Annotated in this window: 54 protein-coding genes (2 of these 54 cut by a window edge); 18 read left to right on the forward strand and 36 right to left on the reverse strand. The window is 58.6% G+C overall.

The window, feature by feature from the left end; all coding sequences use genetic code 11:
* From glmS to rpmH, 21 genes are all read right to left on the reverse strand, one after another.
* Positions 1–1,600: the 5' portion of a glutamine--fructose-6-phosphate transaminase (isomerizing) gene (glmS, locus tag PG5_RS15075; RefSeq protein WP_020797981.1), read on the reverse strand. The gene continues 233 nt to the left of window position 1, outside the view; only the first 1,600 of its 1,833 coding nucleotides appear in the window; its start codon is at positions 1,598–1,600; the stop codon falls past the left edge of the window.
* A 1-nt stretch (position 1,601) separates the two neighbouring features.
* Positions 1,602–2,381, reverse strand: coding sequence for a DeoR family transcriptional regulator (locus tag PG5_RS15080; RefSeq protein WP_173667189.1), 780 nt, complete (start codon positions 2,379–2,381; stop codon positions 1,602–1,604).
* 200 nt (positions 2,382–2,581) lie between these two features.
* A complete protein-coding gene (gene glmU, locus PG5_RS15085) occupies positions 2,582–3,949 on the reverse strand; it encodes a bifunctional UDP-N-acetylglucosamine diphosphorylase/glucosamine-1-phosphate N-acetyltransferase GlmU (RefSeq protein WP_020797983.1) in 1,368 nt (455 codons plus the stop codon).
* Between the two features lie 115 nt (positions 3,950–4,064).
* Positions 4,065–4,490, reverse strand: coding sequence for a F0F1 ATP synthase subunit epsilon (locus PG5_RS15090; protein ID WP_007969909.1), 426 nt, complete (start codon positions 4,488–4,490; stop codon positions 4,065–4,067).
* A gap of 45 nt (positions 4,491–4,535) precedes the next feature.
* Positions 4,536–5,915 carry a F0F1 ATP synthase subunit beta gene (atpD, locus tag PG5_RS15095; protein WP_020797984.1) on the reverse strand — a complete coding sequence of 460 codons (1,380 nt, stop codon included), beginning with the start codon at positions 5,913–5,915 and terminating at the stop codon, positions 4,536–4,538.
* Between the two features lie 27 nt (positions 5,916–5,942).
* On the reverse strand, positions 5,943–6,803 hold the full coding sequence (gene atpG, locus PG5_RS15100) for a F0F1 ATP synthase subunit gamma (protein ID WP_008064595.1): 861 nt from the start codon (positions 6,801–6,803) through the stop codon (positions 5,943–5,945).
* A gap of 50 nt (positions 6,804–6,853) precedes the next feature.
* A complete protein-coding gene (gene atpA, locus PG5_RS15105) occupies positions 6,854–8,398 on the reverse strand; it encodes a F0F1 ATP synthase subunit alpha (RefSeq protein ID WP_020797985.1) in 1,545 nt (514 codons plus the stop codon).
* Positions 8,399–8,419: 21 nt separating this feature from the next.
* Entirely contained in the window at positions 8,420–8,956 is a 537-nt protein-coding gene (locus PG5_RS15110; protein ID WP_008064599.1) for a F0F1 ATP synthase subunit delta, read from the reverse strand.
* Positions 8,957–8,968: 12 nt separating this feature from the next.
* Entirely contained in the window at positions 8,969–9,439 is a 471-nt protein-coding gene (locus tag PG5_RS15115) for a F0F1 ATP synthase subunit B (RefSeq protein WP_008064601.1), read from the reverse strand.
* Positions 9,440–9,497: 58 nt separating this feature from the next.
* Positions 9,498–9,755 carry a F0F1 ATP synthase subunit C gene (gene atpE, locus PG5_RS15120; RefSeq protein ID WP_003097235.1) on the reverse strand — a complete coding sequence of 86 codons (258 nt, stop codon included), beginning with the start codon at positions 9,753–9,755 and terminating at the stop codon, positions 9,498–9,500.
* Between the two features lie 134 nt (positions 9,756–9,889).
* Positions 9,890–10,759, reverse strand: a complete 870-nt coding sequence (gene atpB, locus PG5_RS15125; protein ID WP_020797986.1) for a F0F1 ATP synthase subunit A — start codon at positions 10,757–10,759, stop codon at positions 9,890–9,892.
* 16 nt (positions 10,760–10,775) lie between these two features.
* Positions 10,776–11,183: a F0F1 ATP synthase subunit I gene (locus PG5_RS15130; RefSeq protein WP_008064605.1), complete on the reverse strand. Its 408-nt coding sequence runs from the start codon at positions 11,181–11,183 to the stop codon at positions 10,776–10,778.
* A gap of 148 nt (positions 11,184–11,331) precedes the next feature.
* On the reverse strand, positions 11,332–12,204 hold the full coding sequence (locus PG5_RS15135; protein ID WP_008064607.1) for a ParB/RepB/Spo0J family partition protein: 873 nt from the start codon (positions 12,202–12,204) through the stop codon (positions 11,332–11,334).
* Positions 12,205–12,213: 9 nt separating this feature from the next.
* A complete protein-coding gene (locus tag PG5_RS15140) occupies positions 12,214–13,011 on the reverse strand; it encodes a ParA family protein (protein ID WP_008064610.1) in 798 nt (265 codons plus the stop codon).
* Positions 13,012–13,029: 18 nt separating this feature from the next.
* Positions 13,030–13,674: a 16S rRNA (guanine(527)-N(7))-methyltransferase RsmG gene (rsmG, locus tag PG5_RS15145; RefSeq protein WP_008064612.1), complete on the reverse strand. Its 645-nt coding sequence runs from the start codon at positions 13,672–13,674 to the stop codon at positions 13,030–13,032.
* On the reverse strand, positions 13,671–15,569 hold the full coding sequence (gene mnmG / locus PG5_RS15150; RefSeq protein ID WP_020797988.1) for a tRNA uridine-5-carboxymethylaminomethyl(34) synthesis enzyme MnmG: 1,899 nt from the start codon (positions 15,567–15,569) through the stop codon (positions 13,671–13,673). The genes rsmG and mnmG overlap by 4 nt, the downstream gene beginning before the upstream one ends.
* 551 nt (positions 15,570–16,120) lie before the next feature.
* A complete protein-coding gene (gene mnmE, locus PG5_RS15155; RefSeq protein WP_020797989.1) occupies positions 16,121–17,491 on the reverse strand; it encodes a tRNA uridine-5-carboxymethylaminomethyl(34) synthesis GTPase MnmE in 1,371 nt (456 codons plus the stop codon).
* Positions 17,492–17,570: 79 nt separating this feature from the next.
* The gene (gene yidC, locus PG5_RS15160; protein WP_020797990.1) at positions 17,571–19,250 is read right to left on the reverse strand and encodes a membrane protein insertase YidC; all 1,680 of its coding nucleotides are present in this window, start codon (positions 19,248–19,250) and stop codon (positions 17,571–17,573) included.
* Between the two features lie 2 nt (positions 19,251–19,252).
* Positions 19,253–19,498, reverse strand: a complete 246-nt coding sequence (yidD, locus tag PG5_RS33525) for a membrane protein insertion efficiency factor YidD (RefSeq protein WP_080725322.1) — start codon at positions 19,496–19,498, stop codon at positions 19,253–19,255.
* Positions 19,491–19,892 carry a ribonuclease P protein component gene (rnpA, locus tag PG5_RS33530; protein WP_197677877.1) on the reverse strand — a complete coding sequence of 134 codons (402 nt, stop codon included), beginning with the start codon at positions 19,890–19,892 and terminating at the stop codon, positions 19,491–19,493. The genes yidD and rnpA overlap by 8 nt, the downstream gene beginning before the upstream one ends.
* Before the next feature lie 16 nt (positions 19,893–19,908).
* Positions 19,909–20,043 (reverse strand): 50S ribosomal protein L34, encoded by a 135-nt coding sequence (gene rpmH / locus PG5_RS33535; RefSeq protein WP_003213577.1) that lies wholly within the window; start codon positions 20,041–20,043, stop codon positions 19,909–19,911.
* A 567-nt stretch (positions 20,044–20,610) separates the two neighbouring features.
* On the opposite strand from rpmH, the gene dnaA reads away from it, so the two are divergent.
* From dnaA to gyrB, 4 genes are read left to right on the forward strand one after another with little or no spacing between them, the layout of a single operon-like run.
* On the forward strand, positions 20,611–22,128 hold the full coding sequence (gene dnaA / locus PG5_RS15170; RefSeq protein WP_033041071.1) for a chromosomal replication initiator protein DnaA: 1,518 nt from the start codon (positions 20,611–20,613) through the stop codon (positions 22,126–22,128).
* 38 nt (positions 22,129–22,166) lie between these two features.
* The gene (dnaN, locus tag PG5_RS15175) at positions 22,167–23,270 is read left to right on the forward strand and encodes a DNA polymerase III subunit beta (protein ID WP_020797992.1); all 1,104 of its coding nucleotides are present in this window, start codon (positions 22,167–22,169) and stop codon (positions 23,268–23,270) included.
* A 20-nt stretch (positions 23,271–23,290) separates the two neighbouring features.
* Positions 23,291–24,394 carry a DNA replication/repair protein RecF gene (recF, locus tag PG5_RS15180; RefSeq protein WP_008064628.1) on the forward strand — a complete coding sequence of 368 codons (1,104 nt, stop codon included), beginning with the start codon at positions 23,291–23,293 and terminating at the stop codon, positions 24,392–24,394.
* 5 nt (positions 24,395–24,399) lie between these two features.
* Positions 24,400–26,817, forward strand: coding sequence for a DNA topoisomerase (ATP-hydrolyzing) subunit B (gyrB, locus tag PG5_RS15185; RefSeq protein WP_033041074.1), 2,418 nt, complete (start codon positions 24,400–24,402; stop codon positions 26,815–26,817).
* A gap of 263 nt (positions 26,818–27,080) precedes the next feature.
* Here gyrB and PG5_RS15190 read toward each other — a convergent pair whose 3' ends face one another.
* The 4 genes from PG5_RS15190 to glyQ all read right to left on the reverse strand — a co-directional run bounded on the left by PG5_RS15190 (position 27,081) and on the right by glyQ (position 31,471).
* The gene (locus PG5_RS15190; RefSeq protein ID WP_020797994.1) at positions 27,081–27,860 is read right to left on the reverse strand and encodes a 1-acyl-sn-glycerol-3-phosphate acyltransferase; all 780 of its coding nucleotides are present in this window, start codon (positions 27,858–27,860) and stop codon (positions 27,081–27,083) included.
* Between the two features lie 66 nt (positions 27,861–27,926).
* Positions 27,927–28,460 carry a D-glycero-beta-D-manno-heptose 1,7-bisphosphate 7-phosphatase gene (gene gmhB / locus PG5_RS15195; RefSeq protein WP_020797995.1) on the reverse strand — a complete coding sequence of 178 codons (534 nt, stop codon included), beginning with the start codon at positions 28,458–28,460 and terminating at the stop codon, positions 27,927–27,929.
* Between the two features lie 6 nt (positions 28,461–28,466).
* Entirely contained in the window at positions 28,467–30,521 is a 2,055-nt protein-coding gene (gene glyS / locus PG5_RS15200) for a glycine--tRNA ligase subunit beta (protein WP_020797996.1), read from the reverse strand.
* Positions 30,518–31,471, reverse strand: coding sequence for a glycine--tRNA ligase subunit alpha (gene glyQ, locus PG5_RS15205; protein ID WP_003213601.1), 954 nt, complete (start codon positions 31,469–31,471; stop codon positions 30,518–30,520). Before glyQ ends, glyS begins: the two co-directional genes overlap by 4 nt.
* An 81-nt stretch (positions 31,472–31,552) precedes the next feature.
* On the opposite strand from glyQ, the gene tag reads away from it, so the two are divergent.
* Both tag and PG5_RS15215 read left to right on the forward strand, forming a co-directional pair.
* A complete protein-coding gene (tag, locus tag PG5_RS15210) occupies positions 31,553–32,110 on the forward strand; it encodes a DNA-3-methyladenine glycosylase I (protein WP_020797997.1) in 558 nt (185 codons plus the stop codon).
* A 40-nt stretch (positions 32,111–32,150) separates the two neighbouring features.
* Positions 32,151–33,038 carry a lysophospholipid acyltransferase gene (locus PG5_RS15215; RefSeq protein WP_020797998.1) on the forward strand — a complete coding sequence of 296 codons (888 nt, stop codon included), beginning with the start codon at positions 32,151–32,153 and terminating at the stop codon, positions 33,036–33,038.
* 25 nt (positions 33,039–33,063) lie between these two features.
* Here the strand turns inward: PG5_RS15215 and PG5_RS15220 are convergent, their stop codons facing one another.
* The 5 genes from PG5_RS15220 to def all read right to left on the reverse strand — a co-directional run bounded on the left by PG5_RS15220 (position 33,064) and on the right by def (position 37,740).
* Complete coding sequence (locus PG5_RS15220; protein WP_020797999.1) at positions 33,064–33,378, reverse strand: tetratricopeptide repeat protein; 315 nt, start codon at positions 33,376–33,378, stop codon at positions 33,064–33,066.
* Between the two features lie 123 nt (positions 33,379–33,501).
* Positions 33,502–34,875 (reverse strand): Trk system potassium transporter TrkA, encoded by a 1,374-nt coding sequence (gene trkA, locus PG5_RS15225; RefSeq protein ID WP_020798000.1) that lies wholly within the window; start codon positions 34,873–34,875, stop codon positions 33,502–33,504.
* Between the two features lie 22 nt (positions 34,876–34,897).
* Complete coding sequence (rsmB, locus tag PG5_RS15230; RefSeq protein ID WP_020798001.1) at positions 34,898–36,208, reverse strand: 16S rRNA (cytosine(967)-C(5))-methyltransferase RsmB; 1,311 nt, start codon at positions 36,206–36,208, stop codon at positions 34,898–34,900.
* Positions 36,205–37,164, reverse strand: a complete 960-nt coding sequence (fmt, locus tag PG5_RS15235) for a methionyl-tRNA formyltransferase (RefSeq protein WP_020798002.1) — start codon at positions 37,162–37,164, stop codon at positions 36,205–36,207. The genes rsmB and fmt overlap by 4 nt, the downstream gene beginning before the upstream one ends.
* Before the next feature lie 69 nt (positions 37,165–37,233).
* Complete coding sequence (def, locus tag PG5_RS15240; protein ID WP_008064647.1) at positions 37,234–37,740, reverse strand: peptide deformylase; 507 nt, start codon at positions 37,738–37,740, stop codon at positions 37,234–37,236.
* 175 nt (positions 37,741–37,915) lie between these two features.
* Between def and PG5_RS15245 the strand changes: the two genes are divergently transcribed.
* The 3 genes from PG5_RS15245 to PG5_RS15255 all read left to right on the forward strand — a co-directional run bounded on the left by PG5_RS15245 (position 37,916) and on the right by PG5_RS15255 (position 40,740).
* The gene (locus tag PG5_RS15245; RefSeq protein WP_020798003.1) at positions 37,916–38,941 is read left to right on the forward strand and encodes a LysM peptidoglycan-binding domain-containing protein; all 1,026 of its coding nucleotides are present in this window, start codon (positions 37,916–37,918) and stop codon (positions 38,939–38,941) included.
* Between the two features lie 80 nt (positions 38,942–39,021).
* On the forward strand, positions 39,022–40,128 hold the full coding sequence (dprA, locus tag PG5_RS15250) for a DNA-processing protein DprA (protein WP_020798004.1): 1,107 nt from the start codon (positions 39,022–39,024) through the stop codon (positions 40,126–40,128).
* Positions 40,129–40,182: 54 nt separating this feature from the next.
* Positions 40,183–40,740 carry an L-threonylcarbamoyladenylate synthase gene (locus tag PG5_RS15255; protein WP_020798005.1) on the forward strand — a complete coding sequence of 186 codons (558 nt, stop codon included), beginning with the start codon at positions 40,183–40,185 and terminating at the stop codon, positions 40,738–40,740.
* 116 nt (positions 40,741–40,856) lie between these two features.
* Here PG5_RS15255 and PG5_RS15260 read toward each other — a convergent pair whose 3' ends face one another.
* Entirely contained in the window at positions 40,857–41,834 is a 978-nt protein-coding gene (locus tag PG5_RS15260) for an NADPH:quinone reductase (RefSeq protein ID WP_020798006.1), read from the reverse strand.
* 162 nt (positions 41,835–41,996) lie between these two features.
* Here PG5_RS15260 and hemF point away from each other — a divergent pair, with 162 nt between their 5' ends.
* Positions 41,997–42,911, forward strand: a complete 915-nt coding sequence (gene hemF / locus PG5_RS15265; protein ID WP_020798007.1) for an oxygen-dependent coproporphyrinogen oxidase — start codon at positions 41,997–41,999, stop codon at positions 42,909–42,911.
* Positions 42,912–42,924: 13 nt separating this feature from the next.
* Complete coding sequence (gene aroE / locus PG5_RS15270; protein WP_020798008.1) at positions 42,925–43,746, forward strand: shikimate dehydrogenase; 822 nt, start codon at positions 42,925–42,927, stop codon at positions 43,744–43,746.
* A 121-nt stretch (positions 43,747–43,867) separates the two neighbouring features.
* Here the strand turns inward: aroE and PG5_RS15275 are convergent, their stop codons facing one another.
* The 3 genes from PG5_RS15275 to betC form a co-directional block, all read right to left on the reverse strand.
* The gene (locus tag PG5_RS15275) at positions 43,868–45,436 is read right to left on the reverse strand and encodes a SulP family inorganic anion transporter (RefSeq protein WP_020798009.1); all 1,569 of its coding nucleotides are present in this window, start codon (positions 45,434–45,436) and stop codon (positions 43,868–43,870) included.
* A 165-nt stretch (positions 45,437–45,601) separates the two neighbouring features.
* Positions 45,602–46,522 (reverse strand): choline ABC transporter substrate-binding protein, encoded by a 921-nt coding sequence (gene choX, locus PG5_RS15280; protein WP_020798010.1) that lies wholly within the window; start codon positions 46,520–46,522, stop codon positions 45,602–45,604.
* A 16-nt stretch (positions 46,523–46,538) separates the two neighbouring features.
* Positions 46,539–48,053 carry a choline-sulfatase gene (gene betC / locus PG5_RS15285; RefSeq protein WP_020798011.1) on the reverse strand — a complete coding sequence of 505 codons (1,515 nt, stop codon included), beginning with the start codon at positions 48,051–48,053 and terminating at the stop codon, positions 46,539–46,541.
* Positions 48,054–48,167: 114 nt separating this feature from the next.
* Between betC and PG5_RS15290 the strand changes: the two genes are divergently transcribed.
* Positions 48,168–49,118, forward strand: coding sequence for a LysR family transcriptional regulator (locus PG5_RS15290; RefSeq protein WP_020798012.1), 951 nt, complete (start codon positions 48,168–48,170; stop codon positions 49,116–49,118).
* Here the strand turns inward: PG5_RS15290 and PG5_RS15295 are convergent.
* Complete coding sequence (locus PG5_RS15295; protein ID WP_020798013.1) at positions 49,115–49,777, reverse strand: NAD(P)-dependent oxidoreductase; 663 nt, start codon at positions 49,775–49,777, stop codon at positions 49,115–49,117. The genes PG5_RS15290 and PG5_RS15295 overlap by 4 nt on opposite strands.
* An 85-nt stretch (positions 49,778–49,862) precedes the next feature.
* Here PG5_RS15295 and PG5_RS15300 point away from each other — a divergent pair, with 85 nt between their 5' ends.
* Positions 49,863–50,189, forward strand: a complete 327-nt coding sequence (locus tag PG5_RS15300; protein ID WP_008064666.1) for a DOPA 4,5-dioxygenase family protein — start codon at positions 49,863–49,865, stop codon at positions 50,187–50,189.
* Here PG5_RS15300 and PG5_RS15305 read toward each other — a convergent pair whose 3' ends face one another.
* Positions 50,190–50,591, reverse strand: a complete 402-nt coding sequence (locus PG5_RS15305; RefSeq protein ID WP_020798014.1) for a GFA family protein — start codon at positions 50,589–50,591, stop codon at positions 50,190–50,192.
* Positions 50,592–51,000: 409 nt separating this feature from the next.
* Between PG5_RS15305 and PG5_RS15310 the strand changes: the two genes are divergently transcribed.
* The 5 genes from PG5_RS15310 to PG5_RS15330 all read left to right on the forward strand — a co-directional run.
* Positions 51,001–52,308 carry a CitMHS family transporter gene (locus tag PG5_RS15310; protein ID WP_020798016.1) on the forward strand — a complete coding sequence of 436 codons (1,308 nt, stop codon included), beginning with the start codon at positions 51,001–51,003 and terminating at the stop codon, positions 52,306–52,308.
* A gap of 85 nt (positions 52,309–52,393) precedes the next feature.
* On the forward strand, positions 52,394–53,161 hold the full coding sequence (locus PG5_RS15315) for a TerC family protein (RefSeq protein ID WP_020798017.1): 768 nt from the start codon (positions 52,394–52,396) through the stop codon (positions 53,159–53,161).
* Between the two features lie 213 nt (positions 53,162–53,374).
* Entirely contained in the window at positions 53,375–55,033 is a 1,659-nt protein-coding gene (locus PG5_RS15320) for a Na/Pi cotransporter family protein (protein ID WP_020798018.1), read from the forward strand.
* 166 nt (positions 55,034–55,199) lie between these two features.
* Positions 55,200–56,576 (forward strand): pitrilysin family protein, encoded by a 1,377-nt coding sequence (locus PG5_RS15325; RefSeq protein WP_020798019.1) that lies wholly within the window; start codon positions 55,200–55,202, stop codon positions 56,574–56,576.
* 64 nt (positions 56,577–56,640) lie between these two features.
* A protein-coding gene (locus tag PG5_RS15330) for a DUF5924 family protein (protein ID WP_020798020.1) crosses the window boundary here: on the forward strand, positions 56,641–57,503 show its 5' portion. 166 nt of this gene lie beyond the right edge of the window; the window shows 863 of its 1,029 coding nt (coding positions 1–863); its start codon is at positions 56,641–56,643; the stop codon falls past the right edge of the window.

A 57,503-nucleotide genomic window follows, 5' to 3' on the forward strand; every position in this document is an offset into this window, starting at 1 on the left:
TGGACTTCAGTTTCTCCAGCAGCTCGTTGTTTGGCGCTACGGTCACCACTGGCATGTCGTTATCCACAAGCGCCAGCGGGCCGTGCTTCAGCTCGCCAGCCGGGTAGGCTTCGGCGTGGATGTAGGAAATTTCCTTGAGCTTGAGGGCCCCTTCCATCGCGACCGGGAACTGTGCGCCACGCCCCAGGAACAGGGTGTGGTTCTTCTCGGCGAACAGTTCAGCAATTTTCTCCACGGTGCTGTCCATCGCCAGCGCTTCACCCAGGCGGGTTGGCAAGCGACGCAGTTCTTCGACCAGTGTCGCTTCAACGCCTTTGGCCAACGATCCGTGAACCTGGCCCAGGGACAGGGTCAGTAACAGTAGACCCACCAATTGCGTAGTGAAGGCTTTGGTAGACGCCACGCCGATTTCGCGGCCTGCCTGGGTCAGCAGGGTCAGGTCGGATTCACGCACCAGAGAGCTGATGCCGACGTTGCAGATCGCCAGGCTGGCGAGGAAACCCAGTTCCTTGGCATTGCGCAACGCAGCCAGGGTGTCGGCGGTTTCGCCGGACTGAGAGATGGTCACGAACAGGGTGTCGGGTTGCACCACGACTTTACGGTAGCGGAACTCGCTGGCAACTTCGACTTGGCAGGGGATGCCGGCCAGTTCTTCGAGCCAGTAACGCGCAACCATGCCGGCGTGATAGCTGGTGCCGCAGGCAACGATCTGCACATTGCGCACTTTGGCGAACAGTTCAGCGGCCTGTGGACCGAAAGCCTGTACCAGCACGCCGTTCGGGCTCAAACGACCTTCCAGGGTGCGCTGCACCACGGACGGTTGCTCGTGGATTTCCTTGAGCATGAAATGGCGGAACTCGCCTTTTTCAGCCGCTTCGGCGCCATCGCGATACTGCACGGTCTCACGCTCGACAGCCTTGCCGCTGACATCCCAGATCTGCACGCTGTCGCGGCGAATTTCGGCGATATCACCCTCTTCAAGGTACATGAAACGGTCAGTCACCTGACGCAGTGCCAATTGGTCGGACGCCAGGAAGTTCTCACCCAGGCCCAGGCCGATCACCAGCGGGCTGCCACTGCGGGCTGCCACCAGGCGATCAGGTTGCTTCGCGCTGATGACTGCCAGGCCATAAGCACCGTGCAGTTCCTTTACTGTTGCCTTGAGGGCCTCGGCCAGGTCAGGAAGGTCCTTGAGTTTGTGGTTCAGCAGGTGGGCGATGACTTCGGTGTCAGTGTCTGAAGTGAAAACGTAACCCAGAGACTTGAGTTGTTCACGCAGGGCTTCATGGTTTTCGATAATGCCGTTGTGCACCACGGCCAGATCGCCAGAGAAGTGCGGATGCGCGTTGCGTTCGCACGGTGCACCGTGAGTAGCCCAGCGAGTGTGGGCAATACCCAGACGACCAACCAGTGCTTCTTCGGCCAAGGCCTGCTCGAGTTCGCTGACCTTGCCCGGGCGACGCGCGCGCTCGAGCTTCTGATCGTTGGTGTACACCGCCACGCCGGCGCTGTCATACCCACGGTATTCCAGGCGCTTGAGGCCCTCGACCAGGATGGCGGTGATATTACGTTCTGCAACTGCGCCGACAATTCCACACATGTTATTTCTCCTGACTGACAGCCGCGCAAATCAAAGTGATACCGCGGGCTTGAATCTGATCCCGCGCTTCGAGCGACAGGCGATCATCGGTAATGAGGGTATGGATGCTGCTCCAGGGCAGTTCCAGGTTGGGAATCTTGCGACCGATCTTGTCGGCCTCCACCATCACGACCACTTCACGGGCGACTTCTGCCATCACTCGGCTAAGTCCCAGCAGTTCGTTGAAGGTGGTTGTACCGCGGACCAGATCAATACCATCGGCGCCGATGAACAATTGATCGAAGTCGTAGGAGCGTAGTACCTGCTCGGCGACCTGCCCCTGAAAGGACTCGGAATGCGGGTCCCAGGTGCCGCCGGTCATCAACAGCACCGGCTCATGCTCGAGTTCGCTCAAGGCATTGGCGACGTGAAGGGAGTTGGTCATCACCACGAGGCCCGGTTGCTGCCCCAGTTCCGGAATCATCGATGCGGTGGTGCTGCCGCTGTCGATGATGATGCGTGCGTGTTCGCGAATCCGTGCAACAGCTGCGCGGGCAATGGCCTGCTTGTACCTGGAGACCGGTTGACTCAGGTCGGCCACTAATTCCTGAGGCAAGGTGATGGCGCCGCCATAACGACGCAGCAGCAGACCGTTGCTTTCAAGTGCGGCCAGATCCTTGCGAATCGTAACTTCAGAGGTTTCGAAGCGCTTTGCCAATTCATCCACACTGACTTCGCCCTGCTCGTTGAGCAAGGCCAGGATGTTGTGGCGCCTTTGAGGTGTGTTGCGCTTCGACATGATTTGATAAGTTTCGATTCGAAAGATAACGGAAGCAATCAAAACCTATCGAGGAAATTTCGTCAAGCGCGGATCGATCAAAAGACTCTATGGATAAAATAATTAACAGCAAGCCCCCTGAGGTAAGCGAGGCCAGCCGGTTAATATTATTAACAGCCATTTTGCTGTGAATAACTTCCACAAAACACCGAGGTGTGGATAACTTAGCTCTTCTTGAGCTTCTCTGGTCGCTTCCAACCGTCGATGTTCTTCTGGCGAGCACGGGCTACTGCCAACTGCGCTTTATCCACAGTAGAGGTAATAGTCGAACCGGCTGCCGTAGTCGCACCAGACAAGATATCCACAGGTGCCACCAACGAGTTGTTGGAACCGATGAACACGTCTTCACCCAGCACCGTTTTCCACTTGTTGGCGCCATCGTAGTTACAGGTAATGGTGCCCGCACCGATGTTGGTGCGTGCGCCCACTTCGGCATCGCCAAGGTAGGTCAAATGGCCTGCCTTGGCACCTTCGCCCAGGTGAGCATTTTTCAACTCGACAAAGTTACCCACATGCGCCCGCGCTTCGAGCACAGTGCCTGGACGCAAACGCGCGAACGGACCGGCATCGCTGCCTTCACCGAGAATCGCCCCTTCGATATGGCTGTTGGCCTTGATCACGACGCCTTTACGCAAGGTGCTGTCCTTGATCACGCAGTTCGGGCCAATGACCACGTCGTCTTCAATGACGACGTTACCTTCGAGGATCACATTGATATCGATCAGCACGTCGCGACCCACACTGATATCACCCCGGACATCGAAACGGGCCGGGTCGCGCAAGGTCACGCCTTGAGCCATCAAGCGACGGCCGGCGCGCAGCTGATAATGACGCTCAAGATCGGAAAGCTGCTTACGGTCGTTGGCGCCCTGCACTTCCATGGCGTCGTGGGGCTGTTCGGTGGCCACCACCAGACCGTCGCTGACTGCCATTTCAATCACGTCGGTCAAGTAGTACTCGCCCTGCGCGTTGTTGTTCGACAGGCGACCCGTCCAGTCGGCCAGGCGATCGGCCGGAACCGCGAGGATCCCGGTATTGCCTTCCTTGATGGCGCGCTGGGCTTCGTTGGCGTCCTTGTGCTCGACGATGGCAGAGACCTTGCCATCATTGTCGCGAACGATGCGGCCGTAACCGGTTGCGTCATCCAGTTCGACGGTAAGCAGGCCCATCTGCCCAGGCACTACAAGCTTGAGCAAACGCTGCAGGGTTTCGATTTCAATCAAGGGCACATCACCGTATAGCACCAGCACGGTGTCGGACTTGATGAAAGGAACGGCCTGGGCCACGGCATGACCGGTACCCAATTGTTTGTCCTGGAGGACGAAGTTCAGATCGTCAGCGGCCAAACGCTCGCGTACCACATCGGCACCATGGCCAATCACCACGTGAATGCGCTGTGGATCAAGTTGTCGGGCGCTGTGGATAACATGGCCGAGCATCGAATTGCCGGCAATCGGGTGCAAGACCTTTGGCAGGGCCGAACGCATGCGGGTGCCCTGGCCAGCAGCGAGGATAACGATTTCAAGAGACATGACTGGCTACCAATCCTGGGTGGTCAGCGGCTGCGACCAACGTGATGAATATCGGGAAAATAAAAAAGGGTAGCCGAGGCTACCCTTTTTAATCAATCACACAACAAGCGCTGCCTTAGTGGCCGAACTTCTTGCGGATCTGCTGGACGGTACGCAGCTGGGCTGCGGCCTCGGCCAGACGTGCGGCAGCGGAACCGTAATCGAACTCCGCGCCCCGCTCATGCAAGGCCTTTTCGGCAGCCTTGACGGCTTCCTGAGCGGAAGCTTCGTCCAGGTCGGCAGCACGTTGCACGGTGTCGGCAAGAACCTTGACCATGTTCGGCTGAACCTCGAGGAAACCACCGGAGATGTAGTACACCTCCTCTTCCCCGCCCTGCTTGACCAGGCGGATCGGACCTGGCTTCAGATTAGTGATCAGCGGCGCGTGACCCAGGGCGATACCAAGATCACCCAGTGCACCGTGCGCAATCACCATCTCGACCAGACCGGAAAAGATTTCCCCTTCCGCGCTGACGATATCGCAATGGACTGTCATAGCCATCTGATTGCCTCAACCTAAATTAGCGCCCGTTTCCGGGCGCCGGGATTACAGTTTCTTGGCTTTCTCGATCGCTTCTTCGATGCCGCCAACCATGTAGAACGCTTGTTCTGGCAGGTGGTCGTAGTCACCGTTGAGGATGCCTTTGAAGCCAGCAATGGTGTCTTTCAGGGAAACGTATTTACCCGATGCACCGGTGAAGACTTCAGCCACGAAGAACGGCTGCGACAAGAAACGCTGGATCTTACGAGCACGGTTTACCAACTGCTTGTCGGCTTCCGACAGCTCGTCCATACCCAGGATCGCAATGATGTCCTTCAGTTCTTTGTAACGCTGCAGAACGTACTGGACGCCGCGAGCGGTGTCGTAGTGGTCCTGGCCGATAACGTTCGGGTCCAGCTGGCGCGAAGTCGAGTCCAGTGGGTCTACCGCTGGGTAGATACCCAGGGAAGCGATGTCACGGGACAGAACGACGGTGGCGTCCAAGTGGGCGAAGGTGGTCGCTGGCGACGGGTCGGTCAAGTCGTCCGCAGGTACGTATACCGCTTGGATCGAAGTGATCGAACCTTCCTTGGTCGAAGTGATACGTTCTTGCAGAACGCCCATCTCTTCAGCCAGGGTCGGCTGGTAACCTACTGCCGAAGGCATACGGCCCAGCAGTGCGGATACTTCAGTACCGGCCAGGGTGTAACGATAGATGTTGTCGACGAACAGCAGAACGTCGTTACCTTCGTCACGGAACTTCTCGGCCATGGTCAGGCCGGTCAGTGCTACGCGCAGACGGTTACCCGGCGGCTCGTTCATCTGACCGTAAACCAGTGCCACTTTGTCCAGAACGTTGGAGTCCTTCATCTCGTGGTAGAAGTCGTTACCCTCACGAGTACGCTCACCCACACCGGCGAACACGGAATAACCGCTGTGCTCGATGGCGATGTTACGGATCAGTTCCATCATGTTTACGGTTTTGCCTACACCGGCACCACCGAACAGACCAACTTTACCACCCTTGGCGAACGGGCAAACCAGGTCGATAACCTTGATGCCGGTTTCCAGCAGGTCGTTGCCGCCTGCTTGTTCAGCGAACGAAGGCGCTGCACGGTGGATACCCCAACGCTCGTCGGTGGCGATTGGGCCAGCTTCGTCGATCGGGTTGCCCAGTACGTCCATGATCCGGCCCAGGGTCGCTTTACCGACCGGTACGGAGATGGCTGCGCCAGAGTCGGTCACTTCCAGACCGCGCTTCAAGCCCTCGGTGGAACCCATCGCAATGGTACGAACCACGCCGTCGCCCAGCTGCTGCTGAACTTCCAGGGTGGTTTCAGCCGCGCTCACTACTTTCAGCGCGTTGTAGATGCTCGGTACGCTGTCGCGTGGAAATTCCACGTCGATAACGGCGCCGATGATTTGAACGATACGTCCGCTACTCATAGCTGGATCCTCTGAATATTTGAACCGTTAAACCGCGGCAGCGCCGCCGACGATTTCCGAGATCTCTTGGGTGATCGCAGCCTGACGCGCCTTGTTGTAGACCAGCTGCAAATCGCTGATCAAATCACCGGCGTTGTCGGTAGCGTTCTTCATCGCGATCATCCGCGCAGCTTGTTCAGCCGCGTTGTTCTCGACCACCGCCTGGTAGACTTGCGACTCAACGTAGCGGACCATCAAGCCGTCAAGCAGCTCTTTGGCATCCGGTTCGTAGAGATAGTCCCAGTGGTGCTTGAGGTCCTGATCCGGGGTTGCCACCAGTGGAATCAATTGCTCCACGGTAGGCTGTTGCGTCATGGTGTTGATGAACTTGTTGGAAACCACGGACAGGCGGTCAATACGGCCGTCCAGGTAGGCATCCAGCATCACTTTGACGCTACCGATCAAGTCGTTGATCGACGGCTCTTCACCCAGGTGGCTGATAGCTGCTACGACGTTGCCGCCGAAGTTGCGGAAAAAGGCCGCACCCTTGCTACCCACTACACACAGATCAATCTCGACGCCTTTCTCGCGGTTTACCGCCATGTCCTTGACCAGGGCCTTGAACAGGTTGGTGTTCAAGCCACCGCACAGACCACGGTCACTGCTCACTACGACATAACCAACACGCTTGATTTCGCGGTCGATCATGAACGGGTGGCGGTATTCCGGGTTGGCGTTGGCCAGATGCCCAATAACCTGGCGGATGCGCTCCGCATAAGGACGGCTAGCAGCCATGCGCATTTGTGCCTTGCGCATTTTGCTGACCGCCACTTTTTCCATGGCGCTGGTAATTTTTTGCGTGCTTTTGATGCTCGCAATCTTACTGCGAATCTCTTTTGCGCCTGCCATGTAACACCTATCAGGTTAGCAAGCGGGAGCCTTGCGGCTCCCGCTGCGGCTTACCAGGTTTGGGTGGCCTTGAACTTCTCGATACCGGCTTTCATGCCAGCGTCGATATCGTCATTGAAGTCACCCTTCACGTTGATCTTCGCCATCAATTCGGCGTGATCGCGGTTGAAGTAAGCAATCAGCGCTTGTTCAAAGCTGCCGACCTTGGCGATTTCGACGTCAGTCAGGAACCCACGCTCAGCGGCATACAGCGACAACGCCATGTCAGCGATCGACATTGGGGCGTATTGCTTCTGCTTCATCAGCTCGGTAACGCGCTGACCATGCTCAAGTTGCTTACGGGTCGCTTCGTCCAGGTCAGAAGCGAACTGGGCGAATGCCGCCAGTTCACGGTACTGAGCCAGAGCGGTACGGATACCACCGGACAGCTTCTTGATGATCTTGGTCTGAGCGGCACCACCCACACGGGATACCGAAACACCGGCGTTCACTGCAGGGCGGATGCCCGAGTTGAACATGGCCGATTCCAGGAAGATCTGACCGTCGGTGATGGAAATCACGTTGGTCGGAACGAACGCGGAAACGTCGCCAGCCTGGGTTTCGATGATCGGCAGTGCGGTCAGGGAACCGGTTTTGCCGGTCACTGCGCCGTTGGTGAACTTCTCTACGTACTCTTCCGAAACGCGGGATGCGCGCTCCAGCAGACGGGAGTGGAGATAGAACACGTCGCCTGGGTAAGCTTCACGGCCTGGTGGACGGCGCAGCAGCAGGGAAATCTGGCGGTAAGCCACTGCTTGCTTGGACAGATCGTCATAAACGATCAGCGCGTCTTCACCGCGGTCGCGGAAGAATTCACCCATGGTGCAACCGGAGTACGGTGCCAGGAATTGCAGCGCAGGAGATTCCGAAGCACTGGCAGCCACGATGATCGTGTTGGCCAGGGCGCCGTTTTCTTCCAGCTTGCGAACCACGTTGGCGATGGTCGATTGTTTCTGACCAATGGCTACGTATACGCAGAAAATGCCGCTGTTCTTCTGGTTGATGATCGCGTCGATCGCCAGAGCGGTTTTACCGATCTGACGGTCACCGATGATCAGCTCACGCTGGCCACGGCCGACAGGGATCATGGCATCGACAGCCTTGTAGCCAGTCTGTACAGGCTGGTCTACCGACTTACGCCAGATCACGCCTGGAGCAACTTTCTCGACCGCGTCGGTCTCGGTGTTGCCCAGTGGACCTTTGCCGTCAACAGGGTTACCCAGTGCGTCGACTACGCGACCCAGCAGTTCCTTACCAACTGGAACTTCGAGGATGCGGCCGGTGCACTTGGCGCTCATGCCTTCAGCCAGAGACTGGTATGCGCCCAAAACAACGGCACCTACGGAGTCTTGCTCCAGGTTGAGGGCCATACCGTAGACGCCGCCCGGAAACTCGATCATCTCGCCGTACATGACGTCGGCCAGACCGTGAATCCGCACGATGCCGTCAGATACGCTGACGACAGTGCCTTCGTTACGGGCTTGGGAGGTCACATCGAGCTTGTCGATGCGGCCCTTGATAATTTCACTTATTTCGGAAGGATTGAGTTGCTGCATTGCTCTGCTGCCCCTTCAAACTCAAGATTTCAATGCTTCGGCAAGTTTCGCGATTTTGCCGCGAATCGAGCCATCGATAACCAGGTCGCCGGCGCGGATTACGACACCACCTATCAGGGCGGCATCCTCCGCAACTTGCAGGCGCACTTCCCGGTTGAGTCGTGCACTGAGAACCTTGGCGAGTTTGTCTTGCTGTTCTTGGTTCAATGCAAATGCACTGGTCACTTCAACGTCTACCGACTTCTCTTGCTCGGCCTTGTACAGGTCGAACAGAGCGGAAATCTCCGGCAACAGCGGGAGACGGTCGTTTTCGGCAACGACGTTGATGAAATTCTGTGCCTTGGCATCGAACTTGTCGCCGCACACGTCAATGAACGTGGCGGCCTTTTCTGCGCTCGTCAGTCGCGGGGCCTTGAGCACGCGCTGCAGGGTATCGTCTTGCGATACCGCTGCTGCCAGGCCGAGCATGGCTGACCAATTGGCCAGTTGCTGGTGGGCCTGAGCGTGCTCGAAGGCCGCCTTAGCGTAAGGTCGGGCCAACGTGGTCAGTTCTGCCATGATCGCCCTCGCTTAGATTTCAGCAGCCAGTTGGTTAACCAGCTCTGCGTGCGCGTTTTGATCGATTGTGGCACCCAGGATCTTCTCGGCGCCGCCGACTGCCAGCAAGCCCACTTGGGCACGCAGCGCGTCTTTGACACTGTTCAGTTCCTGTTCGATCTCGGCCTGAGCCTGAACCTTCACACGGTCAGCGTCGATACGGGCTTTTTCAACAGCCTCTTCAACAATCTGATTACCGCGTTTCTTGGCTTGCTCGATGATTTCAGCTGCCTGAGCTTTCGCTTCGCGCAGTTGCTGACCCGCTTTCTCTTGGGCCAACTCCAGGTCGCGAGCTGCACGGCTGGCAGCGTCCAGACCATCAGCGATCTTCTTTTGACGTTCGTGCAATGCCGCAATGACCGGAGGCCATACGAACTTCATGCAGAACAGTACAAAAATCAGGAACGCAACGGACTGGCCAATCAGGGTCGCATTAATGTTCACGCCAACACCTCGCAGTTACGTTGTCCATCACACCAAATTACCCGGAAGATCCGAGTAATCAGCCAGCGATTTGACCAACGAACGGGTTCGCAAAGGTGAAGAACAGAGCGATACCAACACCGATCATGGTTACGGCGTCGAGCAGACCGGCAACGATGAACATTTTAACTTGCAGCATTGGAACCATTTCTGGCTGACGCGCTGCGCCTTCCAGGAACTTGCCACCCAACAGGCCGAAACCAATTGCGGTACCCAGTGCGCCCAGGCCGATCAACAGTGCAACAGCGATAGCGGTTAGACCAACTACAGTTTCCATCTTTCCTCCCGACTTTTACGTCGTATGGTTTAGGTTTTTTTAATTTAAAGCGGTAAAACAAATCGTTTCAGATGCCCCGTGAAGAGCACCCTCCCGTTTGACCAGGAGGGACATCAGACTAGTCGAGACTGGTCTTAATGGTTTTCTTCGTGCGCCATCGACAAATAAACAATGGTCAGCATCATGAAGATGAACGCCTGCAGGGTAATGATCAGGATGTGGAACACAGCCCACGCCCACTGCAGAACAACGCCCAGGCCACTAAGCCAGAGCAGGCCGCTGCCGAACATCACAGCGATCAGAATGAACACCAGTTCGCCGGCATACATGTTGCCGAACAGACGCAGGGCCAGGGAGATCGGCTTGGCGATCAGGGTCACGAATTCCAGCAGGAAGTTCACCGGGATCAGCAGGGCCTGAACGAAGATGTTCTTGCTGCCGAACGGGTGCAGGGTCAGCTCGCCGATGAAACCGCCGAGGCCCTTGACCTTGATGCTATAGAAAATGATCAGTGCGAAAACCGAGAACGCCATGCCCAGGGTCGCGTTCGGGTCGGTCGTCGACACGGCGCGGAACGGGATGTGGGAGTCGCCGGAGATCAGGATGGCCAGCTGAGGAATCCAGTCGACCGGTACCAGGTCGACGGCGTTCATCAGGAACACCCAGACGAAGATGGTCAGTGCCAGCGGTGCAATCACCGGGCTACGGCCATGGAAGCTGTCTTTCACGCTGCCATCGACGAATTCGACCAATACTTCAACGAAGTTTTGCAAAGCACCTGGTTGCCCGGAAGTCGCTTTCTTGGCCGCCATGCGGAAAAGAAGAACGAAGATCAGACCCAATGCGACCGACCAGCCGAGGGTATCGACGTGGAAAGCCCAGAAGCCCATTTCCTTGGCTTCTGCTGCGGTGTGGGCAAAGCCCCAGCCGCCGGTAGGGTGCTGACCGAAGGTCAGGTTCTGCAAGTGGTGCTGGATATAGCCCGAAGCGGTTGTTTCTGCCATGGTTGCCTCAAACGCCCTAAGGTCTCGAAAGTCTTGTTCTCATCAGCAGGGGAGCGAACCAGCTGACTGACTGAGTCAGCACGAAGACACCGAATACTGCAATCGGTGCCAGTGGCTTCACACCTGCGAACACCAGTGCAAACAGCACTGCCGTCAAAATCAGTTTGCCTGCCTCGCCGGCATAAAAAGACCGGACGATGGACTGGGCTGCTCGGGCGCCGGAAAACCGAAATGCCCTGTGAGCAAAATAAACATTGGGCAGCAAGGCTATCAGGCCTCCGCAAAGTCCCGAGTACCCGGCAACGACTCCATGCCATTGCCAGAGCGCCAAAGCAGCAATCAGCAAAACGACAAATTGAGCCATTAACACCGGAAAAACTGCCAGGCGATGGAAGGGCAAGCGGTTTGGCGTGCGGGTTTCCATCACTATTGCTCTCCAATGGTCGGCTGCCAGAATTCAATAACTTGGCATAATTTGTGCCGACAAAATGCGCGCAGAGTATAGGGGCGGTTCTGCCCCTATTCAACTGTCAGGTAGTGATTTCCGACTGCGCGCTACATAAGGAATTGTTTCAGCGAATGTGTGCGAGCACACCCTGAAGTTCATCCAAAGAGTTGTAGCCAATAACCAGTTGCCCTTTACCCTTCTTCCCGTGGCGAATCTGCACCGCAGAGCCTAGGCGCTCGGCCAGGCGCTGTTCCAGGCGAGCAATATCCGGGTCCGGTTTCGAGGGTTCCACGGGCTCCGGTTTGCCACTCAACCACTGGCGAACCAGTGCTTCAGTCTGGCGCACGGTCAGCCCGCGTGCGACAACATGTCGCGCCCCTTCAACCTGTTGATTATCCGGCAAACCGAGCAATGCCCGGGCATGACCCATTTCCAGGTCACCGTGGGACAGCATGGTCTTGATGACTTCCGGCAGCGAAATCAGGCGCAGCAGGTTGGCCACTGTTACCCGGGACTTGCCCACGGCTTCGGCGACTTGTTGCTGGGTCAGCTGGAATTCGGTCTGCAGGCGCTGCAAGGCCACCGCTTCTTCGATCGGATTGAGATCTTCGCGCTGGATGTTCTCGATCAGCGCAATGGCGATCGCGGTTTCATCCGGTACATCACGCACCATCGCCGGGATAGTTTCCTGGCCAGCTTGCTGGCTGGCACGCCAGCGGCGTTCGCCGGCAATGATTTCGTAGCGACCGCTACCGATCGGCCGCACAACGATCGGCTGCATCACGCCTTGTGCCTTGATCGATTGCGCCAGCTCTTCGAGCGCCTGGGGATCCATATCGCGACGCGGCTGGTACTTGCCGCGCTGCAGCAGATCCAGCGGCAGGTGCTGCAGCTCTCGCTGATCGGCCTGCACCGCCTGTTCTTCCAGCGCGCTGACACTCGGACCACTCAGCAGTGCATCCAGTCCACGTCCGAGACCTCGTTTCTTGACGGCCATGGGGATTCCTTAAGTTGCCTGAGCAGCGGCGATGCGTGAGTTTTTGCGTTGGCGACGGACCATTTCGCCCGCCAGGGCCAAATAGGCCACGGCACCGCGCGATGATTTGTCGTACGCCAGGGCCGGCATGCCGTAGCTCGGCGCTTCCGCCAGGCGGATGTTGCGCGGAATGACCGTGTCGTACAGCTGATCGCCGAAGTGTTCCTTGAGCTGGGCCGATACATCGTTCATCAGGCTCAGGCGCGGGTCGTACATCGTACGCAACAGGCCTTCAACCTTGAGGTTCGGATTGAGCAGCTCGGCGATGCGCTTGATGTTATCCACAAGGTCGCTCAAGCCTTCGAGTGCGAAATACTCACACTGCATGGGGATAATCACCCCGTCGGCGGCTACCAGTGCGTTCAAGGTCAGCATCGAGAGTGACGGCGGGCAGTCGATCAAAATGTAATCGTAGTTTTCGCGGATCGGCGCCAACGCACTGCGCAGGCGGCTCTCCTTCATCTGCATTTCCAGCAGAACCACTTCGGCCGCGGTCAGGTCCCGGTTGGCCGGCAACAGCTGGTAACCGCCGTGCTCGGAGAAATGCATGGCCTGGGCCAGGTCGCATTCCCCGATCAACAGGTCATAGACCGAGTTTTCCAGGCCGTGTTTATCCACACCGCTACCCATGGTGGCGTTGCCCTGTGGATCGAGATCGATCAGCAATACCCGACGCTTGGTTGCGACCAGGGATGCTGCGAGGTTGATACAGGTGGTGGTCTTGCCCACACCACCCTTTTGGTTCGCTATCGCGAATACCTTAGCCATTCTTGCTTGTGTTCCCAATCATGCCGTGCGGCGCAGTATCAGCAGATGGCGTTGGCCTTGGCAACCAGGAACGGCCAGGGCGTGTTCGCTATCGAGGTGGAAGTCTGTCGGCAATGCTACCAGCTCATCGGCGGGATGAACGCCCTTCATTGCCAGCCAGCGTGTATCGGTGTCACCGAGGTGGCGCGTCCAGTTGCTGAAGTTTTCCATGCTGCTGAAGGCCCGGGAGATGATCCCGTTGAAGGGTTGTGCAGGCTGGAACGCTTCGACGCGACTGTGGATAACTTGCAGGTTATCCAGTTTCAGCTCGAGTTTGACCTGGGTCAGGAAGCGGGTTTTCTTGCCGTTGCTGTCCAGGCAGGTCACTTGTGACTCGGGAAAGAGGATGGCCAGGGGAATGCCCGGCATACCGCCACCGCTTCCAACGTCGAGCCAGCGACCGTTTTCGACGAACGACATCACGCTCAGACTATCGAGCAAATGACGGGACACCATTTCGTCAGGATCGCGGACCGCGGTGAGGTTGTAGGCCTTGTTCCATTTTATCAACAGGGCCAGATAACCCAGCAGCTGTGCATGCTGGGTTTCGGTCAGGGCGACACCGAGCTGACGAGCGCCTGTGGATAACTCTTCTGCGTGTTGCGGGGTGACCAACGAACTCAAGCGCTTTGCTCCAACTGACGGCCCGCGCCGCGTTTTTTCAGATGAATCATCAACAGGGAAATGGCTGCTGGTGTCACGCCCGGGATGCGTGACGCCTGACCCAATGTCTCTGGACGGGTCGCGCCGAGCTTGCTCTGGATCTCTTTGGACAGGCCGGAAATGTTCGTGTAATCGATATCCACAGGCAGTTTGGTGTCTTCGCTGGCCCGCAAACGCGCGATTTCATCCTGCTGGCGGTCGATGTAACCCGCGTACTTGGTCTTGATTTCGACCTGCTCGGCAACCTGTGGATCTTCTGCGCCCCCACCGGTCACGGCGATCAGACCAGCGTAGTCGATTTCCGGACGGCTCAGCAGATTGAGCAAGTTGTATTCGTGGGTCAGTGGCGTACCGAATTTTTCGGCAATCGCATCGCCCTGTTCGGTGCCCGGCCGTACCCAGGTGCTTTTCAGACGCTGCTCTTCCAGCTCGATGCTTTCGCGTTTTTTGCAGAACGCTGCCCAACGCACGTCATCGACAAGACCCAATTCGCGGCCTTTTTCGGTCAAGCGCAGGTCAGCGTTGTCTTCACGCAGGATCAGGCGATATTCGGCACGGGAGGTAAACATCCGGTACGGCTCCTGGGTCCCGAGCGTAATCAGGTCGTCGACCAATACGCCGATGTAGGCTTCGTCTCGACGCGGGCACCAGGCATCTTTTCCTTGGGCACGCAGTGCGGCGTTGGTCCCGGCCAGCAAACCCTGGGCGCCGGCTTCTTCGTAACCGGTGGTGCCATTGATTTGCCCGGCAAAAAACAGACCACCGATGACTTTGGTTTCCAGGCTGTACTTCAGGTCACGCGGGTCGAAATAGTCGTATTCGATCGCGTAGCCCGGACGCACGATGTGTGCGTTTTCCATGCCGCGGATCGATTGCACGATCTGCAATTGCACATCGAACGGCAAGGAAGTGGAAATTCCGTTCGGGTACAGCTCGTTTGTCGTCAAGCCTTCCGGTTCGATGAAGACCTGATGGCTCTGCTTGTCAGCAAACCGATGGATCTTGTCTTCGATCGACGGGCAATAACGCGGGCCGATACCTTCGATCTCACCAGCAGCGGAATACATCGGCGAACGGTCGAGGTTCGCGGCAATGATTTCGTGAGTGCGTGCATTGGTGTGGGTAATCCAGCAACTGACCTGTCGCGGATGCTGCTCTTTGGACCCCATGAACGACATCACCGGAATCGGCGTATCGCCTGCTTGCTCGGTCATCACGGAAAAATCCACGGACCGTGCGTCGATACGCGGCGGTGTTCCGGTTTTCAGGCGACCAACACGCAGTGGCAATTCCCGAAGACGCTGAGCTAGCGCAATCGATGGCGGATCACCAGCGCGACCGCCGGAGAAATTCTGCAAACCGATGTGGATAAGTCCGCCAAGGAAGGTACCTGTGGTCAAGACGACCGAATCGGCGAGGAAACGCAGGCCCATTTGGGTGACAACACCACGGACTTGTTCTTGCTCGACGATCAAGTCATCAGCTGCCTGTTGAAATATCCACAGGTTCGGCTGGTTTTCCAGGATTTCGCGTACGGCCGCCTTGTACAGAACCCGATCCGCCTGAGCGCGGGTTGCACGTACGGCTGGGCCTTTGCGGCTATTCAACACGCGAAACTGGATGCCGCCCTTATCGGTAGCAATGGCCATCGCACCGCCGAGGGCGTCGATTTCCTTGACCAGATGGCTTTTGCCTATCCCGCCAATGGCCGGGTTGCAACTCATGGCACCGAGGGTTTCCACGTTATGCGTCAGCAATAGGGTCTTGACCCCCATACGTGCTGAGGCCAGTGCTGCCTCGGTACCGGCATGACCGCCGCCGATGACGATCACTTCAAAACGGGAAGGGAAATCCACCACGCACCTCGTGCCTGCTTAAGTAGGTAATTCAGGAATAGTTTGAGCTCAGGTTTTCGGACCTGGTCGACAAGTATAGGGACTTCGCCCTTCCTAAAGAACCCTTTGCACAAAATTTAACCAGCTGTGGAAAAGTGGCGGTTATAGAAATTAAAAAGAGAGAAATTTATTAAATCTTTGTTTTTATGTTTATTTCTACTGACCGACCTTTCTGTGGATAGATTGCTACAGCCCAATAAATACGTTGTGTACAGAGTTTCAAAACCCTGTGGTCATGTGCCAATGAGACCCTTGGATAACCGGTTTAAGCCTGTGGATGAATGGGGCGCTTATCCACAGGGGCGGTTATCTTCAGTTTTGAGGCCCTGTTATCAACTGCCCTTAGCCGCGGTTATTAACAGGGCTTAATCCACAGAAAAGCGTCGATCGAAGGAAATTCGGGCAAGGAAAAACCGCTCAAGCAGAAAAATCTGCTCGGCACTGGAGGGGATGGTTTTGAAAATGGAGGGGGCAGACAGGCCAGGACGGCCTGCCTGTAGATAACAGAAAGACTATTTACCGATGCAGAAGCTGGAAAAAATTCGTCCCAACAGGTCATCGGAGCTGAATGCACCGGTGATTTCTCCCAGCGACTGCTGAGCCTGGCGCAAATCCTCGGCAAGTAATTCGCCGGCACCCGCCAGGGTCAATTGCGCGCGGCCGTGCTCAAGGGATGCACTGGCATGACGCAATGCTTCCAGGTGGCGCCTGCGAGCACTGAAACTGCTTTCCGAGGTCTGTTCGTAGCCCATGCAAGCCTTCAGGTGGTCGCGCAGCAACTCCAGGCCAACACCTGCAGACTTGGCGCTGAGGCTAATGGTGACGTGTCCGTCATCGCTGACTTCCAGGGCCATGGCCTCGCCTGTAAGGTCGGCTTTGTTGCGGATCAACGTGACTTTCGCCGGATCGGGGCGGGTTTCAAGGAACTCAGGCCATAGTGCGAAAGGATCGAGCGCTTCCGGCGCGGTTGCATCGACAACGAGCAGCACCCGATCGGCCTCGCCGATGGCTTTCAATGCCCGCTCCACCCCAATTTTTTCCACATGGTCATCGGTATCGCGCAACCCGGCAGTATCCACCACGTGCAGCGGCATGCCATCGATGTGGATATGTTCGCGAAGGACGTCCCGCGTGGTGCCGGCGATCTCGGTGACGATGGCCGCTTCACGGCCGGCCAGCGCATTGAGCAGGCTGGACTTACCCGCATTCGGACGACCGGCGATGACCACGGTCATGCCGTCGCGCAGCAAGGCGCCCTGTCCGGCCTCCCGCATCACGGTGGATAACTCATCGCGCACTTTGTCGAGCATGCCCAGTACGTGGCCGTCGGCCAGGAAGTCGATTTCCTCTTCCGGAAAATCGATCGCCGCTTCGACATAAATACGCAACCCGATGAGTTGTTCCGTGAGGTTATGCACACGAGCCGAAAAGGCGCCTTGCAGGGAGCGCAATGCGTTGCGAGCCGCCTGTGCAGAACTGGCTTCGATCAGGTCGGCGATGGCTTCGGCCTGGGCCAGGTCGAGCTTATCGTTCAGGAACGCACGTTCGCTGAATTCTCCCGGTCGGGCCAGACGACAGCCGAGTTCAAGACAGCGTTGAAGCAGCATATCCAGGACAACCGGGCCTCCGTGCCCCTGTAACTCCAATACATCTTCGCCAGTGAAAGAGTTCGGTCCTGGAAAATACAACGCGATGCCCTGATCGAGCACTTCGTCGTTTTCACCAAGAAACGGTCCATAGTGAGCGAATCGCGGTTTGAGTACACGACCGCTAAAGGCCACGGCCGCAACGCTGGCCAACGGCCCGGAAATACGAACGATGCCTACACCACCCCGACCTTGAGCGGTGGCGACGGCGGCAATGGTTTCACGAGGAGCGCTCATAAACCGGTATCCAGACAAAAGTGACAGATAGCAAAACGCCCCACTAGGGGGCGTTTTGAGTGGTTACCCACAGTGTAAGTCAGGCAGTCGCTTTGGCAGCTGCTTCGATCTTACGAGTGATGTACCACTGTTGGGCGATCGACAGGCAGTTGTTCACTACCCAGTACAGCACCAGACCAGCCGGGAACCACAGGAAGAAGAAGGTGAAGATGATTGGCATCAGCTTCATCACCTTGGCCTGCATCGGATCCGGTGGAGTCGGGTTCAACTGCTGCTGGATGAACATGGTTGCACCCATGATGATCGGCAGAATGAAGAACGGATCCTTGATCGACAGGTCGGTAATCCACAGCATGAACGGCGCCTGGCGCATTTCAACGCTTTCCAGCAGAACCCAGTACAGCGAAAGGAATACCGGCATCTGCACGAGGATTGGCAAGCAACCACCCAGCGGATTGATCTTCTCTTTCTTGTACAGCTCCATCATGGCTTGCGACATTTTCTGCCGGTCATCGCCATGTTGCTCTTTCAGTGCAGCCAGTTTCGGTGCTACTGCACGCATGCGCGCCATGGATTTGTAGCTGGCAGCCGACAGAGGGAAGAAGATCCCCTTGATCAGCATGGTCAGGAAGATGATCGACCAGCCCCAGTTACCCACAATCGCGTGGATGTGTTGCAGCAGCCAGAAGATCGGTTGCGCGATAAACCACAGGATGCCGTAGTCGACGGTCAGTTCCAGGCCTGGGGACAACTCTTTCAGGACAGCCTGGCTTTTCGGACCGGCGTACAGCACAGCGCTGGTTTCAGCCTTGGCACCCGGAGCAACGGTCAACGAAGGACCGGTGTAACCGATGATGTAGTTGCCTTTGCTGTCTTTACGGGTCTGGACGACGTTGTTTTCGCCCTTCGCCGGAATCCACGCGGTCACGAAGTAGTGTTGCAACCAGGCAACCCAACCACCGGTGACGGTTTCTTTCAGCTGAGCCTTATCCATGTCGCTCATCGACACTTTTTTGTACGGCTCGTTACTTGTCCACAGGGCAGCGCCCAGATAAGTCGCGGTGCCAGTGGCGGTGCTGGAAGATGGATCGGAGCTGGCGTCACGCTTCAATTGCGCAAACATTGCACCGGACCAGGGCTGTGCGCTCTGGTTGTCGATCAGGTAGGAAACGGTTACGTCATACAGGCCGCGTTTCAGGGTGAAACGCTTGATGTAGTTGACGCCGTCCTTGCTGAACTTCAGGTCCACGACCAGTTGGTCCTGGCCATCAGCCAGTTGATAAACCTTCTTCTCCGCCGAGTAAACCGGACGACCGGCAGGACTTGCATCCGGGCCGTTGCTGCCAATCAGGCCACTTTGCGCCAGATAAGTCCGCTCGTTGCCGTTGTCGAACAACTGGAATGGAATTTCCGGATGGTCCTGGCGACGTGGATACAGCGGCAATCTCAGTTGGGCGACATCACCACCTTGAGGATCGATGGCCAGATCGAGCACATCCGTTTTGATCTGGATGAGGTCGGTGCTTGCAGCAACCGGAGTTTCGGCAGGTGCGCTGGTATCGTTTGCGGCGTGTGGAATGTCGTCACTGACGGACGCTTTATTGCCAGTGGCCGTATCCGGGAGGCCCGGTGCGGTCGTACTGGAAGCAACATTCTGAGTCGGCAAGGCAGCTTGGCCATAGTCCTGGTTCCATTTAAGAACCATAACGTAGGACACGATTGCCAGGGCGACGATCAGGATCGTGCGTTTGATATCCATGATTACTCGGCCATCGAAGAAGAACGGGAGGTAGGGATAGATGGAACCGGGTCATAACCACCGGGATTCCACGGATGACAGCGACCTAAACGACGAAAGGTCAGCCAGCCACCGCGCAGAAGGCCATGATTTTCAATGGCTTCTAACGCGTAGCAGGAACAACTGGGGTAGAAACGACAGTGACTGGCCATTAGGGGACTAATGGCGTAGCGATAAAACTGGATCGGAACGAGTGCCAGTTTACGCATCTGGACTGTCTACCCCTACAGTTTCGGTTTTGACTGCTGGTACCGGCGTGCTGCGTGCCAGACGCTTCCAGAGTTTGCCGAAATGCTGAATCAATTCGGGGTTTTCTACGTCACCCAAACCTTTGCGCGCGACGATAACGATGTCCCAGCCGACCAGCAAATCCTGGTTCAGGCGAAACGATTCGCGCATCAGACGTTTGAGGCGATTGCGCTCGACGGAGAGCTTTACGCTCTTTTTCCCGATAACCAGCCCGAGACGGGGGTGATCAAGATCGTTGTTGCGCGCAAGGAGCAGGAGATTTTTCCCCGGTACCTTGCCGGTAGGGGAGTCAAAGACTGCCTTGAAATGCCGGGGAGTAAGCAGACGCTTTTCCCGACTGAAGTCCTGACTCACCTCCAGTGCCGGCTTATCAAACTGCCAGACGCGCACGACCTTTGGCGCGACGACGCGACAGAACGGCACGGCCGTTCTTGGTAGCCATGCGAGCACGGAAACCGTGGGTACGAGCGCGTTTGATAGTGCTTGGTTGGAAAGTACGTTTCATTGTCGTGTTACCTGGTTCGTCCACAACGGGCCGGAATGGCCCCCGTTTTAAGAGACCGGGGATTCTAGAGAAAGCAAGCCTCTAGGTCAATTTCCAACCAACGTTTCCTTATAAATAGATCTCCAGAGGTTTTCTCCGACCCTGATCCTTCGACAAACATAAAAATAAAGAAGGAAAGTATTTAAAGCTTTTCTGTAAAGCTTATAAAGGCTAGGGCGACCCTCATCTGTGGATAACTGCCTTAAGCCCTTGTCTTACACGCTGTACAGAGAATGACAACTACAGTGGAAAACCGTGTTCAGCCTGTGCTGCACTGTCGGAAAACCTGTGTGTGAAAGGCAGCCTTATCCACAGGCAGGTTATCCACCGAGTTTCGCCCCCACTTGTGCAATGAGCTTAGAGGGGGTTATCCACAGACCTTATGCACAGACCATTGGTCGTCTTTTTACCGTATGGAACCTTGATTCTTCTCGGTGCACGACTCACCTACGTGTGGATAAGTCGGCGTCTGGCCGTTACAATGGCCGCTTGTTTTTGCCTCACCGGCTTTCAACTTAGGGGATCTCCGTGTCAGTGGAACTTTGGCAGCAGTGCGTGGAGCTTTTGCGCGATGAGCTGCCTGCCCAACAATTCAACACTTGGATCCGTCCACTACAGGTCGAAGCCGAAGGCGACGAGTTGCGTGTCTATGCACCCAACCGTTTCGTCCTGGACTGGGTCAACGAGAAATACCTGAGTCGCGTCCTGGAATTGCTCGACGAGCACGGCAACGGTATGGCGCCTGCGCTTTCCTTATTAATAGGCAGCAAACGCAGTTCCGCTCCGCGCGCTGCGCCGAATGCGCCACTGGCCGCAGCGGCGGCCTCCCAGGTTCAGGCTGCTGCCGCGCCTGCAGCTGTGCCACCTCCTGCACCATCGAACAAGCGTTCGACGCCCAAGCCCGCTGAAGTCAGCGAGCAAGAACCTTCGCGTGACAGCTTCGACCCCATGGCCGGCGCCAGTTCGCAACAGGCTCCGGTTCGCGCCGAGCAACGTACCGTCCAGGTTGAAGGCGCGCTCAAGCACACCAGCTACCTGAACCGCACCTTTACCTTCGAGAACTTTGTTGAGGGTAAGTCCAACCAACTGGCCCGGGCCGCAGCCTGGCAAGTGGCGGACAACCCCAAGCACGGTTACAACCCGTTGTTCCTTTATGGCGGTGTAGGCTTGGGTAAAACCCACTTGATGCACGCTGTGGGTAACCACCTATTAAAGAAGAATCCGAACGCCAAGGTCGTGTACCTGCATTCCGAGCGCTTCGTGGCCGACATGGTCAAGGCTCTGCAGTTGAACGCGATCAATGAATTCAAGCGCTTCTACCGTTCGGTGGATGCATTGCTCATCGATGACATTCAATTCTTCGCCCGCAAGGAACGTTCCCAGGAAGAGTTTTTCCACACCTTCAACGCTCTGCTTGAAGGTGGCCAGCAGGTCATTCTTACCAGTGACCGCTACCCGAAAGAAATTGAAGGCCTTGAAGAGCGCCTGAAGTCTCGCTTCGGCTGGGGCCTCACGGTGGCTGTAGAGCCGCCGGAACTGGAAACCCGTGTCGCGATCCTGATGAAGAAAGCCGACCAGGCCAAAGTCGATCTGCCCCACGATGCAGCGTTCTTCATTGCCCAACGCATTCGCTCCAACGTCCGTGAACTGGAAGGTGCGCTCAAACGCGTGATCGCCCATTCGCACTTCATGGGTCGCGATATCACCATTGAGCTGATCCGCGAGTCCCTGAAGGATTTGTTGGCGCTGCAAGACAAACTGGTCTCTGTGGATAACATTCAGCGCACCGTCGCCGAGTACTACAAGATCAAGATCTCGGATTTGCTGTCCAAACGTCGTTCACGTTCGGTTGCCCGCCCACGTCAGGTCGCCATGGCGTTGTCCAAGGAACTGACCAACCACAGCTTGCCGGAAATCGGTGATGTGTTTGGTGGGCGTGACCACACGACTGTTTTGCACGCCTGCCGCAAGATCAACGAACTTAAGGAATCCGACGCGGACATCCGCGAGGACTACAAGAACCTGCTGCGTACACTGACCACTTGATGAACACCAGCGCAGCTTTTAAGGCAAGGGACTAGACCATGCATTTCACCATTCAACGCGAAGCCCTGTTGAAACCCCTGCAACTGGTCGCAGGCGTCGTCGAGCGCCGACAGACCTTGCCGGTGCTCTCCAACGTGCTGCTGGTTGTCGAAGGCCAGCAATTGTCGCTGACCGGTACCGACCTTGAAGTCGAGCTGGTTGGTCGAGTGCAGCTCGAAGAGCCTGCTGAAACAGGTTCCATCACTGTGCCTGCACGTAAACTGATGGATATCTGCAAAAGCCTGCCGAACGACGCGCTGATCGACATCAAGGTCGATGAACAGAAGCTGGTAGTGAAGGCCGGTCGAAGCCGCTTCACCCTCTCGACCTTGCCAGCCAACGATTTCCCTACTGTGGAAGAAGGTCCGGGTTCGCTGACGTGCAGCCTGGAACAATCCAAACTGCGTCGCCTGATCGAACGCACCAGCTTCGCCATGGCCCAGCAGGACGTACGGTACTACCTCAACGGCATGCTGCTGGAAGTCTCGGCAGGCGTTATTCGCGCCGTGGCCACCGATGGTCACCGCTTGGCGATGTGTTCGATGCAGGCTGATATCGGCCAGCCGGACCGCCATCAGGTGATTGTGCCGCGCAAGGGTATCCTTGAACTGGCACGTTTGCTGACCGAGCCGGACGGTATCGTCAGCATCGTCCTGGGTCAGCACCACATTCGCGCAACTACCGGTGAGTTCACCTTCACCTCGAAATTGGTTGACGGCAAATTCCCGGACTACGAGCGTGTTCTGCCAAAAGGCGGGGACAAGCTGGTGTTGGGTGATCGTCAGGCGCTGCGCGAGGCATTCAGCCGCACGGCGATCCTGTCCAACGAGAAATACCGCGGCATCCGCCTGCAACTGGCCCCTGGTCAGCTGAAGATCCAGGCGAACAACCCGGAGCAGGAGGAAGCGGAAGAAGAAGTTGGCGTAGAGTACAACGGCGGCTCCCTGGAAATCGGCTTTAACGTTAGCTACTTGCTCGACGTATTGGGCGTGATGACCACCGAGCAGGTTCGCCTGATCCTGTCCGACTCTAACAGCAGTGCGCTGGTACAAGAGTCCGACAACGACGACTCGGCCTACGTCGTCATGCCGATGCGCCTGTAATCATGTTCAGCAGAAGCTAGATGTCCTTAAGTCGCGTCTCGGTCACCGCGGTGCGCAATCTGCATCCGGTGACCTTCTCCCCCTCCCCCCGAATCAATATTCTTTACGGCGCCAACGGCAGCGGCAAAACCAGTGTCCTGGAAGCCATTCATCTGCTGGGGCTCGCGCGTTCGTTTCGCAGCACCCGCCTGTTACCTGTCATTCAATACGAACAATTGGCGTGCACGGTATTCGGCCAGGTCGAACTCGCCGAAGGCGGACACAGCGCCTTGGGCATTTCGCGGGACCGCCAGGGGGAGTTCCAGATCCGGATCGACGGGCAGAACGCGCGTAGCGCGGCGCAACTGGCCGAGATCCTGCCGCTGCAATTGATCAACCCGGACAGCTTCCGCTTGCTGGAGGGGGCGCCGAAGATTCGCCGACAGTTCCTCGACTGGGGCGTGTTCCACGTGGAACCTCGGTTCATGTCTACCTGGCAACGCCTGCAGAAGGCCCTGCGCCAGAGAAACTCTTGGCTGCGGCATGGTACACTTGACGCCGTTTCGCAAGCGGTTTGGGACAGGGAGCTGTGCCAGGCCAGCGCTGAAATAGATGAATACCGCCGCGCCTATATCAAAGCCTTGAAACCGGTGTTTGAACAGACCTTGAGCGAACTGGTTGAGCTTGAGGGCCTAACGCTCAGCTATTACCGGGGCTGGGACAAAGACCGTGAACTGAGCGCTGTGCTCGCCGGATCCCTTCAGCGGGATCAGCAGATGGGGCATACCCAGGCAGGACCGCAACGAGCTGATTTGCGCCTCAGATTGGGCGCTCACAATGCCGCGGACATCCTGTCCCGAGGACAGCAAAAGTTGGTGGTCTGCGCATTGCGGATTGCCCAAGGTCACCTGGTCAGCCAGGCCCGACGCGGTCAGTGTATTTATCTGGTGGATGACTTGCCGTCCGAACTGGACGAGCAGCATCGCCGTGCGCTTTGCCGCTTGCTGGAAGACTTACGCTGCCAGGTGTTTATCACCTGTGTAGACCACGAATTATTGAGGGAAGGCTGGCAGACGGAAACGCCAGTCGCCCTGTTCCACGTGGAACAGGGCCGTATCACCCAGACCCACGACCATCGGGAGTGAAGGCATTGAGCGAAGAAAATACGTACGACTCAACGAGCATTAAAGTGCTGAAAGGCCTGGATGCCGTACGCAAACGTCCCGGTATGTACATTGGTGACACCGACGATGGCAGCGGTCTGCACCACATGGTGTTCGAGGTGGTCGATAACTCGATCGACGAAGCGCTCGCCGGCCACTGCGACGACATCAGCATCATCATTCACCCGGATGAATCCATCACCGTCAAAGACAACGGTCGTGGCATCCCGGTAGACGTGCACAAGGAAGAAGGCGTTTCGGCAGCCGAGGTCATCATGACCGTGCTGCACGCCGGCGGTAAGTTCGATGACAACTCCTACAAGGTATCCGGCGGCCTGCACGGTGTAGGCGTGTCGGTAGTGAACGCACTGTCTGAAGAGCTCGTCCTCACCGTTCGCCGTAGCGGCAAGATCTGGGAACAGACCTACGTCCATGGTGTTCCGCAGGAACCGATGAAGATCGTTGGCGACAGCGAAACCACCGGCACCCAGATCCACTTCAAGGCTTCCAGCGAAACCTTCAAGAACATCCACTTCAGCTGGGACATCCTGGCCAAGCGGATTCGTGAACTGTCCTTCCTCAACTCCGGTGTCGGCATCGTCCTCAAGGATGAGCGCAGCGGCAAGGAAGAACTGTTCAAGTACGAAGGCGGCTTGCGCGCGTTCGTTGAATACCTGAACACCAACAAGACCCCGGTCAACCAGGTGTTCCATTTCAACATCCAGCGCGAAGACGGCATCGGCGTAGAAATCGCCCTGCAGTGGAACGACAGCTTCAACGAGAACCTGTTGTGCTTCACCAACAACATTCCGCAGCGCGATGGCGGTACTCACCTGGTGGGTTTCCGTTCCGCCCTGACGCGTAACCTCAATACGTATATCGAAGCCGAAGGCCTGGCGAAGAAGCACAAGGTCGCGACCACCGGTGACGATGCCCGTGAAGGCCTGACCGCGATCATTTCGGTAAAAGTGCCGGATCCGAAGTTCAGCTCCCAGACCAAGGACAAGCTGGTTTCTTCCGAAGTGAAGACCGCGGTCGAACAGGAAATGGGCAAGTACTTCTCCGACTTCCTGCTGGAAAACCCGAACGAAGCCAAGCTGGTTGTCGGCAAGATGATCGACGCGGCACGTGCTCGTGAAGCGGCGCGCAAGGCCCGTGAGATGACCCGCCGCAAAGGCGCGCTGGACATCGCCGGCCTGCCGGGCAAACTGGCTGACTGCCAGGAAAAGGACCCTGCCCTCTCCGAACTGTACCTCGTGGAAGGTGACTCTGCTGGCGGCTCCGCCAAGCAGGGACGCAACCGCAAGACCCAGGCGATCCTCCCGCTCAAGGGTAAGATCCTGAACGTCGAGAAGGCACGTTTCGACAAGATGATCTCGTCCCAGGAAGTGGGCACCTTGATCACCGCGCTCGGCTGCGGCATCGGTCGCGAAGAGTACAACATCGACAAGTTGCGTTATCACAACATCATCATCATGACCGATGCTGACGTCGACGGTTCGCACATTCGTACCCTGCTGCTGACGTTCTTCTTCCGTCAGCTCCCAGAGTTGATCGAGCGCGGCTACATCTATATTGCCCAGCCACCGCTGTACAAGGTCAAGAAGGGCAAGCAAGAGCAATACATCAAAGACGACGACGCCATGGAAGAGTACATGACGCAGTCGGCCCTGGAAGATGCGAGCCTGCACCTGAATGAAGAGGCACCGGGTATCTCCGGCGAAGCCCTTGAGCGCCTGGTGAATGACTTCCGCCTGGTGATGAAGACCCTCAAGCGTCTGTCGCGCCTGTACCCACAGGAACTGACGGAGCACTTCATCTACCTGCCGGCCGTGAGCCTGGAGCAACTGTCCGATCACGCAGCGATGCAGGATTGGCTGGCCCAGTATGAAGTGCGTCTGCGCACCGTCGAGAAGTCTGGCCTGGTCTACAAGGCCAGCCTGCGTGAAGACCGTGAGCGTAATGTCTGGCTGCCAGAGGTCGAGCTGATCTCCCACGGCCTGTCGAACTACGTCACGTTCAACCGCGACTTCTTCGGTAGCAACGACTACAAGACCGTCGTATCACTGGGCGCTCAGTTGAGCACTCTGCTCGACGATGGAGCGTACATCCAGCGTGGCGAGCGTAAGAAAGCGGTCACCGAGTTCAAGGAAGCCCTGGAATGGTTGATGGCTGAAAGCACCAAGCGCCACACCATTCAGCGATACAAAGGACTGGGTGAAATGAACCCGGACCAGCTGTGGGAAACCACCATGGACCCAAGCGTTCGCCGGATGCTGAAAGTAACCATCGAGGACGCCATTGGCGCGGACCAGATCTTCAACACCCTGATGGGTGATGCGGTCGAGCCTCGCCGTGACTTCATCGAAAGCAACGCCCTGGCGGTTTCCAACCTGGATTTCTGATCCCGGTTCAATCGCCAAACGAAAAAGGCCAACGTCGCGCGTTGGCCTTTTTGTGGAAAAAAGTAAATCCTCTGCAAGTGTGAAACACCCACATTACAGGCATAAAAAAACCGGCTATATCAGCCGGTTTTTTTGCGCCCAAAAAAAACTTATGCACGTTTTTTGGTTTTTTTACGGTTTAAGAAATATCTATATAAATCATCAAGTTAGAATCAAAAAACAGCACTTTTCTCACAAACGGTACACAGGTTATCCACAGAACCTCAGACAGCCACCTGATCGTTGGCAGCAGGTGCTTGTGGAGTCGGTGGCAGAGAGCCCATTTCCCGCTGCATCTGCTCGTTCCAGGCCTGAACCCGATCGTTCAAATCGGCGATGGCGCGTGGTCCGCTTCCTTCGGCATACATCGGCGCGCCGATGATCACGGTGATGACACCCTGCTTCTTCGCCCAACCGTTTTTTGGCCAGAACTTGCCAGCGTTGTGTGCAATCGGCAGCACCGGTAGCTCGGCATTAACGGCCAACGCCGTACCGCCTCGCGAGAATTTGCCGATGGTGCCGTAGGGAACGCGCGTGCCTTCGGGGAAAATCAGCACCCAGACGTTATCCTTGAGCAATTCATCGCCTTTCTTGGCGACGTGCTTGAGTGCCGCTTTCGGGTTGTCCCGGTCGATGGCGATCGGGCGCAGCATGGCCATGGCCCAGCCGAAGAAAGGCACGTAGAGCAGTTCGCGCTTGAGGACCTGGCTCAAGGGCTCGAAATAGGCCGAGAGGAAGAACGTCTCCCAGGTGCTCTGGTGGTTCGACTGAATCACGCAGGGCTGTGCCGGAACGTTTTCGGCACCCTTCACTTCATAGCGAATGCCCAGGAACACCTTGCTCAGCCACAAGGCGCAGCGGCACCAATACACGTTGATGAACCGATAGCGCGCCTTGAACGGCAGAAAGGGCGCGATAAAAAAACTCAGGCTGCACCACAGCAGGGAACTGGTGCCCAGCAGCAGGTAAAAGAGAAATGTTCTGATGGCCTGCAGTATCGACATGGCGACGTTTACCGTTACGGGCACTGCCCGACTGTTCAAGCGCACTCCCGATCTGTCGAAAGCGCTCTAATTGTGGATAAGTTCTGCGGCAATCGCCGCCAGATCGTCGAAAATCAAAGTGCCTGCCGGTAGGGTCTTGCCCAAAGTCTTTTCGCCTTTCCCGGTCTTAACTAAAACTGGCTGAGAATCGACGGCTTTGGCGGCTTCCAGGTCACCGAGACTATCGCCGACAAACCATAGATCAGTCAGCGATACGTTGTAATGTGCGGCGATGCTTTTCAACATCCCGGGTTTGGGTTTACGGCAATCGCAGCCGTCGTCCGGCCCGTGCGGGCAGTAGACGATCAGGCCGACTTCACCACCCTGCTCGGCCACCAGTGAGCGCAAGCGCTCGTGCATGGCTTCCAGGGTGGCGAGATCGTAATAGCCGCGAGCGATGCCCGACTGGTTGGTGGCAACCGCCACCGTCCAGCCAGCCTTGCTCAACTGCGCGATGGCTTCGATCGAACCGGGGAGTGGAATCCACTCCTCCACCGACTTGATGTAAGCGTCGGAGTCGTAATTGATCACCCCGTCCCGATCGAGAATCAGCAGTTTCAAACAGTCTTACCCCAGCAACGAAATATCGGCGACGCCGAGGAACAAGCCACGCAGGCGCGCCAGCAGTGCATAACGGTTGGCGCGCACATTGGCGTCTTCCGCATTGACCATCACCGCTTCGAAGAACGCATCCACCGGCTCGCGCAAGGCGGCCAGGCGAGCCAGCGATTCACTGTACTGACGTGCCGCGGCCATAGGCTGGACAGCCTGGTCAGCCTGCTGGATCGCCGAGTACAGGGAGAACTCGTTGGCATTGTCGAAGTACTTGGCTTCCACCACGGTCGGCACCGAGCCTTCGACCTTGCTCAGCAAGTTCGATACGCGCTTGTTCACCGCCGCCAGGGCCGCCGCTTCCGGCAACTTGCGGAAAGCCTGCACCGCTTGCACGCGCTGGTCGAAGTCCAGGGCCGAGCCCGGATTCAAGGCACGAACCGACAGGTAGGTGGCCACATCGACGCCTTCATCCTCATAACGAGCACGCAGACGGTCGAAGATGAATTCCAGTACGGCATCGTTGAGGCCGGCAGCCTTGACCTTGGAACCGAACGCATTCACGGCGAAAGCCACGGCGTCGTTCAGGTCCAGATCCAGTTGTTTCTCGATCAGGATACGCAGCACGCCCAGTGCGGCACGGCGCAGGGCGTAGGGGTCTTTGCTACCGGTCGGCAGCATGCCGATCCCGAAAATCCCCACGAGGGTGTCGAGCTTGTCGGCGATGGCCACGGCCGCACCGGTCAGGGTGGCAGGCAATTCGGCACCGGCACCGCGCGGCATGTATTGTTCGTTCAGGGCCAGGGCGACATCTTCCGGCTCGCCGTCATTGAGGGCGTAGTAGTAGCCGGCGACACCTTGCATCTCCGGGAACTCGCCGACCATTTCGGTGGCCAGGTCGCATTTCGACAGCAAGCCTGCACGAGCGGCCCACGAAGCGTTGCCGCCGATGCGCGCAGCGATGTAGGCGGCGAGCTTGGAAACGCGCTCGGCCTTGTCGTAGACGCTGCCGAGTTTTTCCTGGAACACAACGTTCTGCAGACGCTGGTTGAATTCTTCGAGCTTCTGCTTCTTGTCTTGCTTGAAGAAGAACTCGGCGTCAGTCAGGCGTGGGCGAACTACTTTTTCGTTACCGGCGATGATCTGCTGCGGGTCTTTGCTTTCGATGTTGGCCACGGTAATGAAACGTGGCAGCAACTTGCCTTCAGCATCCAGCAGGCAGAAGTACTTCTGGTTATCCTGCATGGTGGTGATCAGCGCTTCTTGCGGCACGTCGAGGAAACGCTCCTCGAACGAGCACACCAGCGGCACCGGCCACTCGACCAGCGCGGTCACTTCATCGAGCAAGGCTGGTGGAACGATTGCCGTGCCTTCCTGGCGGGTGGCCAGCTCTTCGGTGCGCTTGCTGATAATGTCGCGACGCTCGTTGGCGTCGGCCAGCACGTAAGCGGCACGCAGGTCGGCCAGGTAGCTGGACGGCGAACCGATGCGCACGCTTTCTGGATGGTGGAAGCGGTGACCACGGGAATCGCGGCCGGACTTCTGGGCAAGGATGGTGCAATCGATGACCTGGTCGCCGAGCAGCATCACCAGCCATTGGGTCGGACGCACGAATTCTTCCTTGCGCGCCCCCCAACGCATGCGTTTAGGGATCGGCAGGTCGTTCAACGAATCTTCGACGATGGTCGGCAGCAGGCTCGCGGTCGGCTTGCCGGCAATGCTCTGGCTGTAACGCAGTTTCGGACCGCTCTGATCGATTTCGCTCAGGTCGACCCCGCATTTCTTGGCAAAGCCCAGTGCCGCTTGAGTCGGGTTGCCTTCGGCATCGAACGCGGCCTGGCGTGGCGGGCCATCGAGGTTGATGCTGCGATCCGGCTGCTGGGTGGCCAGCGAGGTGATCAGCACCGCCAGACGGCGTGGCGCGGCGTATACGGTTTTGGTCTCGTAGTTCAGGCCGGCAGCTTGCAGGCCCTTGTCGATACCGGCAAGGAATGCCTCGGCCAGGGTGTTCAGGGCCTTGGGTGGCAGTTCTTCAGTGCCCAATTCAACCAGAAAATCCAGAGCACTCATTGTGCAGCCTCCAGCTTGGCCAGTACTTCGTCACGCAGGTCCGGGGTCGCCATCGGGAAGCCCAGCTTGGCGCGAGCCAGCAGGTAGGCTTGCGCAACGGAACGCGCCAGGGTGCGAACGCGCAGGATGTATTGCTGACGCGCGGTCACGGAAATCGCCCGGCGCGCATCCAGCAGGTTGAAGGTGTGGGACGCCTTCAACACCATTTCGTAGCTTGGCAACGGCAGCGGCTGGTCGAGTTCGATCAGGCGCTTGGCTTCGCTTTCGTAGAAATCGAACAATTCGAACAGCTTCTCGACGTTGGCGTGTTCAAAGTTGTAGGTCGACTGCTCCACTTCATTCTGGTGGAACACGTCGCCGTAGGTCACTTTGCCGAACGGACCGTCAGCCCAGACCAGGTCGTAGACCGAATCCACGCCTTGCAGGTACATGGCCAGGCGCTCGAGGCCGTAAGTGATCTCGCCGGTTACCGGGTAGCATTCGATGCCGCCCGCTTGCTGGAAGTAGGTGAACTGGGTCACTTCCATGCCGTTGAGCCAGACTTCCCAGCCCAGACCCCAGGCGCCGAGGGTCGGCGATTCCCAGTTGTCTTCGACGAACCGAATGTCATGCACCAATGGGTCCAGGCCCACGTGCTTGAGGGAGCCCAGGTACAGTTCCTGGAAGTTGTCCGGGTTCGGCTTGAGCACCACCTGGAACTGGTAGTAGTGCTGCAGACGGTTCGGGTTTTCGCCGTAGCGGCCGTCAGTCGGGCGACGACTTGGCTGTACATAAGCGGCGTTCCAGGTTTCCGGGCCAATGGCGCGCAGGAATGTAGCGGTGTGGAAAGTGCCGGCGCCTACTTCCATATCGTAGGGCTGAAGTACCACACAACCTTGCTCGGCCCAGTATTGCTGGAGGGCGAGGATCAAGTCTTGGAAGGTACGCACGGCTGGCGTAGGCTGGCTCACGAAATTCACCTGTTTCTTGGGCTGCGATTTAAAGAGCGGGAGTATACCCGATTCGTTGCTGCGCACGCCCCCTGGAGCCCTATGCCACGCTGCTTTTGGTGTACCGAAGATCCGCTGTACATGGCTTATCACGATCAGGAGTGGGGCACGCCGCTACGCGATGCGCAGGCATTGTTCGAGTTGCTTTTGCTCGAAGGGTTCCAGGCCGGCCTTTCCTGGATCACTGTGCTGCGCAAGCGCGAGCATTATCGCCGGGTGATGTACGGCTTCGACATCCAGCGCGTGGCGCAGATGAGCGACGCGGAAATCGATGAACTGATGCTCGACCCGGGGATCATCCGCAATCGCCTCAAGCTTAATGCGGCCCGACGCAATGCCCAGGCCTGGATGGCACTGGAGGATCCGGTGGCGTTTCTCTGGTCCTTTGTCGGCGGTGTGCCGAAGATCAATCATTTCAAGGATCGCAGCGAAGTGCCGGCGATCACACCCGAGGCAGTGGAGATGAGCAAAGGCTTGAAAAAGGCCGGGTTCACCTTCGTTGGCCCGACCATTTGCTACGCACTGATGCAGGCATCGGGCATGGTCATGGACCACACCCGCGATTGCGATCGCTACGCGATGCTGGTCAACGGCGGTTAGAATGGCCGCCTCGCGCACAGCACAAGATCAGGAGTGACCTGTGGATAAGTTGAAAGGCGCCTTGCTGGTAGGCGCTCTGCGGCTGTTTGCCCTGCTTCCGTGGCGGGCCGTTCAAGCCGTGGGCTCGGCGATAGGCTGGGTCATGTGGAAAACCCCGAACCGTTCCCGCGATGTGGTGCGGATCAATCTGTCCAAGTGCTTTCCCGACATGGACCCCGCCGAGCGTGAGCGCCTGGTGGGCCAGAGCTTGCGGGACATTGGCAAGTCCCTGACTGAAAGCGCCTGTGCCTGGATCTGGCCGGCCCAGCGCTCCATCGACCTGGTCCGCGAGGTGGAAGGCCTCGACGTATTGAAAGACGCCCTCGCCTCCGGCAAAGGCGTGGTGGGCATCACCAGTCACCTGGGCAACTGGGAAGTGCTCAACCATTTCTACTGCAGCCAGTGCAAACCGATCATTTTCTATCGCCCGCCAAAATTGAAGGCGGTGGATGAGTTGCTGCAAAAGCAACGGGTTCAACTGGGCAACAAGGTGGCCGCTTCCACCAAGGAAGGCATCCTCAGTGTGATCAAGGAAGTGCGCAGAGGTGGTGCGGTGGGTATTCCAGCCGACCCGGAACCGGCCGAATCCGCGGGGATCTTCGTGCCGTTCTTCGCCGTACAGGCGCTGACCAGCAAGTTTGTGCCGAACATGCTCGCCGGTGGCAAAGCGGTGGGCGTGTTCCTGCATGCCCTGCGGTTGCCGGACGGTTCGGGCTACAAGGTGATCCTGGAAGCCGCGCCCGAGGCCATGTACAGCACCGATACCGCCACTTCTTGCGCAGCCATGAGCCAGGTCGTCGAGCGCTATGTGCGGGCGTATCCGAGCCAGTACATGTGGAGCATGAAGCGCTTCAAGAAGCGTCCTGCGGGTGAAGAACGCTGGTACTGAACCGGATGGCTTGGGCTGTCTGCAGTCAGTGCGCCTGACGGTCGAGTTTCTTCAGAAACACAGTCATTTCTTTTTCGGCCTGTTTGTCGCCGTGGTTTCGGGCGGCTTCCAGGCCTTTCTCCCAGGCTTGTCGCGCAGCCGCGACATCCGCCAGCGCCAGATGAGCCTTGCCTAACAGTTTCCAGGCGGCCGAGTACTTCGGATCGATCTCGACGCAGCGCTGGAAATGCTCGACGGCCTTGGCGTTTTCCCCAAGATCCAGGTAACCCTTGCCCAGGCCGAAGCGCAGTAACGAGTTATCCACACCCTTGGCGAGCATTTTTTCCAGGGATTCGATCATGGGTGACACCTCTTATGATCGTTCCCACGCTCTACGTGGGAACGCCTCAATGGACGCTCTGCGTCCGCTTTGGGACGCGGAGCGTCCCGGGCTGTATTCCCACAGAGAGCGTGGGAACGATCGTCAGAAGAAGCTGAGTCCAACGTGGAACAGCTTTTCCACATCGCGAATATGCTTTTTATCCACAAGGAACAGGATCACATGGTCGCCGGCGGCGATCACGGTGTCATCGTGCGCGATAATGACCTCTTCATCACGAATAATCGCGCCAATCGTCGTGCCCGGTGGCAAGCCGATGTTTTCGATGGCCTTGCCGATCACCTTGCTCGATTTCGCGTCGCCGTGCGCAATCGCCTCGATGGCTTCCGCAGCACCGCGGCGCAATGAGTGCACGCTGACGATATCGCCGCGACGCACGTGCGCCAGCAAGGTGCCGATGGTCGCCAGTTGCGGGCTGATGGCGATGTCGATGTCGCCGCCCTGGATCAGGTCGACGTAGGCCGGGTTATTGATGATGGTCATCACCTTCTTAGCGCCCAAGCGCTTGGCCAGCAGCGACGACATGATGTTGGCCTCGTCGTCGTTGGTCAGGGCCAGGAAGATGTCCGCGTCGGCGATGTTCTCTTCCAGCAGCAGGTCACGGTCCGAAGCGCTGCCCTGCAACACCACGGTGCTGTCGAGGGTGTCCGAGAGGTGTCGGCAGCGTGCCGGATTCATCTCGATGATCTTCACTTGGTAACGGCTTTCAATGGCTTCGGCCAGGCGTTCGCCGATTTGCCCGCCACCGGCGATGACGATGCGCTTGTAGGTCTCGTCGAGACGGCGCATTTCACTCATGACCGCGCGAATGTTCGCCCGAGCGGCGATGAAAAACACTTCGTCGTCCGCTTCGATCACCGTATCGCCCTGGGGCAGGATCGGTCGGTCGCGACGGAAAATGGCGGCCACGCGGGTTTCGACATTCGGCATGTGTTCACGCAGCTGGCGCAGTTGCTGACCTACCAGCGGCCCGCCGTAATAGGCCCGCACCGCAACCAACTGCGCCTTGCCCTCGGCGAAGTCGATCACCTGCAAGGCGCCCGGATGCTGGATCAGGCGCTTGATGTAGTTGGTGACCACCTGCTCGGGGCTGATCAGCACATCCACCGGGATCGCTTCGTTGTCGAACAATTCGTTGCGGGTCAGGTACGCCGCTTCACGCACGCGGGCGATCTTGGTCGGTGTATGGAAAAGGGTATGGGCAACCTGGCAGGCCACCATATTGGTTTCATCGCTGCTGGTCACGGCGACCAGCATGTCGGCATCATCGGCGCCAGCCTGGCGCAGAATACTGGGCAGCGAACCGCGGCCTTGTACCGTACGGATGTCCAGTCGGTCGCCGAGGTCACGCAGGCGTTCGCCATCGGTGTCGACCACGGTAATGTCATTCGCTTCGCTTGCCAGGTGCTCCGCCAGCGAACCGCCGACCTGCCCCGCTCCGAGGATGATGATTTTCATCCAGTCACTCCGTTGAATCCGTTTAGCCGCGTGCGGCGGCGATCTTGATCAGCTTGGCGTAGTAGAACCCGTCGTGACCACCTTCCTGGGCGAGCAATTGCCGACCATGGAGTTGCTTGATCCCGGCCGTCGTGGCCAGGTCCAGTTCGCGGGCGCCCGGGGTGCGAGCGAGGAAGGCCTCGATCACTTCGGTGTTTTCGGTCGGCAGCGTGGAACAGGTGGCATAGAGCAGGATGCCGCCGACTTCCAGCGTCATCCACAGGGCGTCCAGCAATTCACCTTGCAGCAACGCCAGCGCAGCGATGTCATCGGGCTGGCGAGTCAGCTTGATGTCCGGGTGACGGCGAATCACGCCGGTGGCCGAGCACGGTGCATCGAGGAGGATGCGCTGGAAGGGCTTGCCGTCCCACCAGGTGGCGGTGTCGCGGCCGTCGGCGGCGATCAGTTCGGCGCTCAATTTCAGGCGTTCGAGGTTCTCGCGCACCCGCACCAGGCGTTTGGCTTCAAGGTCCACGGCGACGACGCCGGCCAGCTTGGGTTCGGCTTCGAGGATATGGCAGGTCTTGCCGCCGGGTGCACAGCAAGCGTCGAGCACGCGTTGGCCCGGCGCCAGGTCCAGCAAATCGGCAGCCAGTTGTGCCGCTTCGTCCTGCACGCTTATCCAGCCTTCGGCGAAGCCCGGCAGGCTGCGCACGTCGGCGGCTGCATCGAGGATGATGCCATCGCGGCTGTAAACGCATGCATTGGCGGCGATACCCGCTTCACTGAGCAGGCCAAGGTAGGCATCACGGCTGTGATGGCGGCGGTTGACCCGCAGAATCATGGGCGGGTGCGCGTTGTTCGCCGTACAAATGGCTTCCCATTGCTCGGGCCAGAAGGCTTTGAGCGATTTTTGCAGCCAGCGCGGGTGGGCGGTGCGCACTACCGGGTCGTGTTCCAGCTCGGTCAGCAGGGTTTCGCTTTCCCGTTGCGCGCGGCGCAGTACGGCATTGAGCAAGGCCTTGGCCCAGGGTTTTTTCAGCTTGTCGGCGCAACCCACGGTTTCGCCGATCGCGGCGTGGGGAGGGACTCGGGTGTAGAGCAGTTGGTAGAGGCCCACTAGCAAGAGCGCCTCAACATCGGCGTCGGCAGCCTTGAACGGTTTCTGCAGCAGCTTGGCCGCCAGCGCGGATAAGCGCGGCTGCCAGCGAGCGGTGCCAAACGCCAGATCCTGAGTGAAACCGCGATCACGGTCTTCGACTTTGTCCAGTTGTGTCGGCAATGAACTGTTGAGGGAAGCTTTGCCGCTCAGGACAGCGGCGAGTGCCTTGGCGGCGGCCAAACGCGGGTTCATTGAGCGTCCACCGCTTGACCGAGGACGGTGCCGATGGCGAATTTCTCTCGACGGCTGTTGAACAGGTCACTGAAGTTCAGCGCCTTGCCACCGGGCAATTGCAGGCGGGTCAGGCACAGGGCCTGCTGACCGCAGGCAACGATCAGCCCGTCTTTGCTGGCAGCAAGAACTTCCCCCGCTGTGCCCTGCCCTTCGGCCACGTTCGCCGCCAGCACTTTCAACGCTTCGCCGTTCAGTGTGCTGTGGGTGATTGGCCAAGGATTGAAAGCGCGAACCAGACGCTCCAGCTCAACTGCTGGCCGCGTCCAGTCGATGCGCGCCTCATCCTTGTTCAATTTGTGTGCGTAGGTGGCCAGGCTGTCGTCCTGCACTTCACCTTCCAGCGTACCGGCGGCGAGGCCGGCAATCGCCTGGAGCACGGCGGGCGGACCCATTTCGGCCAGACGGTCGTGCAGGCTGCCACCGGTATCCTGGGCGCTGATCGGCGTGATGACTTTCAGCAGCATCGGCCCGGTGTCGAGGCCGGCTTCCATGCGCATTACCGTCACGCCGCTTTCGCTGTCACCGGCTTCGACGGCACGCTGGATCGGCGCCGCACCGCGCCAGCGAGGCAGCAGGGACGCGTGGCTATTGATGCAACCCAGGCGCGGAATATCCAGCACCACCTGCGGCAGGATCAGGCCGTAGGCAACCACCACCATCAAGTCCGGCTTCAGTGCGGCCAATTCGGCCTGGGCGTCGGCATTGCGCAAGGTCGGGGGTTGTAACACCGCAATATTGTTTTCAAGGGCGAGTTGCTTGACCGGGCTCGGCATCAGCTTTTGCCCGCGACCCGCCGGACGATCCGGCTGGGTGTAGACCGCAACGATCTCGTAAGGGCTGGCGAGCAGGGCCTTGAGGTGTTCGGCGGCGAATTCCGGGGTGCCGGCAAAGACAATGCGCAGTGGCTCAGTCATGAAAGCTCTCGATTACAAAGCATCTTGAAAAGAAAAAGGCTTGCCGCAGCAAGCCTTTGAAGAGGGGCATCAAGCATTCTGGCGGTGAAGTTTTTCCAGTTTCTTCTTGATACGGTCACGTTTGAGCGTGGACAGGTAGTCGACGAACAATTTGCCGTTGAGGTGGTCGCATTCGTGCTGGATGCAAACGGCGAGCAGGCCTTCGGCGATCAGTTCGTATGGCTGGCCATCGCGGTCCAGGGCCTTGACCTTGACCTTTTGCGGGCGATCGACGTTTTCGTAGAAACCCGGCACCGAGAGGCAGCCTTCCTGGTATTGCTCCATCTCGTCGGTCAGGGGCTCGAACTCGGGGTTGATGAACACCCGTGGTTCGGTGCGGTCTTCGGAGAGGTCCATCACGACGATACGTTTGTGCACGTTGACCTGGGTCGCGGCGAGGCCGATGCCTGGCGCTTCATACATTGTTTCAAACATATCATCGACCAGCTGACGCACTTCGTCGTCCACTACGGTCACTGTCTTGGCGATCGTACGCAGGCGCGGGTCAGGGAATTCGAGGATGTTTAAAATGGCCATAAGCTTTGATTACTGCACGTGTGAAGTAAAGTCGGGTCGATGGCCTGGCTGCTCCGGAGAAGATGCAGGCTACCGTTGTAAAACGTAGCTCCCTTCTTTTCATAAGCAAGCGGGGAGCGAGCCACCGAGGGCTCTGGCGTTTTACGCGAACGTACATAATAAAGGGATTCATCGCATGAGGAAATCACTACTCGCCCTGCTCCTTCTGGCCTCGGCAGGTTTTGCGCACGGGCAAGTGCAACTTCGGGAGGGTTTTCCACAGCAGTACACCGTCGCTGCGGGCGACACACTTTGGGACATATCGGGTAAGTACCTGCGTGAGCCCTGGCAGTGGCCGCAACTCTGGCAGGTCAATCCACAGGTTGAAAACCCGAATCTCATCTACCCCGGGGACACGCTATCGCTGGTCTACGTCAACGGCCAACCACGATTGACCCTTAACCGCGGCACCTCGCGAGGCACCATTAAGCTTTCGCCACAGGTGCGTAGCAGCCCGGTGGCCGACGCCATACCGAGCATCCCGCTGAAATCGATCAACAGCTTTTTGCTGAGTAACCGCATCGTCGACAACGCCGAGGATTTCGACAAGGCGCCTTATATCGTTGCCGGTGATGCCGAACGCGTACTCAGCGGCATCGGCGACCGTATCTTCGCCCGCGGCCTCGTCGACCCGGCTCAACCGGTGTACGGCATTTTTCGTCAGGGCAAGGTCTACACCGATCCGCAGACCCAGGAATTCCTGGGCATCAACGCCGATGACATAGGCGGTGGCGAGATCGTCGCCACTGAAGGTGACGTCGCGACGCTGGTGCTGCAACGCACCACCCAGGAGGTGCGCCTCGGCGACCGCCTGTTCAGCGGCGAAGAACGTTCGATCAATTCGACGTTCATGCCGAGCGCTCCCGACACCCAGGTCAACGGCCTGATCATCGATGTACCACGCGGGGTCACGCAGATCGGTGCACTGGACGTAGTCACCTTGAACAAGGGGAAACGCGACGGCCTGGCCGAAGGGAATGTCCTGGTAGTGATGAAAACCGGCGAAACCGTGCGTGACCGGATCACCGGCCAGCCATTGAAAATTCCGGATGAACGCGCTGGTCTTCTGATGGTTTTTCGCACCTACGACAAGCTCAGCTATGGACTGGTGCTGAAGGCCTCGCGTTCTTTGGCGGTGCTGGACAAGGTGCGGAATCCTTAGCGGACTTCACAAGTTACCAACAGAGTTATCCACAGCTTATTCCCATTTCGATGGGGGCTCATAACGATCAAGGATGATCCATGTCGATACCCGCTGTTTCATCGGTTTCCCCTGCGGAACTGGAAGCCCGTTTACGTCTGCACCGGTTACCGGAACTTGGTCCGGCGCGTTTCCGGAAATTGCTGGAAGCCTTCGGTTCGGCGTCCAAAGCCATCAGTGCACCCGCCAGTGCGTGGCGAGCGTTGGGCTTGCCGCAGGTGTGTGGCGAGGCCCGGCGCTCCCCTGAAATTCGTGACGGCGCCAGCCACGCATTGGCCTGGATAGAGCGTCAGGACCAGCATTTACTGATGTGGGACCAGCCCGACTACCCGGCGCTGCTGGCGCAAATCAGCGACGCGCCACCGTTGTTGTTCGTGGCGGGCGATCCGCAGATCCTGGAAAAACCGCAGTTAGCGATGGTCGGCAGTCGTCGTGCTTCACGGCCAGGCATGGACACCGCAGCCGCGTTTTCTCGCAGCCTGGCGGGTGCCGGGTTTGTCATCACCAGCGGGCTGGCCCTGGGGATCGATGCAGCCGCGCACCAGGCGGCACTGGATGTTGGCGGGCGAACGGTCGGGGTACTTGGCACGGGACTCGAAAATTTTTATCCACAGCGCAATCGGCGCCTGGCGGACGCAATGATCGCATCGGGCAGCGCGGTGCTCTCGGAGTTTCCGCTGGACGCCGCTCCGAGCGCCAGCAACTTCCCCCGACGCAACCGGATCATCAGCGGTTTGTCCCTCGGCGTGCTGGTCGTCGAAGCCAGTGTTGCCAGTGGTTCATTGATCACGGCCAGGCTGGCGGCGGAACAGGGGCGCGAGGTGTATGCGATTCCAGGGTCGATTCATCATCCCGGTGCTCGCGGCTGCCATCAGTTGATCCGCGACGGCGCCGTGCTGGTGGAGACCATAGAGCATATCCTCGAAGCCTTGCGCGGCTGGCAGCAGCTACCGTTTTCAACAGAAACACTCGCGACCGTAACGAGTCATCCGCTACTTGTACTGCTCCACGCTGCCCCCCACACCAGTGAAGCACTGGCCGATGCCAGCGGTTGGACCTTGCCCAAGGTCCTGGCGACGTTGACGGAGCTGGAAATGGACGGCCGCGCAGTCTGCGAAAACGGGCGCTGGTTTGCGCGGGTAAGCTAGGTTTTACGAGGAAGATCGGTAAACTGCGCAGAGCCTTATTCTGGAGAATTTTTCATGGTCAACAGTTGGCGTGTGCAGCAAGCCGCACGAGCAATTCGCGCAGGGGCGGTGATTGCCTACCCAACCGAAGCTGTCTGGGGTCTGGGTTGCGACCCGTGGGATGAAGAGGCAGTGGATCGTTTGCTGCTGATCAAGGGGCGGTCCGTGGACAAGGGCCTGATACTGGTGGCCGACAATATCCGCCAGTTCGACTTCCTCTTTGACGACTTTCCCGAGCTGTGGATGGATCGCATGGCCAGCACCTGGCCGGGGCCGAACACCTGGTTGGTGCCGCATCAGAACATGCTGCCGCAGTGGATTACCGGCGTGCATGAAACGGTGGCGCTGCGGGTCAGCGATCACCCGCAGGTGCGGGAATTGTGCGCACTGGTCGGGCCGTTGGTGTCGACGTCCGCCAACCCCCAGGGCCGGCCGGCAGCGCGCACGCGGATTCGCGTGGAGCAGTATTTCCGTGGTCAGGTTGATCTGGTGTTGGGTGGGAACCTGGGTGGGCGCAAGAACCCGAGTGTTATCCGGGATCTGGCGACCGGGCATGTTGTGCGCCCCGATTAAGACCGAGGTGACCCCATTCGCGAGCAAGCCCGCTCCCACATTTGATTAGTGTCGAACACCAATTCTGTGGTCACTGAAGATCCAATGTGGGAGCGGGCTTGCACGCGAAGAGGCCTTCAAGGCAATAAAATTACCGATCCGGTCGTACGCCGCGCGGACAACTCGGTCTGCGCCTTCGCTGCGTCCGCCAGTGGATAACGCTGGCTGATATCCACTTTCACTTTGCCGCTGATGATCATCTCGAACAGCTCATCGGCCATACGCTGCAGGTTTTCCGCGTTATTGGCGTAGGTCGCCAGCGTCGGCCGAGTGACGTACAACGAGCCTTTCCCCGCCAGAATCCCCAGGTTCACCCCGTCCACCGCCCCGGACGCATTGCCGAAGCTCACGACCAGCCCACGGGGCGCCGCGCAGTCGAGAGAGGTCAGCCAAGTGTCCTTGCCGACGCCGTCGTACACCACCGGGACCTTTTTGCCGTCAGTCAATTCCAGTACGCGTTGCGCGACGTTTTCATGGCTGTAGTCGATGGTCGCCCAGGCACCATTGGCCTTGGCCAGCGCGGCTTTCTGCGCCGAGCTCACGGTGCCGATCAACTTGACGCCCAAGGCCTTGGCCCATTGGCAGGCCAGGGAACCGACGCCACCGGCAGCGGCGTGGAACAGGATGGTCTCGCCACCCTTGAGTTCATAGGTCTGGCGCAGCAGGTACTGCACGGTCAGGCCCTTGAGCATCACACCCGCGGCCTGCTCGAAGCTGATGGCGTCCGGAAGGTGTACCAGGTTGGCCTCGGGCAAGACGTGGACCTCGCTGTAGGCTCCCAACGGGCCGCTGCCGTAAGCCACGCGATCGCCGACCTTGAATCGGGTCACTTCGCTACCGACGGCTTCGACAACGCCCGCGCCTTCCGAGCCGACCCCCGATGGCAAGGCCGGTGGCGGATAGAGGCCGCTGCGGTAATAGGTGTCGATGAAGTTCAGGCCGATGGCCTTGTTGGTCACGCGAACCTGCTGCGGGCCGGGTTCGGAGGGCTGATAATCGACATACTCAAGCACTTCGGGGCCACCATGGGCACGGAACTGGATACGCTTTGCCATCTGCACTCTCCTGAGATTGTTTTACCAAGCGCCCTATGGGACTGCGAAGCGTGATCTGCGTCAACTGCGACGAGCGCTTCGGCGGTGGTATGCTACGCGCCCATTTGCGCAGGCTGGCTCCTGTGGAGCGCCGCGTAGCTTTGCCCGATCCAAGGTGATGCCATGACTACCCGCACCGAGGCCGTTAAAGCCTACCTGCTCGATCTGCAAGACCGTATTTGCGCTGCCCTGGAGGCCGAAGACGGCGGTACGCGCTTCGTCGAAGACGCCTGGACCCGGCCTGCCGGCGGTGGCGGACGCACCCGAGTGGTCGAAAATGGCGCGGTCATCGAAAAAGGCGGCGTCAACTTTTCCCACGTCTTCGGCAGCGGTTTGCCACCGTCGGCCAGTGCCCACCGGCCGGAACTGGCCGGACGCGGTTTCGAGGCCCTGGGTGTATCGCTGGTGATCCACCCGCACAACCCGCATGTACCGACTTCCCACGCCAACGTGCGGTTTTTCATCGCCGAAAAAGAAGGTGAAGAGCCGGTCTGGTGGTTTGGCGGCGGCTTCGACCTGACACCGTACTACGGCAATGAAGAAGATTGCGTGCACTGGCACCGCGTCGCCGAACAGGCCTGTGCGCCTTTCGGTGCGGACGTCTACCCGCGTTACAAGGCCTGGTGCGACAGCTACTTCTACATCAAGCATCGCCACGAACCGCGGGGAATCGGCGGCTTGTTTTTCGATGACCTGAATGAGTGGGATTTCGACACCAGCTTCGCGTTCATGCGTGCTATCGGTGACGCCTACATCGAGGCGTACCTGCCCATCGTGCAGCGCCGCAAAAACGACGCCTATACCGCCAAGCAGCGGGAGTTCCAGGAGTACCGTCGTGGGCGTTACGTCGAATTCAACCTGGTCTACGACCGTGGCACCTTGTTCGGGCTGCAATCGGGCGGTCGCACCGAGTCGATTCTCATGTCGCTGCCGCCGCAAGTCCGCTGGGGTTACGACTGGAAAGCCGAGCCTGGCAGCGAAGAAGCACGCCTGACTGAGTATTTCCTGCAAGATCGCGATTGGTTGGCCAAGGCCTGAACGAGGAATCCAGATGGACCGTTACGTCGTATTCGGTAACCCGATTGGCCATAGCAAATCGCCGTTGATTCATCGTCTGTTCGCCGAGCAGACCGGGCAGAAACTCGACTACAGCACTTCACTGGCGCCCCTCGATGATTTTTCGAGCTGTGCCCGGGCGTTTTTCCTCGAAGGCCGTGGCGCGAATGTGACAGTACCGTTCAAGGAAGAGGCTTATCGCCTGGCCGACAAACTCACGGCGCGGGCACAGCGGGCCGGCGCGGTAAACACACTGAGCAAGCTGAAAGATGGCAGTTTGCTGGGCGATAACACCGACGGTGCTGGCCTGGTACGGGACCTGACGGTCAATGCCGGGTTCAGCCTCAAGGGCAAGCGCATCCTGCTGCTCGGTGCCGGCGGCGCAGTGCGCGGTGCGCTGGAGCCGTTGTTGGCTGAGCAGCCGGCGTCGGTGGTCATCGCCAACCGTACGGTGGACAAGGCCGAGTTGCTGGCCGAACTGTTCTGCGATCTGGGCCCGGTATCGGCCAGTGGTTATGACTGGCTTCAAGAGTCGGTAGACCTGATCATCAATGCGACGTCCGCGAGTCTGTCGGGCGATGTTCCGCCGATTGCCACCAGCCTGATCGAACCGGGCAAGACGGTGTGCTACGACATGATGTACGGCAAGGAGCCGACCTCGTTTTGCCGTTGGGCCAGCGAGCATGGCGCGGCGGTGTCGATGGATGGGCTGGGGATGTTGGCCGAGCAGGCGGCGGAAGCCTTCTTCCTGTGGCGCGGCGTGCGTCCGGATACGGCGCCGGTGCTGGCCGAACTTCGTCGGCAACTGGCTGCGTAAGCCCCCCTGTAGGAGCGAGCCTGCTCGCGAAGAACCCAAGGACAACGCATGCATCCTGAATGCACGCGTTATCGTTGACGTCCATCGCGAGCAGGCTCGCTCCTACACGTATTAGGTTGTTTCAGTCTTCAAACCGGATCGGGCATTTCTCTGCCCCTTCCAGCTTCCTCAATTCATCCACCACCTGCGGCCGAGCCCGGCGCAGGGTCAGGCTGCGGTCCTGGCGCAGTAACCGCCGTGCTTCCTGATGCAGCATCTCAACCCCTGAATAGTCGATGAAGTTGATCTGCTGCGCCTCGATCACCACGCGTGCACCCTGCATTCGTTGCAGGCGAACTTGCAGGTAGTGGCTGGCGCCGAAGAAGATCGAGCCGCCGACCCGCAGAATGTCTTCATCGCCGTCACGCAAATGCTGCACCCGTGGTTGCGAGGTGCGCTTGAGGTAAAAGAACAGCGATGCCAGCACCCCGGCATAGATCGCTGTCTGCAGTTCCAGCAGCAGCGTGGCGACACAGGTCAGGCCCATGACCACGAACTCGGCGCGGCTGACCCGTAGCAACGCACGAATGCCACGATGGTCCACCAGGCCCCAGGCGATCAGCAAAATACTGCCGGCCATGGCCGGGATGGGAATGTGTGCGATCAGACTGGCACCGAAGACGGCGAACAACGCCACCCACAAAGCCGAAAAGACTCCCGCCAACGGCGAACAGGCCCCCGCTTCGTAGCTCAGGCCTGAACGGGTGAAGGAGCCGGCCGACAGCGATCCGGAAAAAAACGCGCCGACAATATTGGACAAGCCTTGGGCGCGGACTTCCTGATTGGCGTCGAGCAACTGTTGCGAGCGCGCCGACAGCGAACGGGCAATCGACAGGCTGGTGACCAGCCCGAGCATTCCGACCGCCACGGCACTGGGCAGCAGGCGCAGGATCAGGTCGAGGTCCAACGGCAATGGGCTAAAAGGCGGTAGCTTACCGGTGAAGGCGCTCACCAGTTTTACGTGACCGAACATGGAGGGCGAAAGCCAGACCATCACGGCAGCCAGCACCAGGGTAATCAACAGCGTCGGCCAGCGCGGCAAGCACAGCTTGAGGATCAGCCCGACCGCCACGGTGGCCAATCCGAGAATGAGCGAAGGTTTATCCACTTCACCCAGGTGTGTGGTCAGTGTGATGAAACTGTCCAGTGCGGTGGCCTGGCTGGGCAGCTCCAGCCCCAGCAAGTTGGGCAACTGGCCAACGGCAATGACCACCGCCGCGCCGAGGGTGAAGCCAAGCACCACCGAATGAGAGACGAAATTGACCAGCGCACCAAAGCGCAGCAAACCCAGCAGCCACTGGAAAATCCCTGCCAGAAGGGTCAGCAACAGGATCACGGTGACGTAGTCCTGCGTCGCAGGAATGGCCAGGGGACTGACGCTGGCGTACAGGACGATGGAAATGGCCGCCGTCGGACCGCAGATCAAATGCCACGACGAGCCCCACAGACAAGCGATCAACACCGGGATGATCGCCGCATACAAGCCGTATTCCGGTGGGAGGCCGGCAATCAGTGCGTAGGCGATGGATTGCGGCAACGCGAGAATCGCGCCACTGAGGCCGACGATCAGGTCACGACCGACGCTGGCGCGGGTTTGCCTGGGTAACCATGTGAGGAATGGGAAGAGTGAATGGCGGCTGGGAAGGGCCATGGGTCCTCTCGGATTGGGTTTTGCACAAGGTTAACAGACGCTGATCGTTCCCATGCTCTGCGTGGGAATGCCGCCATGGACGCTCCGCGTTTGCCCTTGGAGTGTGACGCGGAGCGTCACGGGATGCATTCCCACGCAGAGCGTGGGAACGATCAGTGGCGGGAGTTAGAGCTTGGCTTTCACTGCCGGTAACGCATCCTTGCCATCCACGGTCTTCACGCCATCGAGCCACTTGTCCAGCACTGCCGGGTTGGCCTTGATCCACGCCTTGGCCGCATCGGCATTGCTGACTTTCTTGTTCACCACCTCGGCCATGATGCTGTTCTCCATCTCTTGGGTGAAGCTCAGGTTGGTGAGCAGCTTGCCGACGTTCGGGCAGGCCTGTGCATAACCTTTGCGGGTCAGGGTGTGGACGCTGCCGGTGTCGCCGAAGTATTTCTCGCCACCCTTCAGGTAATGCATTTTCAGCTGCACGTTCATCGGGTGCGGTGTCCAGCCGAGGAAGGTCACGAACTTCTGTTTCTTCACCGCGCGGGACACTTCCGCAAGCATGGCCTGCTCGCTGGATTCGATCAGTTTCCATTGACCCATGTCGAAATCATTTTTCTTGATGATCTCTTGCAGCGAAATGTTTGCCGGTGCACCAGACCCGATGCCATAGATCTTGTGGTCGAACTTGTCGGCGTATTTGTTCAGGTCGGCAAAGTTATGCACACCCGCATCCCAGACGTAATCCGGGACAGCGAGGGTGAACTCGGTGCCGTCGAGGTTCTTCGCCAGTTGCGTGACGTCCCCGGTGGCGATGAACTTGTCGTAGAAACCCTGCTGCGCCGGCATCCAGTTGCCGAGGAAAACATCCACCTGGCCATCCTTGAGCCCGCCAAAGGTAATCGGCACCGCGAGGGTGTCGACCTTGGCCTTGTAGCCCATGCCGTCCAGCAGAAACCCGGTAATGGCGTTGGTTGCGGCGATATCGCTCCAGCCAGGGTCGGCCATTTTCACCGTCTCGCAACTTTGATCGGCATACACCGATGCACTGCCCAGGGCCAGAAGTCCGACCGTCAGTACTGTGGATAACTTATGCATGGACTTCCCCTTAACATTATTGGTTTTGGCAGGGTTGTGGATAACGTGCTTTGCGCTCCAGATCGTCGAGGTCGATGTGATTGCGCATGTATTGCTGACTGGCATCCACCAGTGGCTGGTGATCCCAGCTCTTCAGCTTGCCGATGGTCAGGGCATCGGCGACGAAACGCCGGCGCCGCTGGCTCGCGAGCACCTGATGATGGATAGCTGGAATGTCCCATTTGGCGCGAGCTTCGGCGAGAAATTCGTCGAAAAGTTGACGATGTTGCGGCGATTTGCTGAGTTCTTCCAGTTCTAGCGGGTCATTGCCTACATCGAAGAGCAGGCAAGGGTCATCTTCACTGTAGATGAATTTGTAAGCGCCACGACGAATCATCATCAATGGACTGATGGTGCCTTCGGCCATGTATTCGCCGAACACTTCATCGTGCCCGCCCTGCCCTTGCAAATGCGGAACCAGCGAACGGCCATCGAGCGGCAAGCCCTGTTCCAGAGTGCCGCCGGCCAGTTCTACAAAGGTCGGCAACAGGTCGGCGGTGGATACCGATGCACTGACCCGGCCGGCGCCGAATTGCCCTGGAGCACTTATCAACAGGGGGACACGAGCGGCCATTTCATACCAGTGCATTTTGTACCAGAGGCCCCGTTCGCCCAGCATGTCACCGTGGTCGCCGGAGAATACGATGATGGTGTCATCGATTAGCCCAGTATCCTCGAGGGTTTGCAGGAGTTTGCCGACGTTGCTGTCGATATAGCTGCAAGCACCGAAGTAGGCGCGGCGAGCGTCGCGGATTTTATCCACAGGCAATGGTTTGTCCCACAGGTCATAAACCTTGAGCAATCGCTGGGCATGCGGATCGAGTTGGTGTTGATCCGGTGTTTCCGGCAAAGGAATTTCGGCGTCGTCGTACAGGTCCCAGAAAGCCTTGGGAATCGTGTACGGGTCGTGGGGGTGAGTCATCGAAACCGTCAGGCAAAACGGCTGCTCGCCATCCTCGCGAATGTGGTCGAACAGGTACTGCTGGGCCTTGAACACTACCTCTTCATCGAAATCCAGTTGGTTGGTGCGCACGCAAGGGCCTGCCTGGAGAACCGACGACATGTTGTGGTACCAGGTCGGACGCACGTCCGGTTCGTCCCAGTTCACGGCCCAGCCGTAGTCGGCTGGGTAGATATCGCTGGTCAGGCGTTCTTCATAGCCGTGCAATTGGTCCGGACCACAGAAATGCATTTTGCCTGACAGCGCAGTGCGATAGCCGAGGCGCCGCAGGTAATGGGCATAAGTCGGCACATCGGCCGGGAAATCCGCCGCGTTGTCATAAGCCCCGATCTTGCTCGGCAGCTGGCCGCTGACCAGGGTAAAGCGCGAAGGTGCGCACAGCGGGCTGTTGCAATAAGCGCTGTCGAATACCACGCCCTCGGCGGCGAGGCGGCTCAGATTAGGCAATTTGATAGGCGAAGGACCGTAGAACGGCAACATTGGCGCGGCCATTTGATCGGCCATGATGAAAAGAATGTTCTTGCGCTTCATGTGATCGCGGCATTCCATAGTGGATGTTTATGCGAGAGTGCTGGGGTCGAGGATGTAACCCACACACTTTGCGGTAAAGCCCACGGGCGGCAATGACTAGGATAAGCACAGCTTATGTATGACGCGCTTGGTGACCTTTCTCTGGATTTGCTCCGCGCTTTCGAATCAGCGGCCCGTCAACGCAGCTTTACGGCGGCGGCGGTCGAGCTGGGAACCACGCAGCCGGCGGTCAGCCAGCAAATCAAGCGACTGGAGGAGCAGTTGGGGGCTCGACTGTTCGACCGCATCTATCGCGGCATTGAACTGACTGAGTCGGGTGCTATCCTTTTCGAGCAAGTTCAGCTGGGTTTGCAGAATATCGATGCAGGATTGAGCGCGATCAGCGCCCAGCATCAGCATGAAGTGCTACAAGTCGCCACCGATTTTGCCTTTGCCGCCTATTGGCTGATGCCTCGATTGCACCGCTTTCACGCGGCCAACCCACAGGTCGACGTCAGTCTGGTGACCAGTGAACGTAGCCATAACATGTTGCGCAGCGATATCGATGTAGCAGTGCTGTTCGGCGATGGCCGCTTCAAACAGGGAGAGAGTCATTGGCTATTCAGCGAGGAAGTGTTCCCGGTGTGCAGCCCGCAAGTACTCAATGATCGCACCCTGCCCCTGCCCGCTCGATCATTGTTGGAGTTTCCACTTCTGCACCTGCGTGGCGAAAACAGCAGCCATTGGTTTGACTGGAGCGGTGTCTTTCGCGAGTTGGGCATCACTTCGCCCCCGGCGCCCGGCCAATTGCGTTTCGATAATTACACCTTGTTGATTCAGGCCGCCATTGGCGGCCAGGGCGTGGCGATTGGCTGGCGGCACCTTGTGGATAACTTGCTGGCACAAGGTTTGTTATGTCGGCCGATTGCCGAAACGGTGATCTCCAGGCTGGGTTATTACGTGGTTTTGCCGCAGCGCAAGCGGCGTGGCGCCTTGATTCAGCAGTTCGTCGATTGGTTGATGGCCGAGCAGGCCAGCAGTGCGCAATCGTTGAACGGGATGGCACTGCCCTCAATTGCGATCTAGCTATCGGTGGCAACAAAATTAACGTGCTCGCCAATATGCAGGTTCAGATGCAACTCATCAGCGATCCCCACTGCCGTGCGGGCCAAACGTGCGAGCGGCTCGGCCAGTCCCGGCTCAAGGTTGCCGCCGATTTGACTGAAGTGCTCGATGGTCAGCCCCGGCACCCCGCGCGGAGCGTTTACCATCGTCCAGTGCAAGGGGCTGCTTTGTAGCGCTTCGCGGATTTCTTCGGCGGCGTGGCGTTGCAACCCGTCCTCGAACTCCGGATCGTCCAGCACCTCGAAATCCCCCACTAGAAACAATCGGGTAATGCCTGCTGCCTGCATGCCATCAAGCAATGCATCCACCGCCAGCACCTGCTCGACCGGGCCGGGCACAATGTTTTTTTCCACGTGTTCACTATTGAATGGCAACCCCGGTGCGTCTAATAAACAGATGACCGCCGAACTGCCGGCCACGCTTTGCTTGACCCGTTGTGCGTCGAACAGGTCGCCGGCCTTGGTACGCAAACCCGGGCGCGGCGCCAGCGCCGTCAAGTCATCGAGAATGGCGATCACTTCATGTTGGCGCCGCAACATTTCAGCCATCAGCGCACTGCCCAAGCTACTCATGGCACCATAAAGCACCACTTTCACCACCGGGGTTTCGGCATTTTTCATGGCTGAACTCCCTTGTTCTCTTTCCTGTATGGCATTTGACCTTTAGGAAACGGTGAGGGTTCGACTCGGTTTTGGAGGGATTCAGATGCAACGGATCAAGGGTTACCACGCCCATGTCTATTTCGATGCCAGCACCATCGACCAGGCGCGAGCCCTGTGTGAGCAAGCGGCACAATTGTTCCCGCTGAAAATGGGCCGGGTGCACGAACGCCCCGTCGGCCCGCACCCGGACTGGAGCTGCCAACTGGCGTTCGGCCCTGAACTGATCGGTGATGTGCTGCCGTGGTTGGCGCTCAACCGCAAGGGGTTGGTGGTGTTCCTGCACCCCGACACCGGCAACGATCTGCTGGATCACAGCGAGCACGCGATCTGGATGGGCGCGATTCGCCCGCTCGACCTGTCTATTTTCTGATCAGAGTGTTTCTTCGGCTTCGCCCGGTAAATGCTCATCCAGATGCAACCACGGCAGGCGGCTGTCGGTCCAGATGTGGCGTTCGGCCGGGGCCCGCTCCGGGTGATCGAGGGTGGCGATGGTCACGTCGATGCTGCCCGGGCTCAGGTGAGTCTCCAATGCCAGTTGCGCCCCACAGTTGCCGCAAAAATAGCGCGCGCAGGTTGGCGAAGAGTCGTACCGCGCCGGTTTTCCCGCGAGCCATTGAAAGGTTGTCGCCGGCACAGTGATCCAGGTGGTCACGATCCCGCCGCTGACCCGCCGGCAAATCGAGCAATGGCAATGGGCGATATCGTGTAAAGGCCCGCTGAATTGATATCGCAGTTGTCCGCAGTGGCATCCGCCTGTGTGAAAGTCGACCATTCCTTTTCCTCCGGATGCGTTTTCACTGGCGTCTTCGCGAGCAGGCTCGCTCCCACAGGGGATCAAAATCATTGTGGGAGCGAGCCTGCTCGCGAAGGGCACAACTCGGTTTCCCCTCTCTGCCCCGGTCCGACGACCGGTTGCACATCCGGTCAATGCTTTCATCGGCGAAAGCTGGCTGAAAGCTTCCACGATTAGGATCGCCCTCACTGCCGGCAACAGACCGGTTGGCTAAAGCGAATGTTCGATTGTTCGCCCAGCCCATTAAACAACAACAATGGTGACCCTGATGTCCTCTTCTATCCGCCGCTTCGCTGCAACTCCGCCCGTACGTCTCGTGCTTCCCGTTCTGCGCTGATCCCATCCGATCCGCCCATTTCCCTAGCCGCGCTACGCCTGGAGTATTCCCATGCTGACTTTCCTTGGCTTCGCCATGGTCATCACGTTCATGTTCCTGATCATGACCAAGCGCCTGTCCGCGTTGATCGCCTTGATCATCATCCCGATCGTTTTCGCCTTGTTTGGCGGTTTCGGCCCGAAAATCGGCCCGATGATGCTCGAAGGCATTACCAAGCTCGCGCCAACCGGCGTGATGCTGATGTTCGCGATTCTCTATTTTGCCCTGATGATCGACTCCGGCCTGTTTGACCCGGCCGTGCGCAAGATCCTCAAAATGGTCAAGGGCGACCCGTTGAAAGTGTCGGTGGGTACCGCCGTCCTGGCGCTCGTCGTTTCCCTCGACGGTGACGGCGCGACCACCTACATGATCTGCGTGGCCGCCATGCTGCCGCTCTACAGCCGTATCGGCATGAGCCCGCGGATCATGGCCGGCTTGATCATCCTCGCCGGTGGCGTGATGAACATGACTCCGTGGGGTGGCCCGACCGCCCGTGCCGCCAGTGCGCTGCACGTCGATCCATCGGCCATCTTCGTGCCGATGATTCCCGCGATGGCCGCCGGTGTCCTGGCCATCCTTGCCATTGCCTACTTCTACGGCAAACGTGAACGTGCGCGTCTGGGAGAGTTGCATCTGGTCGGTGATGAGGTGGATCACAGCGAGATCACCGTTTCGCAATTCCCGGATGCACGTCGGCCAAGCTTGATCTGGTTCAACGGCGCCCTGACCCTGGTCCTGATGTGCACCCTGATCGCCGGCCTGTTGCCGCTGCCGGTGCTGTTCATGGTGGCGTTCAGTATCGCGATGATCGTCAACTACCCGTGCCTGCAACAGCAGAAGGATCGCGTCGCGGCCCACGCTGGTAGCGTACTGGCGGTGGTCGGGCTAATCTTTGCCGCGGGTATCTTCACCGGTATCCTGTCGGGCACAGGCATGGTCGATGCCATGTCCAAAAGCCTGCTGTCGGTGATTCCAGACTTCCTCGGCCCATACCTGGCAGTGATCACGGCGTTGGTGAGCATGCCATTCACCTTCTTCATGTCGAATGATGCATTTTATTACGGCGTGTTGCCGGTACTGGCCGAAGCCGCCAGCCATTACGGTATTACCGCGGTGGAAATGGCACGTGCCTCGATCGTCGGTCAGCCCGTCCACTTGTTGAGCCCGCTGGTACCATCGACTTACCTCTTGGTGGCCCTGGCTGGCATCGATTTTGGTGATCACCAGCGCTTCACCCTGAAGTGGGCAGTGCTGGTTTGCATGTGCATACTGGTTGCCGCATTGCTGATGGGGATTTTTCCGCTGTTCAGCACTCTATAAGCCCAAGACTCACCATTTCGGGTCCAGGCTTCGCGGTTTGAAGTCGGGGCCCTTTTTGGTTTAACAATCGCTCAAAGGAATACACATGGAATGGCTGACCAACCCTGAAATCTGGGTTGCCTTCTTTACCCTGACTGCCCTGGAAATCGTCCTGGGTATCGATAACATCATCATGATTTCGATCTTGGTCAGCCGGATGCCCAAGCACATGCAACAGCGCACCCGGATTTTCGGCCTGGCGCTGGCCATGATCACGCGGATTCTGTTGCTGTTGTCGATCACTTGGGTCATGCGCCTTACCGCCGACTTGTTCGAAGTGTTCGGCCAGGGTATCTCCGGGCGTGACCTGATCCTGTTCTTCGGTGGCCTGTTCCTGCTGTGGAAAAGCTCGCAAGAGATGTACCACGCGCTGGAAGGTGAAGACGAAACCGATGACGAGCCTTCGATGAAGGGCGGCAACTTCCTCTACACCATCATCCAGATCGCGATCATCGACATCGTGTTCTCCCTGGACTCGGTGATCACTGCCGTCGGCATGGTTTCCCACGTACCGGTCATGGTGGCGGCGATTGTCGTGGCGGTGTTGGTGATGATGCTAGCCTCGGGCACGATCAGCGCGTTCATCGACAAGCACCCTTCGCTGAAGATGCTCGCGCTGTCGTTCCTGTTGATCGTGGGTACGGTGCTGATCGCCGAATCCTTCGACGTGCACGTGCCAAAAGGCTACGTCTACTTCGCCATGGCGTTCTCGCTGGCGGTGGAAGCGATCAACATCAAGATGCGCACCGCCATTGCAAGAAAGAAAAAGCAGCAGGACCCGGTGAAACTGCGCAAGGACATTCCGGGGCAGTAACTGGAATGTTGTGCTGAACAAAAGGGGCCTTGAGAGGCCCCTTTTTTGTCTGCATCAAACTGTTTTCATGACAGTTTCATTTCAATCGCTTCTTTAGCTATGCGATGCTGGCGCCCAGACCGTTAGCCAACTACAGCTTAATTACAGAACGTAGAATGTCGCGCGGCACCGCCAACTTGCTCCTTTGGGGCGCTACCACCACAGGGGGCCAGCATGCTCACCCTGCTCAATTTGCTCTCAGCCGTGGCCTTGCTGATCTGGGGCACGCATATCGTCCGAACCGGCATCTTGCGGGTCTACGGTTCCAACCTGCGCCACGTCATCGGCCAGAACATGTCCAAGCGCTGGCTGGCGTTCATCTCGGGGATCGTCGTGACCGCGATGGTCCAGAGCAGTAACGCCACGGCGATGCTCGTCACGTCGTTTGTCGGCCAGGGCCTGATGGCGCTGACCCCTGCCCTGGCAACCATGCTGGGGGCCGATGTCGGTACGGCGTTGATGGCACGGGTGCTGACCTTCGATCTGTCATGGCTCTCGCCACTGCTGATTTTTCTCGGGGTGATTTTCTTCCTGTCGCGCAAACAGACGCGACTAGGGCAAATGGGCCGGGTCAGCATCGGCCTGGGGTTGATCATTCTGGCGCTGCAACTGATTGTCGAAGCAGCCGCGCCGATCACCCACGCCCAAGGGGTGAAAGTGATTTTCGCCTCGCTGACTGGCGACATTTTGCTCGACGCCCTGGTCGGCGCGTTGTTCGCGATGATTTCCTACTCCAGCCTGGCGGCGGTCCTGCTGACCGCAACCCTCGCCGGCGCCAGCGTGATCAGCCTGCCGGTGGCCATCGGCCTGGTGATCGGCGCCAACATCGGCAGCGGCATTCTCGCGTTCCTCAGCACCAGCATGCAGAACGCCGCCGGCCGCCAAGTGGCGCTGGGCAGCCTGTTGTACAAGATGATCGGGCTGTTGCTGATCATTCCCGTGCTCGACCCCTTGGTGCACTGGATCGACAGCCTCGACTTCAGCCCCCAGGAAATGGTCATCGGCTTCCACCTGCTCTACAACACGGCGCGTTGCCTGATCCTGCTGCCCAGTGTCGGGCCGATGGCCAGGTTCTGTGCGTGGATACTGCCCGAACGTCCGCAAACCAACGGTATGGCCAAACCCCGGCACCTTGACCCGACAGCATTGGTCACGCCAAGCCTGGCATTGGCCAACGCGGCCCGGGAAACCCTGCGCATGGGCGATCTGATCGACAACATGCTGGAAGCCATGCTCGACGTGCTGCACGGCAAGCAAACTGCAGTGACCCAGGAGGTGCGTCGTCTGAGTGATGACGTGGAGGCGCTCTACAGTGCGATCAAGCTGTACCTGGCGCAAATGCCCCGGGAAGACTTGAGTGACCAGGACAGCCGGCGCTGGGCGGAAATCATCGAACTGGCGATCAACCTCAAGCTTGCCAGTGACTTGATCGAGCGCATGCTGCGCAAAGTCCAGCAACAGAAAACCTCCCAGCGCCGGTCGTTTTCCGAAGTGGGTCTGGAAGAGTTGGCCGGGCTGCACAGCCAGTTGATCTCCAACCTGCGCCTGGGCTTGTCGGTTTTCCTGAGTGCCGACAAGGAAAGTGCCCGCCAGTTACTGCGTGAGAAACGTCGCTTTCGCGCACAGGAACGCCGCCTGGCCCACGCGCATGTCAGTCGTTTGCAACGTAAGATCGTGCAAAGTATCGAGACCAGTTCGCTGCACCTGGAGTTGATTGCCGACATGAAGCGTTTGAATTCGCTGTTTTGCAGCAGTGCCTATGTGGTGCTGGAAACTTCCGACACTGGGGCGCTGGCCGTCGACGATTTGGCTGACATCACGCATTCGCCTTGAACGTCTGGCACGGTGGTCAGTCAGTAACATTGGTTTCGGGTTCAAGATCATCGCGAGCAGGCTCGCCCCCACAGTTGATTTGAGAAGCCTCTGTGGGAGCGAGCCTGCTCGCGATGGCTGCCTGGAAAGCGACACGGATCTCCAATCAGCCGTATGGAAGCTCGTTATGCGTTGTCTGTTGTTCGCCTGTCTGTTGCTTGGCTCATTCCCTTCGTTTGCCCTGGATCGCTTCCAGGTCGAAGGCTACACCCTGCGCAACGGTTTGCAGTTGGTGCTCAAGCCCGCCCCTGAGCGCGGCCACGTGGCGATCCGGTTGGTGGTCGGGGTAGGCCTGGATGATTTCGGTTGCGCCGATAAAGAACTGCCACACCTGCTCGAACACCTGCTGTTCAGCGGCATCGACGCCAGCGGTGAAGGCGGCCTGGAGGAGCGCATGCAGGCGCTGGGTGGCGAGTGGAATGCTTTCACCAGCAACGCCGACACCACCTTTGTGATCGAGGCCCCGGCGAAAAACCAGCGCAAGGTGCTCGATCTGCTGCTGGCGTTGCTGACGCAGACTCATTTCGACGACGACGCCATCCACGCCGCCAAGCAAGTGGTCGAGCGTGAAGATGGTGGCCACTACACCCACCTGCAACGCTGGCTGGATCGCCAGGACCTGGGCAATACCGCCAGCAAACAACTGGCCGTGGAACTGGGCCTCAAATGCCCTGAGCGTGCGCAAGTCCATCACCTGACCCGCGAACAGCTGGAGAACGTGCGCAAGGGCTGGTACGCGCCCAACAACATGACGCTGATTGTCGTCGGCGACCTCGACCGCTTGCTGCCGGCCTATCTGGATCGGGCTTATGGCGCGTTGACCGCCATCGACCCGACAGAGCACCCGCCCCTGCCACAAATCCAGGCCAGCGCGGCCCATGAGCGCAACCTGATTCGCGGCTTCGTCGGTGGTGGGGCCAAGCTGCACTGGCTGGTTCCGGAGCCGGTGCTGGACAATCAGCACGACGAAACCTTCGACCTGCTCAAGGACTATCTGGACTGGGCACTCTATCGCCAACTGCGCCTGGCGCACAGCTTGTCCTATGGTCCCTGGGCCGAGCGTGAGGTGTTTGGCGGCGTTGGCTTCATGAGCCTGAATGCCGACCTGGATCGCGACGACGTGGCCGAAGCGCAAGAGGTGCTGGATGAGCTGAAGGCCGGTTTGCTCAAGGATGGTCTCAACGCCGAGACCTTCAATCGCCTCAAACAGGCCGCCATCGCCCGCCAGTCGTGGGCCGTTCAAGGCAACAGCGCCCTGGCCGATTACTACTGGAGTTCCTTGGGAGACTATGCAGACGGCCGTTTCGCCAACCCGGTCAGGGAATTGCAAGCCGTCACGCTGGCGCAAGCGAACAAGGCCATGCGCGAATTGCTCTTGCAACCGGGCTATGTGCGGATCGAAAAACCGTTGGTGAGTTATGACCAATTGATGTGGATGATCGCCGGGTTGTCGGGATTGTTGCTGCTGAGCCTGGCGGCGTGGCGTTTTCATCGCAGAAAGTAAGCACTTTCGCTGATGAGGCGGTAACCTGTCAGGGATTTTTCCTACGACTAATGTGAACCGCCGAATGCCGACCCTGACCCTCTTCGTCCAGCGCATCCTCGAGCTGATGAAGCGTTACCCCGGGGTCATCGCGGCCGGTGGCTTTATCTCCGGAATCGGCAGCTTCATTCTGGTGGATCGCCAGCAGGGTCTGGCGAGCTGGATCACCACCATCATGCTGATCAGCTGGGTCTGGCTAATGCTGGAAAACAGCCTGACCAAGCTGTTCACCAGAATCTTCAAGCGGGAAATTCCCCAGCCTCTTCTGCGTTATGCGACGCAGATGATTCACCAGGAAAGCCTGTTCTTCGTCCTGCCGTTCTTTTTCATCACCACGACGTGGAACAGCGGCCAGTTTTTCTTCACCGGGCTGTTGGGTATCGCGGCGCTGATTTCCATCATCGACCCGCTCTACTACAAGTGGCTGGCACCCCGGCGCTGGGCGTTCCTGGCGCTGCACACCCTGACCCTGTTCGCCGCCCTCCTCACCGCATTGCCGGTGATCATGCACCTGACCACCTCGCAAAGCTTCAAATGGGCACTGGGCATCGCCGTGCTGTTGTCGTTCCCCAGCCTCGCGTCGATCTTTCCGATCCGCACCGTGCGCAATGCCCTGGCGATCCTGAGTATTACCGTGGGTATCGGCGGTGTCGGCTGGGTACTGCGTTCGTGGGTACCGCCCGCGACCCTGTGGATGACCGACGTGGCCATCAGCACGCAGATGCAGGATCGCACCCCCGGCGCCAGCCTCGAAGAAGTCAGCGCCGAGCAGATTCGCGGCGGTGGCCTCTATGCCTACACGGCGATCAATGCGCCACGCGGACTGGACGAGCGGATTTATCACGTCTGGCAATTCAACGGCAAAGAGGTCGATCGCATCCCTCTCGA

Origin of the sequence: Pseudomonas sp. G5(2012), assembly GCF_000408945.1 — a bacterium.
GTDB classification, from domain to species: domain Bacteria; phylum Pseudomonadota; class Gammaproteobacteria; order Pseudomonadales; family Pseudomonadaceae; genus Aquipseudomonas; species Aquipseudomonas umsongensis.

What these genes read in the sequence shown, in the direction of transcription:
- glmU (WP_020797983.1), bottom strand. Translation starts at nt 3,949, where the DNA reads ATGTCTCTTGAAATCGTTATCCTCGCTGCTGGCCAGGGCACCCGCATG.
- PG5_RS15090 (WP_007969909.1), bottom strand. Translation starts at nt 4,490, where the DNA reads ATGGCTATGACAGTCCATTGCGATATCGTCAGCGCGGAAGGGGAAATC.
- atpD (WP_020797984.1), bottom strand. Translation starts at nt 5,915, where the DNA reads ATGAGTAGCGGACGTATCGTTCAAATCATCGGCGCCGTTATCGACGTG.
- atpG (WP_008064595.1), bottom strand. Translation starts at nt 6,803, where the DNA reads ATGGCAGGCGCAAAAGAGATTCGCAGTAAGATTGCGAGCATCAAAAGC.
- atpA (WP_020797985.1), bottom strand. Translation starts at nt 8,398, where the DNA reads ATGCAGCAACTCAATCCTTCCGAAATAAGTGAAATTATCAAGGGCCGC.
- PG5_RS15110 (WP_008064599.1), bottom strand. Translation starts at nt 8,956, where the DNA reads ATGGCAGAACTGACCACGTTGGCCCGACCTTACGCTAAGGCGGCCTTC.
- atpE (WP_003097235.1), bottom strand. Translation starts at nt 9,755, where the DNA reads ATGGAAACTGTAGTTGGTCTAACCGCTATCGCTGTTGCACTGTTGATC.
- atpB (WP_020797986.1), bottom strand. Translation starts at nt 10,759, where the DNA reads ATGGCAGAAACAACCGCTTCGGGCTATATCCAGCACCACTTGCAGAAC.
- PG5_RS15130 (WP_008064605.1), bottom strand. Translation starts at nt 11,183, where the DNA reads ATGGAAACCCGCACGCCAAACCGCTTGCCCTTCCATCGCCTGGCAGTT.
- PG5_RS15135 (WP_008064607.1), bottom strand. Translation starts at nt 12,204, where the DNA reads ATGGCCGTCAAGAAACGAGGTCTCGGACGTGGACTGGATGCACTGCTG.
- PG5_RS15140 (WP_008064610.1), bottom strand. Translation starts at nt 13,011, where the DNA reads ATGGCTAAGGTATTCGCGATAGCGAACCAAAAGGGTGGTGTGGGCAAG.
- mnmE (WP_020797989.1), bottom strand. Translation starts at nt 17,491, where the DNA reads ATGAGCGCTCCTCGTGAAACCATTGCCGCCGTCGCCACCGCTCAAGGT.
- yidC (WP_020797990.1), bottom strand. Translation starts at nt 19,250, where the DNA reads ATGGATATCAAACGCACGATCCTGATCGTCGCCCTGGCAATCGTGTCC.
- yidD (WP_080725322.1), bottom strand. Translation starts at nt 19,498, where the DNA reads ATGCGTAAACTGGCACTCGTTCCGATCCAGTTTTATCGCTACGCCATT.
- rpmH (WP_003213577.1), bottom strand. Translation starts at nt 20,043, where the DNA reads ATGAAACGTACTTTCCAACCAAGCACTATCAAACGCGCTCGTACCCAC.
- dnaN (WP_020797992.1), top strand. Translation starts at nt 22,167, where the DNA reads ATGCATTTCACCATTCAACGCGAAGCCCTGTTGAAACCCCTGCAACTG.
- recF (WP_008064628.1), top strand. Translation starts at nt 23,291, where the DNA reads ATGTCCTTAAGTCGCGTCTCGGTCACCGCGGTGCGCAATCTGCATCCG.
- PG5_RS15190 (WP_020797994.1), bottom strand. Translation starts at nt 27,860, where the DNA reads ATGTCGATACTGCAGGCCATCAGAACATTTCTCTTTTACCTGCTGCTG.
- glyS (WP_020797996.1), bottom strand. Translation starts at nt 30,521, where the DNA reads ATGAGTGCTCTGGATTTTCTGGTTGAATTGGGCACTGAAGAACTGCCA.
- tag (WP_020797997.1), top strand. Translation starts at nt 31,553, where the DNA reads ATGCCACGCTGCTTTTGGTGTACCGAAGATCCGCTGTACATGGCTTAT.
- PG5_RS15220 (WP_020797999.1), bottom strand. Translation starts at nt 33,378, where the DNA reads ATGATCGAATCCCTGGAAAAAATGCTCGCCAAGGGTGTGGATAACTCG.
- trkA (WP_020798000.1), bottom strand. Translation starts at nt 34,875, where the DNA reads ATGAAAATCATCATCCTCGGAGCGGGGCAGGTCGGCGGTTCGCTGGCG.
- rsmB (WP_020798001.1), bottom strand. Translation starts at nt 36,208, where the DNA reads ATGAACCCGCGTTTGGCCGCCGCCAAGGCACTCGCCGCTGTCCTGAGC.
- fmt (WP_020798002.1), bottom strand. Translation starts at nt 37,164, where the DNA reads ATGACTGAGCCACTGCGCATTGTCTTTGCCGGCACCCCGGAATTCGCC.
- def (WP_008064647.1), bottom strand. Translation starts at nt 37,740, where the DNA reads ATGGCCATTTTAAACATCCTCGAATTCCCTGACCCGCGCCTGCGTACG.
- PG5_RS15245 (WP_020798003.1), top strand. Translation starts at nt 37,916, where the DNA reads ATGAGGAAATCACTACTCGCCCTGCTCCTTCTGGCCTCGGCAGGTTTT.
- dprA (WP_020798004.1), top strand. Translation starts at nt 39,022, where the DNA reads ATGTCGATACCCGCTGTTTCATCGGTTTCCCCTGCGGAACTGGAAGCC.
- PG5_RS15255 (WP_020798005.1), top strand. Translation starts at nt 40,183, where the DNA reads ATGGTCAACAGTTGGCGTGTGCAGCAAGCCGCACGAGCAATTCGCGCA.
- PG5_RS15260 (WP_020798006.1), bottom strand. Translation starts at nt 41,834, where the DNA reads ATGGCAAAGCGTATCCAGTTCCGTGCCCATGGTGGCCCCGAAGTGCTT.
- hemF (WP_020798007.1), top strand. Translation starts at nt 41,997, where the DNA reads ATGACTACCCGCACCGAGGCCGTTAAAGCCTACCTGCTCGATCTGCAA.
- aroE (WP_020798008.1), top strand. Translation starts at nt 42,925, where the DNA reads ATGGACCGTTACGTCGTATTCGGTAACCCGATTGGCCATAGCAAATCG.
- PG5_RS15275 (WP_020798009.1), bottom strand. Translation starts at nt 45,436, where the DNA reads ATGGCCCTTCCCAGCCGCCATTCACTCTTCCCATTCCTCACATGGTTA.
- choX (WP_020798010.1), bottom strand. Translation starts at nt 46,522, where the DNA reads ATGCATAAGTTATCCACAGTACTGACGGTCGGACTTCTGGCCCTGGGC.
- betC (WP_020798011.1), bottom strand. Translation starts at nt 48,053, where the DNA reads ATGAAGCGCAAGAACATTCTTTTCATCATGGCCGATCAAATGGCCGCG.
- PG5_RS15290 (WP_020798012.1), top strand. Translation starts at nt 48,168, where the DNA reads ATGTATGACGCGCTTGGTGACCTTTCTCTGGATTTGCTCCGCGCTTTC.
- PG5_RS15295 (WP_020798013.1), bottom strand. Translation starts at nt 49,777, where the DNA reads ATGAAAAATGCCGAAACCCCGGTGGTGAAAGTGGTGCTTTATGGTGCC.
- PG5_RS15300 (WP_008064666.1), top strand. Translation starts at nt 49,863, where the DNA reads ATGCAACGGATCAAGGGTTACCACGCCCATGTCTATTTCGATGCCAGC.
- PG5_RS15305 (WP_020798014.1), bottom strand. Translation starts at nt 50,591, where the DNA reads ATGGTCGACTTTCACACAGGCGGATGCCACTGCGGACAACTGCGATAT.
- PG5_RS15310 (WP_020798016.1), top strand. Translation starts at nt 51,001, where the DNA reads ATGCTGACTTTCCTTGGCTTCGCCATGGTCATCACGTTCATGTTCCTG.
- PG5_RS15315 (WP_020798017.1), top strand. Translation starts at nt 52,394, where the DNA reads ATGGAATGGCTGACCAACCCTGAAATCTGGGTTGCCTTCTTTACCCTG.
- PG5_RS15320 (WP_020798018.1), top strand. Translation starts at nt 53,375, where the DNA reads ATGCTCACCCTGCTCAATTTGCTCTCAGCCGTGGCCTTGCTGATCTGG.
- PG5_RS15325 (WP_020798019.1), top strand. Translation starts at nt 55,200, where the DNA reads ATGCGTTGTCTGTTGTTCGCCTGTCTGTTGCTTGGCTCATTCCCTTCG.